The organism is Bradyrhizobium sp. CCBAU 51627 (genome assembly GCF_028128765.1).
Taxonomy (GTDB): Bacteria; Pseudomonadota; Alphaproteobacteria; order Rhizobiales; family Xanthobacteraceae; genus Bradyrhizobium.
Genome location: NZ_LBJG01000015.1, coordinates 1 through 57671, shown reverse-complemented (window position 1 = coordinate 57671; position 57671 = coordinate 1). Strand labels below are relative to the sequence as shown.

The 57671-nt window shown below is 63.9% G+C and carries 52 protein-coding genes and 1 pseudogene (1 of these 53 running past the window's edge); 30 read left to right on the top strand and 23 right to left on the bottom strand.

The features are described from left to right. Positions 1-514, bottom strand: partial view of an FAD-dependent oxidoreductase gene (locus tag XH88_RS07930; protein WP_271614855.1) — the beginning only. The gene continues 1115 nt to the left of window position 1, outside the view; 514 of the gene's 1629 nt are visible here — the first part of the coding sequence; the start codon lies at positions 512-514; the stop codon falls past the left edge of the window. Between the two features lie 110 nt (positions 515-624). On the opposite strand from XH88_RS07930, the gene XH88_RS07925 reads away from it, so the two are divergent. The 3 genes from XH88_RS07925 (at position 625) to XH88_RS07915 (ending at position 2370) form a co-directional block, all read left to right on the top strand. Next, positions 625-1164, top strand: coding sequence for a MarR family winged helix-turn-helix transcriptional regulator (locus XH88_RS07925; RefSeq protein ID WP_271614854.1), 540 nt, complete (start codon positions 625-627; stop codon positions 1162-1164). 352 nt (positions 1165-1516) lie between these two features. Next, entirely contained in the window at positions 1517-1645 is a 129-nt protein-coding gene (locus tag XH88_RS07920; protein ID WP_271614853.1) for a hypothetical protein, read from the top strand. A 545-nt stretch (positions 1646-2190) separates the two neighbouring features. Continuing rightward, complete coding sequence (locus tag XH88_RS07915; RefSeq protein WP_271614852.1) at positions 2191-2370, top strand: hypothetical protein; 180 nt, start codon at positions 2191-2193, stop codon at positions 2368-2370. Positions 2371-2632: 262 nt separating this feature from the next. On the opposite strand, the gene XH88_RS07910 is transcribed toward XH88_RS07915, so the two are convergent. After that, entirely contained in the window at positions 2633-3292 is a 660-nt protein-coding gene (locus XH88_RS07910) for a Crp/Fnr family transcriptional regulator (protein WP_271614851.1), read from the bottom strand. Positions 3293-3453: 161 nt separating this feature from the next. Here XH88_RS07910 and XH88_RS07905 point away from each other — a divergent pair, with 161 nt between their 5' ends. Further along, on the top strand, positions 3454-3846 hold the full coding sequence (locus XH88_RS07905) for a hypothetical protein (protein ID WP_271614850.1): 393 nt from the start codon (positions 3454-3456) through the stop codon (positions 3844-3846). A gap of 265 nt (positions 3847-4111) precedes the next feature. Here the strand turns inward: XH88_RS07905 and XH88_RS07900 are convergent. Further along, positions 4112-4222, bottom strand: a pseudogene (locus XH88_RS07900) (N-acyl homoserine lactonase family protein); the annotation flags it as partial. Between the two features lie 182 nt (positions 4223-4404). On the opposite strand from XH88_RS07900, the gene XH88_RS07895 reads away from it, so the two are divergent. The 5 genes from XH88_RS07895 to XH88_RS07875 all read left to right on the top strand — a co-directional run bounded on the left by XH88_RS07895 (position 4405) and on the right by XH88_RS07875 (position 9627). Further along, entirely contained in the window at positions 4405-5223 is an 819-nt protein-coding gene (locus XH88_RS07895) for a Crp/Fnr family transcriptional regulator (protein ID WP_271614849.1), read from the top strand. Between the two features lie 208 nt (positions 5224-5431). After that, on the top strand, positions 5432-6775 hold the full coding sequence (locus tag XH88_RS07890; protein ID WP_271614848.1) for an extracellular solute-binding protein: 1344 nt from the start codon (positions 5432-5434) through the stop codon (positions 6773-6775). Between the two features lie 32 nt (positions 6776-6807). Continuing rightward, positions 6808-7836 carry an ABC transporter ATP-binding protein gene (locus XH88_RS07885; protein ID WP_271614847.1) on the top strand — a complete coding sequence of 343 codons (1029 nt, stop codon included), beginning with the start codon at positions 6808-6810 and terminating at the stop codon, positions 7834-7836. 14 nt (positions 7837-7850) lie between these two features. Further along, positions 7851-8780 (top strand): carbohydrate ABC transporter permease, encoded by a 930-nt coding sequence (locus XH88_RS07880; protein ID WP_271614846.1) that lies wholly within the window; start codon positions 7851-7853, stop codon positions 8778-8780. Position 8781: 1 nt separating this feature from the next. After that, positions 8782-9627 carry a carbohydrate ABC transporter permease gene (locus XH88_RS07875; RefSeq protein WP_271614845.1) on the top strand — a complete coding sequence of 282 codons (846 nt, stop codon included), beginning with the start codon at positions 8782-8784 and terminating at the stop codon, positions 9625-9627. A gap of 196 nt (positions 9628-9823) precedes the next feature. Here the strand turns inward: XH88_RS07875 and XH88_RS07870 are convergent, their stop codons facing one another. Further along, positions 9824-10642, bottom strand: coding sequence for an N-acyl homoserine lactonase family protein (locus XH88_RS07870; protein ID WP_271614844.1), 819 nt, complete (start codon positions 10640-10642; stop codon positions 9824-9826). A 366-nt stretch (positions 10643-11008) separates the two neighbouring features. Between XH88_RS07870 and XH88_RS07865 the strand changes: the two genes are divergently transcribed. The 4 genes from XH88_RS07865 to XH88_RS07850 all read left to right on the top strand — a co-directional run bounded on the left by XH88_RS07865 (position 11009) and on the right by XH88_RS07850 (position 17572). Beyond that, positions 11009-12532 carry a caspase family protein gene (locus XH88_RS07865; RefSeq protein WP_271614843.1) on the top strand — a complete coding sequence of 508 codons (1524 nt, stop codon included), beginning with the start codon at positions 11009-11011 and terminating at the stop codon, positions 12530-12532. Between the two features lie 144 nt (positions 12533-12676). Continuing rightward, the gene (locus XH88_RS07860) at positions 12677-13339 is read left to right on the top strand and encodes an OmpA family protein (protein WP_271614842.1); all 663 of its coding nucleotides are present in this window, start codon (positions 12677-12679) and stop codon (positions 13337-13339) included. Between the two features lie 160 nt (positions 13340-13499). Beyond that, on the top strand, positions 13500-14429 hold the full coding sequence (locus XH88_RS07855; RefSeq protein ID WP_271614841.1) for an efflux RND transporter periplasmic adaptor subunit: 930 nt from the start codon (positions 13500-13502) through the stop codon (positions 14427-14429). Then, entirely contained in the window at positions 14429-17572 is a 3144-nt protein-coding gene (locus tag XH88_RS07850; protein ID WP_271614840.1) for an efflux RND transporter permease subunit, read from the top strand. Before XH88_RS07855 ends, XH88_RS07850 begins: the two co-directional genes overlap by 1 nt. A gap of 52 nt (positions 17573-17624) precedes the next feature. Here XH88_RS07850 and XH88_RS07845 read toward each other — a convergent pair whose 3' ends face one another. Continuing rightward, positions 17625-18299: a Crp/Fnr family transcriptional regulator gene (locus XH88_RS07845; protein WP_271614839.1), complete on the bottom strand. Its 675-nt coding sequence runs from the start codon at positions 18297-18299 to the stop codon at positions 17625-17627. Between the two features lie 246 nt (positions 18300-18545). Between XH88_RS07845 and XH88_RS07840 the strand changes: the two genes are divergently transcribed. Continuing rightward, on the top strand, positions 18546-20588 hold the full coding sequence (locus XH88_RS07840; protein ID WP_271614838.1) for an AsmA family protein: 2043 nt from the start codon (positions 18546-18548) through the stop codon (positions 20586-20588). Between the two features lie 247 nt (positions 20589-20835). Then, a complete protein-coding gene (locus XH88_RS07835) occupies positions 20836-23256 on the top strand; it encodes an adenylate/guanylate cyclase domain-containing protein (RefSeq protein ID WP_271614837.1) in 2421 nt (806 codons plus the stop codon). A gap of 529 nt (positions 23257-23785) precedes the next feature. Here XH88_RS07835 and XH88_RS07830 read toward each other — a convergent pair. Next, the gene (locus XH88_RS07830) at positions 23786-25042 is read right to left on the bottom strand and encodes a Spy/CpxP family protein refolding chaperone (RefSeq protein ID WP_271614836.1); all 1257 of its coding nucleotides are present in this window, start codon (positions 25040-25042) and stop codon (positions 23786-23788) included. A gap of 303 nt (positions 25043-25345) precedes the next feature. Next, positions 25346-26467 carry a LysM peptidoglycan-binding domain-containing protein gene (locus XH88_RS07825; RefSeq protein ID WP_271614835.1) on the bottom strand — a complete coding sequence of 374 codons (1122 nt, stop codon included), beginning with the start codon at positions 26465-26467 and terminating at the stop codon, positions 25346-25348. A gap of 172 nt (positions 26468-26639) precedes the next feature. Here XH88_RS07825 and XH88_RS07820 point away from each other — a divergent pair, with 172 nt between their 5' ends. Beyond that, a complete protein-coding gene (locus tag XH88_RS07820) occupies positions 26640-27344 on the top strand; it encodes a hypothetical protein (protein WP_271614834.1) in 705 nt (234 codons plus the stop codon). 123 nt (positions 27345-27467) lie between these two features. Next, on the top strand, positions 27468-30131 hold the full coding sequence (locus XH88_RS07815) for a bifunctional diguanylate cyclase/phosphodiesterase (protein ID WP_271614833.1): 2664 nt from the start codon (positions 27468-27470) through the stop codon (positions 30129-30131). Positions 30132-30148: 17 nt separating this feature from the next. On the opposite strand, the gene XH88_RS07810 is transcribed toward XH88_RS07815, so the two are convergent. Then, positions 30149-31597, bottom strand: a complete 1449-nt coding sequence (locus XH88_RS07810; RefSeq protein WP_271614872.1) for an acetyl-CoA hydrolase/transferase family protein — start codon at positions 31595-31597, stop codon at positions 30149-30151. Positions 31598-31806: 209 nt separating this feature from the next. Between XH88_RS07810 and XH88_RS07805 the strand changes: the two genes are divergently transcribed. Further along, complete coding sequence (locus XH88_RS07805) at positions 31807-32067, top strand: hypothetical protein (RefSeq protein ID WP_271614832.1); 261 nt, start codon at positions 31807-31809, stop codon at positions 32065-32067. A gap of 212 nt (positions 32068-32279) precedes the next feature. After that, entirely contained in the window at positions 32280-33977 is a 1698-nt protein-coding gene (locus XH88_RS07800; protein ID WP_271614831.1) for a GMC family oxidoreductase, read from the top strand. Positions 33978-34053: 76 nt separating this feature from the next. Here XH88_RS07800 and XH88_RS07795 read toward each other — a convergent pair whose 3' ends face one another. Both XH88_RS07795 and XH88_RS07790 read right to left on the bottom strand, forming a co-directional pair. Continuing rightward, positions 34054-34176, bottom strand: coding sequence for a hypothetical protein (locus XH88_RS07795; protein ID WP_271614830.1), 123 nt, complete (start codon positions 34174-34176; stop codon positions 34054-34056). A gap of 129 nt (positions 34177-34305) precedes the next feature. Beyond that, positions 34306-34488 (bottom strand): hypothetical protein, encoded by a 183-nt coding sequence (locus XH88_RS07790; RefSeq protein WP_271614829.1) that lies wholly within the window; start codon positions 34486-34488, stop codon positions 34306-34308. Between the two features lie 142 nt (positions 34489-34630). Here XH88_RS07790 and XH88_RS07785 point away from each other — a divergent pair, with 142 nt between their 5' ends. From XH88_RS07785 to XH88_RS07775, 3 genes are all read left to right on the top strand, one after another. After that, positions 34631-34768, top strand: coding sequence for a hypothetical protein (locus XH88_RS07785; RefSeq protein ID WP_271614828.1), 138 nt, complete (start codon positions 34631-34633; stop codon positions 34766-34768). A gap of 170 nt (positions 34769-34938) precedes the next feature. Next, positions 34939-36066, top strand: a complete 1128-nt coding sequence (locus XH88_RS07780; RefSeq protein WP_271614827.1) for a lactonase family protein — start codon at positions 34939-34941, stop codon at positions 36064-36066. Between the two features lie 73 nt (positions 36067-36139). Continuing rightward, on the top strand, positions 36140-36310 hold the full coding sequence (locus XH88_RS07775) for a hypothetical protein (RefSeq protein ID WP_271614826.1): 171 nt from the start codon (positions 36140-36142) through the stop codon (positions 36308-36310). A 6-nt stretch (positions 36311-36316) separates the two neighbouring features. Here XH88_RS07775 and XH88_RS07770 read toward each other — a convergent pair whose 3' ends face one another. Then, a complete protein-coding gene (locus tag XH88_RS07770; RefSeq protein ID WP_271614825.1) occupies positions 36317-36928 on the bottom strand; it encodes a PAS domain-containing protein in 612 nt (203 codons plus the stop codon). Positions 36929-37199: 271 nt separating this feature from the next. On the opposite strand from XH88_RS07770, the gene XH88_RS07765 reads away from it, so the two are divergent. Next, a complete protein-coding gene (locus XH88_RS07765) occupies positions 37200-38090 on the top strand; it encodes an efflux RND transporter periplasmic adaptor subunit (protein WP_271614824.1) in 891 nt (296 codons plus the stop codon). Between the two features lie 165 nt (positions 38091-38255). On the opposite strand, the gene XH88_RS07760 is transcribed toward XH88_RS07765, so the two are convergent. Then, the gene (locus XH88_RS07760; protein WP_271614823.1) at positions 38256-39107 is read right to left on the bottom strand and encodes a caspase family protein; all 852 of its coding nucleotides are present in this window, start codon (positions 39105-39107) and stop codon (positions 38256-38258) included. A 421-nt stretch (positions 39108-39528) separates the two neighbouring features. Here XH88_RS07760 and XH88_RS07755 point away from each other — a divergent pair, with 421 nt between their 5' ends. The 3 genes from XH88_RS07755 to XH88_RS07745 all read left to right on the top strand — a co-directional run bounded on the left by XH88_RS07755 (position 39529) and on the right by XH88_RS07745 (position 43440). Then, the gene (locus XH88_RS07755; protein ID WP_271614822.1) at positions 39529-41259 is read left to right on the top strand and encodes a hypothetical protein; all 1731 of its coding nucleotides are present in this window, start codon (positions 39529-39531) and stop codon (positions 41257-41259) included. Positions 41260-41420: 161 nt separating this feature from the next. Continuing rightward, on the top strand, positions 41421-42146 hold the full coding sequence (locus XH88_RS07750) for a thermonuclease family protein (RefSeq protein WP_271614821.1): 726 nt from the start codon (positions 41421-41423) through the stop codon (positions 42144-42146). Between the two features lie 106 nt (positions 42147-42252). Next, the gene (locus tag XH88_RS07745) at positions 42253-43440 is read left to right on the top strand and encodes a pyridoxal-phosphate-dependent aminotransferase family protein (RefSeq protein ID WP_271614820.1); all 1188 of its coding nucleotides are present in this window, start codon (positions 42253-42255) and stop codon (positions 43438-43440) included. A 235-nt stretch (positions 43441-43675) separates the two neighbouring features. Here the strand turns inward: XH88_RS07745 and XH88_RS07740 are convergent, their stop codons facing one another. From XH88_RS07740 to XH88_RS07730, 3 genes are all read right to left on the bottom strand, one after another. Next, positions 43676-43837: a hypothetical protein gene (locus XH88_RS07740; RefSeq protein ID WP_271614819.1), complete on the bottom strand. Its 162-nt coding sequence runs from the start codon at positions 43835-43837 to the stop codon at positions 43676-43678. Positions 43838-43935: 98 nt separating this feature from the next. Continuing rightward, a complete protein-coding gene (locus XH88_RS07735) occupies positions 43936-44247 on the bottom strand; it encodes a hypothetical protein (RefSeq protein WP_271614818.1) in 312 nt (103 codons plus the stop codon). A 35-nt stretch (positions 44248-44282) separates the two neighbouring features. After that, positions 44283-44513 (bottom strand): hypothetical protein, encoded by a 231-nt coding sequence (locus tag XH88_RS07730; protein WP_271614817.1) that lies wholly within the window; start codon positions 44511-44513, stop codon positions 44283-44285. A 139-nt stretch (positions 44514-44652) separates the two neighbouring features. Between XH88_RS07730 and XH88_RS07725 the strand changes: the two genes are divergently transcribed. After that, entirely contained in the window at positions 44653-46758 is a 2106-nt protein-coding gene (locus XH88_RS07725; RefSeq protein WP_271614816.1) for a S9 family peptidase, read from the top strand. A gap of 54 nt (positions 46759-46812) precedes the next feature. Here XH88_RS07725 and XH88_RS07720 read toward each other — a convergent pair whose 3' ends face one another. Together XH88_RS07720 and araD are read right to left on the bottom strand one after the other, a co-directional pair. After that, positions 46813-47532, bottom strand: a complete 720-nt coding sequence (locus tag XH88_RS07720; protein WP_271614815.1) for a ribonuclease activity regulator RraA — start codon at positions 47530-47532, stop codon at positions 46813-46815. Between the two features lie 128 nt (positions 47533-47660). Continuing rightward, entirely contained in the window at positions 47661-49403 is a 1743-nt protein-coding gene (gene araD / locus XH88_RS07715; RefSeq protein WP_271614814.1) for an L-arabinonate dehydratase, read from the bottom strand. Between the two features lie 252 nt (positions 49404-49655). On the opposite strand from araD, the gene XH88_RS07710 reads away from it, so the two are divergent. Then, positions 49656-50075: a response regulator gene (locus XH88_RS07710; RefSeq protein ID WP_271614813.1), complete on the top strand. Its 420-nt coding sequence runs from the start codon at positions 49656-49658 to the stop codon at positions 50073-50075. Further along, the gene (locus XH88_RS07705) at positions 50053-53661 is read left to right on the top strand and encodes a PAS domain S-box protein (protein ID WP_271614812.1); all 3609 of its coding nucleotides are present in this window, start codon (positions 50053-50055) and stop codon (positions 53659-53661) included. The genes XH88_RS07710 and XH88_RS07705 overlap by 23 nt, the downstream gene beginning before the upstream one ends. Positions 53662-53790: 129 nt before the next feature. Here XH88_RS07705 and XH88_RS07700 read toward each other — a convergent pair whose 3' ends face one another. After that, positions 53791-54426, bottom strand: a complete 636-nt coding sequence (locus XH88_RS07700; protein ID WP_212303686.1) for a response regulator transcription factor — start codon at positions 54424-54426, stop codon at positions 53791-53793. Between the two features lie 163 nt (positions 54427-54589). On the opposite strand from XH88_RS07700, the gene XH88_RS07695 reads away from it, so the two are divergent. Continuing rightward, positions 54590-54892 (top strand): hypothetical protein, encoded by a 303-nt coding sequence (locus tag XH88_RS07695; RefSeq protein WP_271614811.1) that lies wholly within the window; start codon positions 54590-54592, stop codon positions 54890-54892. Between the two features lie 54 nt (positions 54893-54946). On the opposite strand, the gene XH88_RS07690 is transcribed toward XH88_RS07695, so the two are convergent. The 5 genes from XH88_RS07690 to XH88_RS07670 all read right to left on the bottom strand — a co-directional run. After that, complete coding sequence (locus tag XH88_RS07690; RefSeq protein WP_271614810.1) at positions 54947-55450, bottom strand: response regulator; 504 nt, start codon at positions 55448-55450, stop codon at positions 54947-54949. Between the two features lie 141 nt (positions 55451-55591). Continuing rightward, positions 55592-55909 (bottom strand): PilZ domain-containing protein, encoded by a 318-nt coding sequence (locus tag XH88_RS07685; protein ID WP_188106492.1) that lies wholly within the window; start codon positions 55907-55909, stop codon positions 55592-55594. Positions 55910-55911: 2 nt separating this feature from the next. Further along, positions 55912-56787 carry a CheR family methyltransferase gene (locus tag XH88_RS07680; RefSeq protein ID WP_271614809.1) on the bottom strand — a complete coding sequence of 292 codons (876 nt, stop codon included), beginning with the start codon at positions 56785-56787 and terminating at the stop codon, positions 55912-55914. A 34-nt stretch (positions 56788-56821) separates the two neighbouring features. Beyond that, positions 56822-57208, bottom strand: a complete 387-nt coding sequence (locus XH88_RS07675; RefSeq protein ID WP_271614808.1) for a response regulator — start codon at positions 57206-57208, stop codon at positions 56822-56824. Positions 57209-57242: 34 nt separating this feature from the next. Beyond that, a partial coding sequence (locus tag XH88_RS07670) for a chemotaxis protein CheW (protein ID WP_271614807.1) occupies positions 57243-57671 on the bottom strand: 429 nt, incomplete at its 5' end.

Below are 57671 nucleotides of genomic sequence, written 5' to 3'. Positions count from 1 at the left end.
TCTCGATCGTCAGCAGGGCGGAATCGTTGCGCTGCTCCAGCGCCGTCACCTTGTTGCGCCAGCGCAGGTCGATCGCGGGCAGATCCTGGATGCGGTCGACCAGATAGGCCTCGGCGTAATATTGCTGCAGGTTGATGAAGGCCGGCCGCTTGTGACCGACCTCCGGCAGCAAATTGAATTGATAGAGCTGCTGTTCGCCGTGAAAGATGCGGCCGACGCTCCACACCACGCCCTTGTCGACCATGCGGTCGGCCACACCGAGCCGGTCCCAGTATTCCAGCGAGCGCTTCGAGAAGCAGATCGCGCGCGACCCTTCGCCGATGCGATCGGCATCATCCAGAAGGACGACGCGCTGGCCGCGCTGGGCGAGATCGATCGCCAGCGACAAGCCGACGGGGCCCGCGCCAACGATCACGACCGGGTGCTCGGCCGGATTTTGGCCGGGGCGATCCTGGTCAGGGTGGCGGCGATAGCCGAACTGGGTTTTGGCCTGATGCGTATTGGCGGGAGCCATACACTAACCTCGGCTCTGGTCAGGAAGGGACCGATCTGCTAGATAGTCTCACGTGCAACTATTTTGGACCGGAGCCGGCCGGCCGTCAACTGGAATTCGGAGCACTCTCTTTGGCGAGGACGACAGACACTGGGCTGAAGAGGCGCGAGGCGGACCAGCCATCGTCGAAAGCAAGGTCGCGGCTCGATCTGTTCAAGTTCGTGCCGTTCCGCCTCAACCGGCTCGCGGCGGAAGTCAGTTCCGCACTCGCAGTCGAATATCAGGAACGTCACGGCCTCGACATTCCGGCCTGGCGCGTGATTGCCACGCTCGGCTTTCGCAACGATGCCTGCAGCGCGCAATTCATCGCGCAATGCACCCGCACCCACAAATCCACCATCAGCCGCGCGGTGACCGCGCTGTTGCACGAAAAACTGATCGAGCGCGTCGAAAACGAAGCCGACCGCCGCGAGTTCCGCCTGCAACTGACCCCGAAGGGCCGCGCGCTGTACGAAGAACTCTTCCCGCAATTGCTGCGGCGAGAAGACGAGATCCTCGCCTGTCTCTCGGCGCTAGAGCGGAAACAGCTCTCGGCACTGCTTGGCAAGATCGAGCAGAGCCTCGACCTGATCCAGACCAGCGAGGAGGCGGACGCGAAGCAGGCGTATTAGCAATGATCAGGTAAATCGCGCCAAGGTGCCCCGGATCGCAGGAGCCAGAAGATGCCGTTGCAACTCATTCATAGCCGGCGAGTTCGTAGCGCATGATTCGCCCCCAGTTTGGGGAGCTTGAATCACGGCGGTCCATCCAAGTGCAACGCTTCTGGCCCTGTCCCGCTTTGGCGCTCAGGGGGCGGACGTCAACCCGGCCTGCGACACGGGCGAATCGTCGCGAATGAGCCGGTGCGGCCTGAAAAGGTCGAACCTAACTCAAGTGAATGCAACGCTGCCTCGACGTAGGCATTGTCACACGATGAGCCCCGATCAAATGAAAGCCAGAGCTGCTGCCTGTCGGGAGAAGGCCTTGCGGACCGACCGCTTGATCTCCGGCTTCTATTCAGAGGCAGCCAATCAATGGGCAGACCTGGCGGTGGCGATGGAACCGTTAGAGCGCGAGCCTGTCTACCGGATCATTCGGGCCCGCAGCGATTGAGATCGTTCGACAGAGCCGTGGGCGCCTTTTGAGAAACGTTCGAGTTGATGAGCAATGTTCTGCTTCGCTTGATGATCTCTCGGGAGCGGGCCGAGTATATGCGCAGCTCCGAAGCCGCGTTGCGGGTATTTTCGATCAACTGGGACAGGTCAGGTGCCCTAAACCGCCAATTTTGCTCCATGATCTTCCTCCTCAGATCTAGGACCACTCTTCCCTAAAACATTTGAAACGAATTCCGGTTTGAAGTAGCTTCACTATATCATCGGCTGAGGCTTTGCCGTAGGCGTCGGTGGCTGAGAGATCCTTGCGCTCCCGCCTATAGAGTGGAGCGCGCATTGGCTCAGCCAATCAGCGAAGAAATCCTCGAACTGTTGGAGCGTGCCGACCGAGCGATCAATCGCTCGACGCAGCTGCGAGCGCAAGCGAAACAGTTGAAGGATAGCTCCAATTGGAACAGGCGCAACCGGAAGCAGGAGGACCCTCCGATCCTGAAGGGAACCCGCGTTTCTAATCAGCGTTGATCGGCTCAGTCAGGAGCTCGCTCAATGCCGCACTTCAACATCTATCGTCCTGCCCACCTTGAAGAAGAGACCAACCGTGCCTGGCACAGGTGTCGCGAAATTCAGGCACAGGCGGCCGAACTCCTCAAAGATCCCGTGCCGGATTTGTTTCTTGGCCGTAAGCATCATGAGAGAATTCCGTTGCCCGGTGAAGACGCCAAGTAAGCGAATACGTGGTGTCCAACCAAACTCATCGGTGATACCGCCAGGCATTGGCGGCTTCTTATTCTGGGGTATCCGCCCTTCCGGCTTCTGGTGTTGGTTCGATCGCGAGTATATTGCGTTCGTCGCATTACGCCGCTGTGTTTTATGGGTACACGGCCACACCTGGAGTGCGCGCGCGGGGCCAGCTATTGCCTTCCTGTGCGGGTTTTGGACCGGAAGCGAACGTCGTCTAACCTTGCCCTGAGTAACTCGCGTCGCGGGCTCACTGCAAAGTTAATTGGGAGCGCTCCACGATCAGTTCTCCGCGCTTTACCATTTGCGCCAGCGCGCGGTAGAGCGCCTCGTGCGTAAGCCCGAGCTCAGCCGCCCAATCCTTCCTGGATTGACCCAGATTGACAACACCCCTGTTGCCTTCAGTCTCGATGAAATGGAGAATTCGCTCTCGCGCCGTTCTGAGGCTGAGCCTTTCCGCATGAGCACGTACTTTACGAAGCTCCCGCGCCAGATGGGCGATCCACCCGTTGCGGAACTCCGCGATCATAAGCGCTTTGCTGAACGCTTTTCGGGGTATCGCCAACAGCGAGGACGGCTGTGCAGCGACTGCGTCGCAGTGATAGGCAGGTTGATCGAGGCTGGCCTCAGCGAGGAAACCGTGCCGCGCTCGCTGAAGGATGATCTCTCCTCCAGCCCTCGACCGACGGACAAGCCGCACCTCTCCCGAGAGCACGAAGTACATGGCGTGCGGGCGGTCGCCCTGACTGAATACTGACGTATGACGCGGGATTTCCAGCAATCGTGTAAGCCGCCGTGCTGGCCCCGGCAGAGACGCCAGCAAGGGCGCATCGCGCGTCAGGGACTTCCAGTCCAAGCCTGAAGCGAGGGCGCGATCGAGCCCCCTTGGGATTTTTTCGGTCAGGGCCATATGACCGCAATCATATGCGGATCATCGTGGGCCGGCTATGCTTTTCCAACCTCAATTGGGAAAGGCGATCAATGCGCGTCCTCCTCACAGTTCTCGTTTCGGGTGCACTGGCTCTTTCGGCTGGATACGCAGCCGCCCAGCATCACATGCAGCAGGGCCACATGGACCACGACACCGCCGCAACCGATACGCGCGAGTTGGTCCGGTTTCCGCCGGAACTGGTCGAACACACCATCGCCAACATGCGTGATCACCTCGTCGCACTTCAGCAGATCAACGAGACATTGGCCCTTGGCGAACCGGAGAAGGCGGGAAGAATCGCCGAGGAACGGCTGGGCATGAGTTCGCTCCGATTGCACGGCGCGGCGGAGGTCGCCAAGTACATGCCGCAAGGCATGCAGGACACTGGCACGATGATGCACAAGGCGGCGAGCCGGTTCGCGATCGAGGCGCAGAATGTCGGCGTCACCGGCGACCTGAAGCCCGCTATCGGGGTTCTCGGCGAGGTGATGGCTGCTTGCGTGGGTTGCCACGCGGGTTACCGGCTGAAATAGACCACGGGCCCCCTCTCAACCCAGCGAACAGGCGGAACGCGAAGCAGGCGTTGATTGAGGCCCGGCGTATTGTTGGTCCCGTCATCGCTGAGGTGCGAGGCGCGCGATGCGAAGCATCGGGCGGGGAGCCTCGAAGGATGCGCGACCTCGATGCAGCCGGGCCGTCGCCCTTCGAGGCTCGCCGAAGAGGCGAGCACCTCCAGCGACAATGGCTTCGCCATTGCGCGGGGATGACGGAGATGACGCAGTCGCTTTCTCTACGACGTTACTTCGCAAACGACCGCGACGGCGGCAGATGCAGTGCCCAGGCGTCGACCTTGTCGCTGGCGCGCGGATAGATCTCCGTGACAACAGGGGCGTGGCCGGGAATGTAGCGATGCGTTCGAGTGCTTCGCCGCAGTGCAAGATCAGCACAGGATGAGCTGGCGGTGAGCTATTGCTCCGAGCGGAGAAGCGCTGCGACGCACGCATGGCGGATTGGCCAGTGACTCCTGATAGGAGTAGGGATAGCTTGGATTCGAAGACGAAGCCGGCCGCAAGCCAGGTCGGAGCGGCGTCTTGGATGCACGCCATGGGATAGCGCTGGGCAGTGCGCCGATCGGCGCAAATCGCGAGCAGACGGTTCGGGTCCAGAACCGCCTGCTGGCCGGACTTGCGCCACCTTCCTTCGAGCGACTTCGTCCTTTCCTTCAGCCCGTCGCACTCAAGCGCCGCACGGTTCTTCAGGATTATCACTATCCGATTGAGTACATCTACTTCATCGAGCGCGGCGTTGTATCGATGTTGATGCGGACGCAGCATGACGGGCCGGTGGAGATCTCAATGGTTGGGCGGCTGGGTTTCGTCGGCGTGGCGGCCGTGCTCGGCATACAGCGGTCCCCCAACCGATGCCTGATGCTGGTCCCCGGCTATGGATTGCGCGTCCCCGTCTCCGACCTGCAACGGGTCGCGCACCGTTACCCCGATATCCAGCAACAGCTGTTCAACTATATCCATGCGCTGCTGGTCCAGAACGCCCAGACAAACCTTTGCAGCGCCCGCCACAGCCTCGAAGAAAGGCTAAGCCGCTGGTTGCTGCTTGCGGCGGACCGGCTCGACGAGCGCATAATTCCCGTCACGCATGACATGCTGTCGGTCATCCTGGGCGTACGACGCGCCAGCATTACGACGACGCTGGCCGAGCTGGAAGAGACCGGTGGCCTCGTCAGGCAGCGTGGCGGAATCAATGTGTGTAATCGTGCGGCACTCGAGCGTCGAGCCTGTGAATGCTATCAGATCATTGCATCGGAATACGGGTATCTAAACCGCAGCGGCTCGCATCAGCATCGCATTTCCGCTGACGTCAGCCTGATGCGCAGCTGTCTTTGCTGCATATGACGCAATCACACAGACATCTTGTAGTCCTTGTTCGGCTCGACCGCTGTCGATCTTCGTACGGCAGCGTACCAAGTGACCGGCTTTAGTAGAACGGCGATCAGGGCTTGAAAGCTATAGTTACAAAGAAAGAAAATCCAGGGCGGAGCTAGACTGATCCCTCATCTGGATGAGCCTTCTCCAACTGGCGACATCCAGAGGAGGAGTGAAGATGGGCACGGGTAGATCCCTGCGCGTTACGCGACGCCGTTTCCTCGAGCAAGCCGGTCTCACCATTGCTGCCGCCTCGGCACCCTCTGTGACCGCGCCATTCGTCTCCAAAGCTTTCGCGGACACCAAGTCGCTCTCCATCGTGCAATGGAGCCATTTTGTTCCGGAGTACGACAAATGGTTCGATCAGTTCGCAAAGGACTGGGGCACGAAAAACAACATCAGCGTCAGCGTTGACCACATCCCGGTCGGTAACGTCGCCGCGCGTGCGGCCGCCGAAGCCTCGGCCCAATCAGGTCACGATCTGTTCGGCTGGAACGGCGCGGGCGGAGCACACCTCTACCGCAAATTCCTCGTGGACGTGACAAGCCTCGTCGAAGCGACTGAAAAGAAATACGGCAAGGTCAGCACGATCGGCCGACAGATCGGCTACAACCAGGACGATAGGACCTGGTCGGCGTTCCCCGATTTCTACATCAACTTTCCCGCCATGTATCGGAAGAGCATGTGGGACGAGATCGGTATGAAGCCGGATACCTGGGACGATGTACGCAGCGGCGGAGCCAAGCTGAAAGCCAAGGGCCATCCGGTCGGAATCTCGCTCGGGCACAGCAATGACCCGAACACGACTTGGCGCGGCCTGCTTTGGAGCTTTGGCGGTGCGGTCCAGGACGCCGAAGGCAAGAACGTCGTGCTCAACAGCAAGGAGACGGTCGAGGCCGTCAAGTTCGTCACCGCGCTCTACAAAGACGCGATGACGTCGGAAGTGCTGTCGTGGGACGACTCCAGCAACAATCGCTACCTTGTTTCGGGTATCGGCTCGATGATCGTCAATCCGATCTCGGCCTATCGGACGTTCCAGAAGGCAAACAAGAAAGGTGCTGACGACACGTTCGTGATGGCTCCGCCGAAAGGACCGGTACGCCAGATCATGGGCGGCGCCTCCGAGTTTTACGGCGTCTGGAAATTCGCCAAGAATCAGGAAGGAGCAATCGAATTCCTCAAATATTACGCCGATCACTGGCCAGAGGCATTCAAGGCGAGCGAGGGCTACAACAACCCCTGTTTCGCAAACCTTGTGCCGAAGCCGATGCCTATCCTCTCGAACGATCCGACCTCGAGCCCGCCTGACAAATTGTCGGTGCTGCAGGATTCCGGGCAGTGGTCGGCGTCTCCGGGATATCCCGGTCCATCATCGCCGGCCGTCGACGAAGTCTACAACGACTTCGTCATCTGCGACATGATGTCGAAGGCGGCGACAGGCCAAATGTCCGCCGAGGACTCGGTCAAGTGGGCGCATCAACAGTCCGAGGCGATCTTCACGAAGTGGCACGGGAAAACCTGAGGCCGTTCCGTGCATCTGTTCCGGGAGGTTTGATGGCAGCAGTTTCAACCAGGAACATCGTCAAGAAATTCGCCGACGTCGCCGCTGTCAATGGCATTTCTCTTAACGTGCCGGACGGGGAGTTCATGGTTCTGCTCGGGCCTTCGGGGTGTGGCAAGACGACGTTTCTGCGCATCATTTGCGGCCTCGAGCAGCAGACGAGCGGCGATCTCCTGATCGGCGGCAATGTCGTCAACGACATCCCGCCGCGCGCCCGCGGCGTGGCGATGATGTTCCAGAGCTATGGGCTCTATCCGCACTACACGGTACGCAACAACATTGCTTTTCCATTGCGTACGCAACGCGTGCCGCGCGAGGAAATCAGGAAGAAAGTCGAGTGGGCCTCGCACTTGCTGGGCATCGATCACCTTCTCGACCGGCGGCCGCGGCAGCTCTCCGGCGGCGAGCGGCAGCGTGTGGCGCTGGCGCGCGCACTCGTTCGCGAACCGACGGCGCTCTTGCTCGACGAACCGCTATCCAATCTCGACGCCAAACTGCGCACGTCGGCCCGTCAGGAAATCAGGAATTTTCAGCAGCGGGTTCATCTCACCACCATCTATGTGACGCATGATCAGGTTGAAGCGATGGGCATGGGAGACCGTATCGCGGTCATCGACCGTGGACGGGTCCGGCAGGTGGGAACGCCGACCGAGATTTATGAGGATCCCGCTGACCTGTTCGTCGCCACCTTCGTCGGCGCGCCACCGATGAATATCGTGACCCGCAATGGCGGCGGCTATCTCGGATTCCGGCCGGAAAATTTCCTGCCCAGGCATATGATCGAGGATGACGCGGCAACCGAATTCTCGTTTCGCGTCGACCGTTCCGAGTATCTCGGGTCCGAGCGCATCGTGTACGGGGTGATCGACGGCTACGATTCAAAGCAGCCGATCACGGCCAAGTTGCCCCCCGCTCACGTAGCCGAAGAGAGCATTCGCCCCGGCGAGTGGCACGAGTTTGCGGTGAAGAACAGCGCGCTGCGCCATTTCGATAGCAGCGGCAGTCGTCGCACGCGCAATTGAGGTGGGGGATTTGCATGGCCGTCATCGCGGAACCTGTTGCCAAGCCGGTTTCACGCTTTCACTTCATCTTCGACCGGCGCGGGGTGTTCGAAGCCGTATTGGTCGCACCCGCGATACTCTATGTCCTCCTTCTGGTTGGCTTGCCGCTCCTGCTCGCGATCTACTACTCACTGAGCGCCTATACGATATATAATCCCACCTGGAAGTTTGTCGGCCTGGCGAACTTCGAGCAGATTCTGCAAGACCCGACCTTCTTCGACACCCTGCGCAACACCTTCGTCTTTACGTTTGGCTCGCAACTACTGGGTCTTGTGCTCGGAAAATTCGGAGCCTTCTTGCTGTTGCGGCCGTTCCCCGGTCGCAAGATCGTGCGGGCGCTGATCATCCTGCCCTTTGCGGTGCCGGTCGCGCTGGCTACGATCGCGTGGGAATGGATGTTCGATTCGTTGTACAGCGTGATCAACTGGACCCTGATTGCGTCCGGCATCGTCACGCGTGACGAAGCTCCGAACTGGCTCGGCAATCCCCACCTCGCAATGCTGTGCATCGTCATTATCAACGCCTGGCGCTTCTTTCCGTTCGCCATCGTGATCTTCCTTGCCGGCATCACGGCCGTTCCGCAGGACATAATCGACGCCGCAACGGTGGATGGTGCGGGCTTCTGGCGTCGCAACTACCAGATCATCCTGCCGATGATCCTGCCGATCATGGCTATCGGCCTGATCTTCGGCATCGTCTTCACGTTCACCGATCTTTCCATCGTCTTCCTGCTGACGATGGGGGGCCCCGGCGGCGCGACGTCGGTGCTCGGATTTGCCGGATTTCAGACTGGCATCGTTTCCGGAGACGTGGCGCACGGCGCCGCCATATCGCTGTTCATGCTGCCGGTGCTGCTTGTGGTGGTGGTCTTCATGCTGCGCTTCATTCGTCGTCGGGAGATATGACATGTCCCGCCCTATTGCCCGCTCAGCCCGCGAGACCGGATTTTTCCTCGGCGTCGCATTCTTTGTCATCCTGGCCGCGTTTCCGTTCTATTGGATGGTGATCACGGCGTTCAAACAGAACAGCGACCTCTATAACATCGCCAACACCCCGTTCTGGTTCAATGAGCCGCCGACGTTGGATCACATCAGGTACCTGTTCTCGCAGACCCTGTTCGCGCGGTGGCTGTTGAATTCACTCATCATCGGCCTCTGTGTTACAGCCATAACACTGGTGACTGCGGTGCCGGCCGGCTATAGCCTTGCTCGCATGACCAGCCGGCGCGGCGAAGCTCTCGGAATCTTCATCTTCCTGACATACCTGGTGCCGCCGACCCTGTTGTTCCTGCCGCTGTCCCGGATCATCGCTGAGCTCGGTCTGCAAAACTCGATGTGGTCGCTGGTGCTGGTCTATCCGACCTTCACGATCCCGTTCTGCTCGTGGCTGCTGATGGGATTTTTCAAGGCACTGCCGGTTGAGATCGAAGAAGCCGCGATCGTCGACGGCTGCAGCTTGTTTGGTGCCTTCTTCAAGATGGCGATCCCTCTGTCGGTCCCGGCGATCCTTACGGTCGTGATCTTCACGTTTACACTGACGTTGCAGGAGTTCGTCTACGCGCTGACCTTCGTCTCGTCATCTGACCAAAAGCCGATCACGCTGGGCGTATCGACCGACTTGATTCGCGGTGACGTATTCTTCTGGGGCGAGATCATGGCTGGCGCCTTGATCGCGGCCATCCCCGTTGCTGTCGCTTACAATCTCTTCCTCGATCGCTTCATTGCCGGCATCACCGGCGGCGCCGTCAAGTAGCTGCAGGTGTGCGCCGTAGTATCGGGCTTTGGGCCACTTCCGCGTGAATGAGCGTTCGGTCGCGTAGTGAACAGCCACCGTCACGACGACTCGCCGTTGCTAATTCGCGCCAAACTCTTGCTTGGGGTTATGGGTCCCTGATCTACCTGCTTTGGGCGCTTGTCCGGGACGACGAGCACGGGGCAGGCCTTCACCGTCACTTCGCAAACGACCGCGACGGCTGCAGATGCAGTGCCCAGGCGTCGACCTTGTCGCTGGCGCGCGGATAGATCTCGGTCACGATGGGGTCGTGCCCCGGGATGTAACGATCCGGGTGGCCGGCGAGACGCTCGATCGTCTCCCAGCCGGCCGCCATGTCGCCGACATTGTAGACGATCGGGAACGGGCTGCGGCGCTGCAGATTGGCGTAGTAATGCGCAGCGTCGGACGCCAGCACGACAGGCCCGCGCGCGGTCTCGACTTTCACCACCTGCAGCCCGTCGGAATGACCGCCGACGCGATGGACGGTGATGCCGGGCGCCACTTCGCCATCGCCGGAATGGAAGGTGACGCGCTCGCCATAGACATGGCGCACCATCTGCGTGACGTGCTCGACCGTGAACGGATGCCGCAGCAGGCCGTTGCACATGCAGCGGCCCGTGGCGTAGGCCATCTCGCGCTCCTGGAGATGGAAGCGCGCATGCGGGAAGCGATCGAGATTGCCGGCGTGGTCGTAATGCAGATGGGTCACGATGATGTCGCGAATGCTCGATGCGGCGACGCCGAAGCGCTCCAGCGCATCGACCGGGTTGAGCGTCAGCTTGCGCGCGCGCAAGCTCGCTTCCTCGGCGTTGAATCCGGTATCGACCAGGATATCGCGCCCCCGCCCTCGGATCAGCCAGACGAAGTAATCGAGATCCTGCGCCGCACTGTCATGCGGGTCGGGCGCGAGGAAGTTCATGCTGGGGGTGCGCGGCGACATCGTCGCATAGCGCAGGGCGTATATTTCGTAGACGTTTTCCTCGGCTTTGATCATGGCTTTGATCCCGGCTCTTGCTCTTCTGATTGGACCTTCGCGCACCAAGCCATCGCCTGCCGCAAAGGTCAAACCTCTGAGGCTGCGGCGGGCGTGGGTCACAATGTGAGACCAATCACATTTTCGTCGCGCGTGCCGGCCTAACATGGCCGCCTGATGCCTGAACGAGAATGCGTCGAGTGAGACCGTGACCGCCGAATTATTCCCCTCGCAGCCGGCCTGCATGTCGCGGTCAATTGTCGCGATAGTGCAGAATCTCCAAGCGGTTGACGCCCCCATTCCCCGGTTTGATAATGCACTTTGCGTAAGTTAAGGTCGCCGCGGCGCAAGCTGGAACGGCGCCTTTTTGGCTGGACCGCGCTGATTATGAAAACTCGCTTCCTTTGTCTCCTGCCTTTGCTTGTCATGCTTGTCCCGACCGCGCCGTCGATTGCGGCCGGCGACCGCTTCGCGCTGGTGATCGGCAATGCCAAATATCCCGATGCCGACAGCCCGCTGAAGGAGCCGATCAACGACGCCCGCGACGTCGCCGACGAGCTCAAGCGCGACGGCTTTTCGGTGGAGGTCGGCGAGAACCTGACCGGCGACGGGATGCGCCGCGCCTTCGACAAGCTCTACGGCAAGATCAAGCCGGGCTCCGTGGCGCTGCTGTTCTACAGTGGCTTCGGCATCCAGTCGGCGCGCCAGAGCTACATGATCCCGGTCGACGCGCAGATCTGGACCGAGTCCGATGTCCGCCGCGACGGTTTCAGCATCGAAACGATCCTGGGCGAGCTCAACACCCGCGGCGCCGGCGTCAAGATCGCGCTGATCGACGCCTCCAGGCGCAACCCGTTCGAACGGCGGTTCCGCAGCTTCTCGGCGGGCCTCACCCCGGTCATCGCGCCGAACGGCACGCTGGTGATGTATTCGGCGGCGCTGGCTTCCGTGGTGTCGGATGCCGGCGGCGACCACAGCCTGTTCGTCCAGGAATTGCTCAAGGAAATCCGCGTCCCCGACCTGATGGCGGAGGAAACGCTGAACCGCACCAAGATGGGCGTGACCCGCGCCTCGCGCGGCGAGCAGGTGCCGTGGATCTCATCTTCGCTCGCCGAAGACTTCTCGTTCATTCCAGGAGCGGCGGGATCGCACCCGACGGCGGCGACGACGCCACCGGCGCCTCCCGCACCGTCGCCTGCTCCTGTCGCCAATAACCCGCCGCCGGCTCCGCCCGCACCGCCGCCAGCGCCCGTGGCTTCGAACAATCCGCCGGCGCCGCCTGCACCTCCATCACCGCCGCCGACGTCGAAACCGCAGGTCGAGGCCGCGCTGCCTCCGCCGCCCCCACCGGTCAAACCCGCCGAGCCCGCTCCGGCGCCGAACGCCGATGGCGGCCCGAGTGCGGCCGCGCTGGCGGAGGATCGCACCATCAAGGATCTGACGGCCAGGATCGCCGCGAATCCTGAAGACAAGAACGCCTATTACCGGCGGGGTCAGGTGTATGCGACGAAGGGCGCCTACAACCTCGCCATCAAGGATTTCGACGACACGCTGCGAATCAACCCGAAGGACGTCGAGGCGCTGAACAATCGCTGCTGGACCCGGACCGTGGTCGGCGATCTCCAGGGTGCGCTGAAGGATTGCAACGAGGCGCTGCGGTTGCAACCGAACTTCATCGACGCGCTGGACAGCCGCGGCCTGGTGAACCTCAAATCCGGCGCGGTGAAGAACGCCATCGCCGATTTCGACGCTGCGCTGAGGATCAACCCGCGCCTGACTTCCTCGCTCTATGGCCGTGGCCTTGCCAAGCAGCGCAATGGGTCGGCCCAGGAGGGGGCGCTGGATATCGCCAATGCCAAGGCAATGGATCCGAACATCGTTCAGGAGTTCGCAAGCTACGGAGTACGCTAGTATTTTTTTGGTTGAGGCAGAAGACGCCTCGAACCCTCGGCGTCCCTGAGAAGACTAACGGACGGATGCCGCAGGCGGCCTTTCCGGGGGCCACTTGCAGGAATTTTGGAACCACGCAGGTCAACTGCGCAGGAGGGACTGGCAATGAGATTGGCTGCAAAGGGACTGACCGCGATCCTGTCCATCATCACCCTCGGTGCTGCGCTGTCGCTGACACCAGCCTTCGCCGGCGACGACGGCAACAGCAAGAGCGTCACCGAGGACGAGATCGTTCGCGCCCTGGCGCCGCCGAAAAAACCCCTGACCCGCGGCCTCTCGCTCGCGCCGCAGGCCGATCCGGCGCCGAACCCGGCGGAAAGCAAGCTGATCCAGTCCGTCCGCGGCCGCGCCACGCGCTCATTGTCCATGACCGAGCGCGAGGAGATCGCCTCCGCCGCCAAGGACAAGCCGAACATCGATCTCGAAATCACCTTCGACTACAACTCGGCCAATATCAGCGCCAAGTCGATGCCCTCGGTGCAGGCGCTCGGCCGCGCGCTGACCAGCCCGGACCTGAAGGGCTCGACCTTCGTGGTCGCCGGCCACACCGACGCCGCCGGCAGCGAGGGCTACAATCAGGAGCTGTCGGAACGCCGCGCGGATTCGATCAAGCGCTACCTCGTCGAGAAGTACGGCATCGCCGCAGCCGATCTCGTCACCGTCGGCTACGGCAAGAGCAAGCTGAAGGATCCGAGCCAGCCGCTGGCGGAGGTGAACCGACGCGTGCAGGTCGTGAACATGGAAAACAAGACTACCGCATCGAAGTGACCACGACGTAATCCTTTGCAGTGCCAAATCCTTTGCAGTGCCGAGTCGCGATGTGGTGTAAAGTCTCCGCTCCAGCGCGCGTCCCGCAGCCCTGCGGGGCGCCGCTTCGTTTCAGGGAAACGTTCCCGCTAACCATGCCCCAGGCCAGGATGATCCGGCGATGAACATCTCCGAATATCTCAAGCCTGCGGGAACCGTGGCGTTCATCGTCGTGCTTGGCCTCGGCTATTACTGGTTCGACCATCGGCATCGCCCCGAGGCAAAGGACACGCCGGGCGAGGCGCTCGTCATCGTGACGAAGTCGACCAATGCCTGCTTCTCTGACCTCGTGCGGGTGACTGGCTTCTTCGTGCCGCGGCGCGAGGCCGTGGTCATGGCCGACCAGGAGGGATCGAAGGTCACCGACGTCTTCGTGACGGAGGGCGCCGTCGTCGCAGACAACCAGGAACTGGCGCGCCTGACGGCGCCGCCGCAGATCCCGGGCCAGCCGCAACGGCCGGGTTCGCAAGGACCTATCTCGCTGAAAGCGCCTGCAGCGGGTCTCATCACGGAAGTCCGGACCATCGTCGGCGCGCCGGCCTCGCCGCAGGCCGGACCGATGTTCCGCATCGCGGTCAACAACGAGATCGAGCTGGATGCACAGGTCCCGGCCGTGCATATGGCGAAGCTCAGTCCCGGCGCGACGGTGCGGATCAGCAGGGATGACGCCGCCGACCTGATCGGCCGGGTCCGGCTGGTCGCGCCCGAGATCGACCGCGCCACGCAGCTCGGCCGCGTCCGCATCAGCGTCACCAACAATCCGTCGCTGAAGGTCGGCGTGTTCGCCCGCGCCTCGATCGACGCCAAGCGCAGCTGCGGCGTCGCGGTTCCCAAGACTGCGATCGACCATCTCACCGTGCAGGTGGTCAAGGGCAACATCGTCGAGACGCGCCGGGTGCGGGTCGGGCTGACATCCGACAGCCAAACGGAAATCCTTGAGGGGGTCAGCGTCGGCGAGATCGTCGTGGCCGACGCCGGCTCTTCGCTCCACGACGGCGACCAGATCAAGACCATGTTCGCCGATGAACTCGATCGCACGCGGGTACGCTGATGGCTCTCAATATCTCGGCATGGTCGATCCGTAATCCGCTGCCGTCGGTGGTGTTTTCGATCATCCTCCTGATTCTGGGATGGACCTCCTTCAGCAAGCTCGCGATCACGCGACTGCCATCGGCCGACATTCCCGTGATCTCGGTCGCGGTGGCGCAGTTCGGCGCCGCGCCCGCGGAGCTCGAATCCCAGGTCACCAAGACGGTCGAGGACGCCGTCTCCGGCGTCGAGGGCGTGCGCCACATCACCTCCTCGATCACCGACGGCGTGTCGGTCACCACCATCCAGTTCGCGCTGGAGACCAACACCGACCGCGCGCTCAACGACGTCAAGGACGCGGTGACGCGGGTGCGCTCGAACCTGCCGCAGAACGTCACCGAGCCCTTGATCCAGCGCGTCGACGTGATCGGCCTGCCGATCGTCACCTACGCCGCGATCTCGCCCGGCAAGACGCCGGAGCAGCTCTCCTATTTCGTCGACGACGTGGTGAAGCGCGCGCTGCAGGGCGTGCGCGGCGTCGCCCAGGTCGAGCGCATCGGCGGCGTCGAGCGCGAGATCCTGGTCTCGCTCGATCCTGATCGCCTGCAGGCGATGGGCCTGACCGCGGTCAATGTCAGCCAGAGCCTGCGTGGCACCAATGTCGACGTCGCCGGCGGCCGCGCCGAGATCGGCAAGAACGACCAGGCGATCCGGACGCTCGCCGGCGCCAAGACGCTGAGCGACCTCGCCGGCACCATGGTCCCGCTGTTCGGCGGCGGCGAGGTCCGGCTCGACGATCTCGGCACCGTGACCGACACCATCGCGGACCGCCGCACCTTCGCGCGCTTCAACGGCGAGCCGGTGGTCGCGCTCGGCATCAAGCGCTCCAAGGGCGCCAGCGACGTCAAGGTCGCCGAAGCCGTTCAGAAGCGCATCGACGCGCTGAAGGCCGCCTATCCCGATGTCGACCTCAAGCTGATCGACACCTCGGTCGACTACACCAACGGCAACTACGAAGCGGCGATCTCGACCCTGTTCGAAGGCGCCATCCTCGCCGTCGTCATCGTGCTGCTGTTCCTGCGCGATTTGCGCGCCACGATCATTGCCGCGGTCTCGCTGCCGCTGTCGATCTTCCCGGCGTTCTGGGCGATGGACATCCTCGGCTTCTCTCTTAACCTCGTCAGCTTCCTCGCCATCACGCTGTCGACAGGTATCCTGGTCGACGACGCCATCGTCGAGATCGAGAACATCGTGCGGCACATGAACATGGGCAAATCGCCCTACCGCGCCGCGCTCGAAGCCGCCGACGAGATCGGCCTCGCCGTGATCGCTATTTCGCTCACCATCATCGCGATCTTCGCACCCGCAAGCTTCATGTCGGGCATCGCCGGACAATTCTTCAAGCAGTTCGGCATCACGGTCTCGGTGCAGGTGTTCTTCTCGCTGCTCGCCGCACGCTTCGTGACGCCGATGCTGGCGGCCTATTTCCTCAAGCATAATTCCCACGAGGAGCCGCCGCCCGGCCGCATCCTGCGCACCTATCACGGCGTCGTCTCGTGGTCGGTGAAGCACTATTTCATCACCGTGCTGATCGGCTTCGGCATCTTCGCGGCCTCGATCTGGAGCATCACGCTGCTGCCGCAGGGCTTCCTGCCGGCGCAGGACAGCGCCCGCTCGCTGCTCGCCCTCGAACTGCCACCCGGTACGCAGCTCGCCTACACCGAGAAAGTCACCGAGGACATCGTCGCGCGCCTGCGCAAGCGGCCCGAGGTGAAGAGCATCTTCGTCGACGGGGGCCGCGTTCCTCCCGGCACCCAGGAAGTCCGGCGCGCCTCTCTGATCATCAATTACATACCCAAGCGCGACCGCAAGATCACCCAGCGCGAGCTCGAATTCTCGATCAGCCAGGAGCTGGAGAACGTCCCGGATATCCGCTTCTGGTTCCTCGACGAGAACGGCCTGCGCGCGATCTCGCTGGTGGTGACCGGTGTCGACGCCAACATCGTCAACAACGTCGCCAGCGAACTGGCGACGCAGATGAAGCGGATCCCGACCATCTCCGACGTGATCTCGGAAACCTCGCTGGAGCGTCCCGAGCTGCGCATCGAGCCGCGCGCCGACCTCGCCGCACGGCTCGGCGTCTCGACCGAAAGCCTGTCGCAGACCATTCGTGTCGCCACCATCGGCGACGTCGGCCCCGCGCTCGCCAAGTTCGACGTCGGCGACCGCCTGGTGCCGATCCGCGTCCAGCTCGAGGACGCCGCACGCGGCAATCTGAAGACGCTCGAGCAGCTGCGCGTGCCGCTCGGCGAGCACGGCGAGAAGGGCGGCGTGCCGCTCTCGGTCATCGCCGACGTCAAGCTCGACCAGGGCCCGACCAGCATCAACCGCTACGACCGCGAGCGGCAGGCAACCGTCGCCGCCGACCTCGTCGGCTCCGCGGCACTCGGCGATGCCACCAAGAAGATTTACGAACTGCCGGTCATGAAGAGCCTGCCGAAGGGCGTGAAGGTCTCTCCCTCCGGCGACGCCGAAAGCCTCAACGAGCTCTCGGACGGCTTTGCCACCGCGATCACGGCCGGCTTGATGATGGTCTATGCGGTGCTGGTGCTGCTGTTCGGCACCTTCCTGCAACCGATCACCATCCTGTTCTCGCTGCCGCTCTCGATCGGCGGCGCGATCGCCGCGCTTCTCATCACCGGCAAGCAGCTCACGACGCCGGTGTGGATCGGCATCCTGATGCTGATGGGCATCGTCACCAAGAACGCGATCATGCTGGTGGAATTCGCGATCGAGTCCATCAAAGCCGGCAAGCCGCGCGACGAGGCGATGATCGACGCCGGCATGAAGCGCGCCCGCCCGATCGTGATGACGACGATCGCGATGGCCGCCGGCATGATGCCGAGCGCGCTCGCGGTCGGCGCCGGCGGCGAGTTCCGTTCGCCGATGGCGCTCGCCGTAATCGGCGGCCTGATCTTCTCGACCATCCTCTCGCTGGTGTTCGTGCCCGCGATGTTCATGGTGATGGACGATTTCGGCGCCCTGATCTGGCGCTTCGGCAAGCGGCTGATCGTGCACAGCGAGGACGCCGAGACCGGCGCTCGTCACGAGGCGACGGACGCGGCACACGCGCCAAAGAGCATCGTGCACCCTGCGGCGGAGTAAGTTCCCTCCGGCTTGTCTCGCGGCGAAATGGACGTCTCGCCGCGATGCCCCCCTATTCGTTCCGCGCAATCGACGTCAGCTTGGTCATGTTCCGCAGCAGGATCCGGCCGCGCTGGAGGTCGAGGATCGCGTCCTTGCGCCAAGCCTGAAGCTGGCGGTTGACGCTCTCGCGGGCGGCGCCGACGAAGACGCCGAGTTGCTCCTGCGAGATATGCACCTCGGAGCCGAAATCGGCGGCGAGCGCGCAGAGCCGCCGCGCCAGGCGCACCGGCAGCGGCTGCAGCATGGATTCCTCCATGCGCTCGCTCTGCCAGCGGATGCGCTGGCAGAGCAGCGCGATGAGCTTGATCGCGACCTTGGGCTCGCGCTCGAGGAAGGCGAGGAAATCTTCGCGCCGCAGCACGAACAATTCGCTGGCCTCTCCGGCGGTCGCATCCGCCGTGCGGCTCTCGCCGTCCAGCACGGCGACCTCACCGAACAGATCGCCCGGCCCCATGAAGTTCAGCGTCAGCCGGCTGCCGTCGGAGGCGCCGGTCTCGATGCGGACCTGGCCTCGGCGCACGCCGAACAGCGCATCGCCCGGGTCGCCCTTCTGGAACAGCACCTCGCCATTCGCCAGATGCTGAGTGTGGCAGAGGTTGGACAGCCGCTGGAGTTCGTCCGCGCCGAGATCGGCGAACATGGCATTCATTTTCAGAATAACCGCGAATTCGGCCTGCTTGCTCATTTCAACGTCCTTGTGAATTTCTTGGCCAGGTTGTGTGGCAAATCGCCTGCAAATCGCTTGAAAGCATCAACATCAGAATCGCGTAAAACCGCGTTGGGGAAGTGTGTCATAAGTCACATAACTTTGCAGCACCTCCCGACTATTTTTCGCCGGCTGGAGCGGCTTCCCGTCCCGGGATAAACTCAGCTGCAAAGGACGGGTCATCTGCCGGATGCGACGCCGCTCGTCCGTGGTTGGAAAGTCGAGATGAGAGCAGTGAAATTCGCCGGCGCAGCTTTGGCCGCCGTCATCGTCATGATCGTCCTCCTGCTGGTGATCGGGATCCCTTCGGGCTTCCTGAGCGCGACGATTGCCTCGCGCGTCGAGCAGGCCAGCGGCTATCGTCTCTCGATCGACGGCACCACCAGGGTCAGCCTGTGGCCGACGCTGAATGTCACGCTGAGCGATCTCGCGCTCTCCGACCCAAGGGATCGCAGCGGCATCACGCGCGTGACGATCGACAGCGTGCAGGCCGACATGTCGCTTTCGAGCGTATGGTCGGGTCATCCTGACATCAGCGAGATCGTCGTCACCCACCCGGTGCTGTACCAGCCGCTGCTGCGCGAACGCCTGCCGAACGCCGAGGCATCGCCGAAGCCGCTCGCGCTCGATACGAACGGCGCGAGCATCGGCCACATCAAGATCACCAACGGCGAAGTCGCATTCTCGCGCGTCCGCGACCGGGTCGACGGCCGCATCAGCGCCATCAACGCCGATGCCGTCGTGGGCCGCGATCGCAAGGTCAGTATCGCCGGCACCGCGCGTATCGGCGAGCATCCGACCAAGTTCGACATCACGGCGACCCCACCCGCACCGCCGATCGAACGGCAGACCATCCCGGTGGATTTCGTCATCGACATGCCCGACGTGCTGAAGTCGCGGCTCGCCGGCCATGCCGACATGCGGCTGAGCGGCGCAGTCGTGATGATCAATGGCGTCAACGGCACGCTCGGCGATGGCGGCTTCAACGGCTGGGCCTCGGTCGACATCGCCAGCAAGCCGCTGGTGAAGGTCGATCTCGACTTCCGGCGGCTCGCGATCCCACTGGCGAAATCGCCTGACGGCGCCGCCGGCCAACCCTGGAGCGATGCGCCGATCGACGTGTCCGGGCTCAACTATGTCGACGCGCAGATCAGGATCTCGGCCAACGAAGCCGTCATCGGCGACGCCCGTCTTGCGCCACTGGCGCTCGATGCAAAGCTCGCCGGCGGCATCTTGAAGGCGGGCACCGCGAATCTCGGCACCTATGGCGGCCAGGTCTCGGGCGAAGTGATCCTCGATGCGACCAGCGGCGCGCCGAGCTTCGCCATGCATTCCGACCTCGTCGGCGTGCGCGCGCTGCCGCTGCTGCAGGGCCTCGCCGAATTCGACAAGATCGACGGCAAGCTGCAAGCCAAACTCGCGTTGCGCAGCGCCGGCACCAGCCAGCGCGCACTGATGGCGAACATGCAGGGCACGGCCTTCGTCAATTTCCAGGACGGCAGCATCCGCGGCATCAATGTCGCGCAGATGATCCGATCGCTGACATCGGGCACGCTGTCCGGCTGGCAGGACAACCAGAACCCGAGCCAGGAGCAGAGCACCGACCTGTCGCAGCTCGCCGCCTCGTTCCGCATCGACAAAGGCCAGGCGGTGACAACCGATCTCAACCTGATCGGACCGCTGGTGCGTGTCACCGGCGCCGGCACCATCGCGCTCGACACCAAGATGATGGGCTTTCGCGTCGAGCCGAAGCTGGTGATGACCACGCAAGGCCAGGGCCGCGCTTCCGAGCCGGTCGGCTTCGGCATTCCCGTGATGATCACAGGCGCCTGGTCGCAGCCTCGGATCTATCCTGACATAGCCGGCGTGCTCGACAATCCGGACGCGGCCTATGCCAAGCTGCGCGAGATGGGCAAGGGCCTGTTCGGCCCTGATGGCGCCGGGCTCGGCAACATCCTGAACAGTTTTGGTCTCGGCGGCGCCGCCGCGAGCAGCGGCAACGCCAATCCGCAAGTCCAGCAGCAGGGGCAAGGACAGGGGCAGAACAATCTGCTCGGCGGCCAACTGGGCGAAGCGATCGGCAATCTGATCCAGCAAGGGCTCGCGGGCGGCACCGGAAACAGCACCGGCCGCAGCCGCAGCCTCCCAGGCGCGCCGACCACGGCGGCGCCGCAGGCTTCGCCCGCGCCTCCGACGCCGGACCCGCCCGAGGCCCAACAGGACAGCCAGCCGATGAACGACGTGATGCGGCAGCTCTTTAATCGGTGATTGGGGGACCAAGGCGTCGAACTCCACGCGAAGCCCTTACACCGCCTCGTCACACGGTACTCCCTCCGAACGGAGGAGGCTGCCTGCCGGCTGCGGCAATTCACCGCCCTGCCGGCGTTCCCCGGCGGGTAACCACACCTGCGCCTGACCGGTCCCTTGCCCGTCCAAAGGGCCAAATTGTGGTAGAAGGGCGACGGGCCTGTACGGCCCATAGCGCCGGCATCGGTCGCGGCGCGAGAGGATCCGGATGGCGGGAGCGAAAGACAAGACCCGGTTTCTGCGCGAGGGCCTGTTCGCCAAATATGTCGTCTCCCTCGTCGGCCTCGTCGTGTTCGTGCTCGCCGTCAACGGCGCGATGGAGACCTGGATCTCCTACCGCGCCACCAAGACACAGCTGACCGACGGGCTGGAGGACAAGGCGCAAGGCGCTGCCCGGCGCATCGAGCAATCCGTCTCCGAGCTCGAACGCCAGATCAGCTGGGTGACGACGGCCAGCCGGGACACGATCGAGAAGCGCCGCGCCGACTACGCCCAGCTGCTGCAACAGGTCGCCGTCATCTCCCAGCTGTTCCAGCTCAATGGCGACGGCCGCGAGGTGCTGCGCGTCTCGCGCCAGTCGACCACGACGGGCGGCAATGCCGACCTCGCCCGCGACATGCGCTTCACCGAAGCGGTCGCCCGGGGCGTCAGTTTTGCGCCGGCCTATTTCGTCGACCAGAAGCCGGTGATGTCGATCTCGGTGGCGCATTCCGGCTTCAACGCCGGCGTCACGGTGGCCGAGGTCGATCTCAGCTTCCTCTCCGAGTTCCTGTCCGACGCCCAGGTCGGCAAGGCCGCCTTCGCCTATGTGGTCGACGCGCGCGGCCGCGTGCTGGCGACCTCCTCGAAGGGGCCCGAGATCGGCAAGGACCTGTCGAAGCTGCCGCAGGTCGCTGCTGCGATCGCGCCTGGCCGCGAGCCAGACACATCCGGCACCGATTTCAACGGCCACTCGGTGCTGTCGGCCGCGAGCACGGTGCCGAAGCTCGGCTGGAGCGTGCTGTTCGAGCAGCCGACCGCGCAGGCCTTGACGCCGATTCGCGACCAGCTCGTGCGCATCGCGCTTCTGATCGGCATGGGCCTACTCGTCGCGATCCTTGCCGGCACGCTGCTGGCGCGCCGCATGATCATCCCGATCACGGCGCTGCGCGACGGCGCGCACAGGCTCGGCGAAGGCGACTTCAGCCACCGCATCGACGTGCACACCTCGGACGAGCTGGAAGAGCTCGCCGGCCAGTTCAACCGCATGGCCGGGCAGCTCCAGGAGACCTACACGAATCTCGAAACAAAGGTCGAAGAGCGCACCCGCGACCTCGCGCAGTCGATCAACGAGCTGAAGGTGCTGGAAGAGGTCGGCCGCGCGGTGGCATCCTCGCTCGACCTCAACGCCGTGCTGCCGACCATCGCCGCCCGCGCGCTGGAGATCAGTCATGCCGATGCGGTGCTGATCTACGGCTATGAGGCCGAGACGCGCCGCTTCAACCTGGTCGAGGCCAACGGCATCGACAGATCGGCCGAGGGTGTCCATGTCACCATCTACGAAGGCGAGAACATCCTGAGCGATGCCGCCCGCAGCGGCGGACCGGTCGCGATTGCCGATCTCGATCAGGCCGCCGAGCAACCCTTGCGCGATGTCGCGATCAATGCCGGCTTCCATTCGGTGCTGGTCGTGCCGCTGGTCGACCAGCAGGGTACGCTCGGCGCGCTGGTGGTGCTGCGCCGCTCCAGCGGCACGTTCGAAGGTAGCCTCACCGGCTTGATGCGCACCTTCGCCAACCAGGCCGTGCTGGCGATGCGCAATGCGCGCCTGTTCACCGAGGTCGACCACAAGAGCCACGCGCTCGAGACGGCGAACGAGACCGTACGCGCCCAGGCCGACAAGCTCAAGCAGCAGACCGAGCAGCTCAAGGACTGGAACAAGTCGCTGGAGGAGCGCGTCAAGACCCAGCTCGGCGAGATCGAGCGCATCCGCAAGCTCGAGCGTTTCCTCGCGCCGCAGGTGGCGCAATTGATCGCCTCTTCCGACAGCCCGGAAGGGCTGCTCACCAGCCAGCGCCGCGAGGTCACCGTGGTGTTCTGCGATCTGCGCGGCTTCACCGCGTTCACGGAAGCCACCGAGCCGGAAGAAGCGATGAACGTGCTGCGCGAATATCACGCGGCGCTCGGCAAGCTGATCTTCAAATATGAGGGCACGTTGGACAAATATGCCGGCGACGGCGTGATGATCCTGTTCAACGCGCCGATCCAGTTCGAGGACCACACGGCGCGCGCCGTGAAGATGGCGGTGGAGATGCGCGACACCATCGGCCCGCTGACCGAGCGCTGGCGCAACCGCGGACACAGCCTGGGCTTCGGCATCGGCATCGCGCTCGGCTATGCCACGCTCGGCCAGGTGGGCTTCGAACAGCGGCTGGAATATGCCGCGATCGGCAGCGTCACCAATCTCGCCTCCCGCCTCTGCGCCGAGGCCAAGGCGGGCCAGATCGTGGTCAGCCGCCGCGTCTACGGCATGGTCGAGCGTTTCGTCGAAGCCCGCGCCCTCGATGACCTCCAGCTCAAGGGCTTCAATCACCCGGTGCTGGCGATGGAGATCCTCGGCTGGCGCGAGGCGGCGCGGCGGCGGGGGTAGCGGCTGGCTAAAACAAAAAGTTGAAAACAACCCCATGCACAGTAGCCAAGGTGCTGGCGGCATTGCGAAGTTTTGACTTTATGCGGATTTTACGAAATTTGCTTTGACGCGTCGGGCAAAACACTGGCAGAATGGCATCATCGGTTTTTACGCCTGATCTCTCACCCCGACTTCTGACATACGTGAAATCCGCAAGTTACAGCCGTCCCGGCGAAGGCAGAGATTGTCGCGCGATTCGGGCGCCTGACCCACGAACACATTGCTCCTCCCCACGACTAACCCTCGCCTCAATGGCGAGGCCGAAATTTCGGATGGGAGAGACCCGTGCCATTTGCCTTGCCGTCGCGTGCGTATGATTTGCTGGACCGCCCCGCTGACCGCGCGCGCGATCATGGCTGGGTGTTTGGCCTGCCGCCAGCCATCAGCAGCGGGCAATGGCCCTTCGATTCCGTCACCGGCTATCCGCTGATGCACGGCTTTGATGGCGGCGACGCGCAAGAATATGAAATTCGACCGGGCGAGCGGGTGATCACGCCCCCCGCTTCGGCCCGATCGCCTCGAATGCGGCCTTCTGCTCGTCGCTCAGATCGAATTCAAAATCGTCGAGCGCGTCGGCGACGCCACCCACCGCCTGCTGCATCGTCTGGAGCCGCGTCTTCACCGCGGCGAGGCGGGCCTGCGGGGTTGCTTCCGGCTTCATCGGGCAGGAACTCAGCGTCTCCATGGTGCGGAGCGTGGTGTCCTGGAGCACGTCGAGGCGGGCGCGTCCGGTGTCGTCGAGCTTCAGCGTGGAGGCAATCGCCTCAGTGGGCCATTGCTGCTGCACGAGCTGCTCGTACTGGCGCTCGGCTTGCACGTCGTAGCGGGGATCGTAGTTGGGATCGCAGGCTTTGGCCGCCTGCGCGTCCTTGTGCTGAGCCGAAGCAAGCGCCGCCTGGCGTTCCCTGGCCAGCGAGTCGAGTTTTGCTTTCTGGCCGTCATCGAGCAGGTCGACGAATGTCGTCAGCGGCTGCATCAGGGCGTCCGTGGCCTTGATCATCGCATCGAGGCGGGCCTGCATCACACTGATGCGCTCGGCCGCATTGGTGGGCGCCTGCGCCGGGCAGGAGGCGCGGATGGTGTCGCGCGCGCTCGTCCAGGCCGCTGCGAGCTCATCGAGCGCGCTGCGCTGCATCTCGTTCGGCTGCACGGCGCTCGCGATGCGGTCGACGGGCAGGCCGCCGGTGTCGCTGCTGTCACAAACCACCTCCGCCGACGGCACGCGTCGCGCATGACGGCCTTGCGGCGCGGTGTAGGCGGCAAGCTCCGGCGCCGCATAGGGCGCGAAGATCGCGGCATAGATATCGCCATAGCCATAGAGCGAGAGGCTGGTGGTATCGCCATAGATCACCGCAGTGGTGAGATCGTCATGCGCGAACGGCCAGAACACGGGACCGATCCAGCCATAGCTGCCGTCGGGATGGCGCCACCAGCCTTGCGGGCGGCGGCCGCCGTGCCAGCCCGAGAGCGCAGCCTGCGCCGTCAGCGCGGCGCGCAGGACGTAGGGGTTGGCGGGCCGGCCGCGTTCGCCGCCGCGCGGGTCCTCCGACCGCAGCGCCGCGGAGCGATAGCGGCTGCCGTGCACTGCCATGCGGGCGTGGCGCAGCCGAGACAGGCCGATGATATGGCCGACTGCAAAGCGCGCGACGCCGAGCGGTCCGCCGCGGAATCCGAACTGCGCCTGGGCCGTATCAGGCAGCAACACTGTCAGAAGCACCAGCACAGCGCCGGTCAGCGCGAGCCTCAAGCGTGATCTCGGTGTGGTTACCGACCTGCCCGCTGCATCGACCACCTCTCGGCCCTCCTCCCGTGCCAAGCGCGCATCACGTCACAGGAAGCAGACTCGCGAGGGAACCGATTGTTCCGCGACGGGACGATTAAAGCGTCGCAGACATGTGGGGCATCATCGCGGCGGGGCCTGCGGGCCTGTGGCACATCGTGGTCGCTCATCATTCCGGGGCGCGCCGTCTGGCGCGAGCCCGAAATCCATCGAGCAACGGCGACGAATAGATAGCTCGTCGCTTCGCGACGCCCCCCGAATGACGACCGCTCACTGCGCCTTTTGCGGCACCACGACGGTCTGGCCGGGATAGATCAGATTGGGATTGTGGATCTTCTCGCGGTTGGCGTTAAAGATCACGGCGTAGCGCGCGCCATCGCCATAGGCGAGACGGCTCAGCGCCCAGAGGCTGTCGCCGCGGGAAATCACCCGGCTGCTGCCGGCCTCGACCGTCCCGGTGGCGAGAGCGTCCGCCGGCGATGCCGATGCGACCGTCGGACTCGCCGCTGGCACGCGCGCCATGGACTTGGGTTTGGGCGCGCCCATCATGCGGGGCCGAACCGCTGATCGCTCCGGCGTCGCGGCGAGACGCGGCGCCGGCAGGGCAGCGACGACGTCCGATTTGTCAGGCTTTGCGTCCGGCTTTGCTTCCTGCTTCGCGACGGGTGTGATCCGCGCCGGCGGCGGCGCCGCTTCGGCGATCGTCACCGGCATGGTGCGGCTGGACTGCGTGACGGTGCCGTCGGGCGCCCTGGCGCGCAGCGCCAGCTCATAGCTGCCGGCGGGAAGCTTTGGCGGAGTCATGACGAACTGGCCCGACGCATCGGCCACCACACTGTCGAGCGGCTGGCCATCGCGCAGCAGCTCCACCTTGGCGCCCGGTGCGGCCTGGCCTGCAATCACGGCTGCCTCGCCATGATCATCGACGCGCGCGACGTCGAAACGAGGACCAGTGTCCGCAAGTGAAGGCTGCGGCTTCACCGGTGCGACGTCGGCCAGCGCCGTGACCTGCTTGTTCGTTTCGGTCAGCGCATCTGCCTTCGGCGCGTTGGCCGCCGCAGGCGGGGCGGACGGCGCGGGTGGTGCAGCCGCAGCGAGCTTCGGTTCTTCAACCTTCGACTCCGCTTTGGGCTCGATCTTCGATTCAGCCTTGAGCTCGGTCTTGGGTTCGGTCTTGGGCTCGGTCTTGGGTTCGACCTTCACCCCAGCCTTGGCTTCAGCCTTGGCTTCGACCTTCGCCTCCGGCTTGCTTTCGGGCTTGGCGGCTACGGCGACCTCGGTGCTCGCCCCGCCCGGCAGCATGTGGCGCAGCTCGGTCGGGCCGATCACCAGCACGGTGCCGGCTACCGCGAGCAGACAGAATGCAATGATGGCCTTGGATACGGTGATCATCCGTCCTCAAACCTTGATCAAGAACTCGGCGCAAATCAACCGGCGCAAATTGCGCCGTTTTCACACCGGCAGCAAGTCGGTCGAAGGGATGAACCGGGCTGGCCCTGTCGGCGTCAAATGAGCGAGGCCGCATTGCGACCAATCTTGGCGGCCATTTTTTAGGAATTTCATCATGACCGCATTTTGCCGCGCCGCGCCATGGCTGGCGCTTGCCCTGATGCTCGCCGCCTCGCCCACGCTGGCCGCCTCCGGCCCGCCGCCGGGCTTCGTCCTGACAGACAATCCCGATCTCGCCTTCACCTCGCCCGACGGCGCGACCCGGCTCGAGCAGTATATGAAGGACAGCGACGATCTTTTTGACGTCAAGTGGCAGGTCTGGTCGCGGCGCGGCGACCAGTTGACGGAACTGAAACCCGAGCAGGGTTATGGCGCGTTCTTCCGCTTCACGGCGGACTCGCAATGGCTGGTGCGGATGCAGAAGACCGGCTCGGGCGAGCAGGACCTGTTTCTCTACCATCTCGAGAACGGCGCCTTCGTCAGCGCGACGAAGAAGAAGTCCCTCGGCGATCTCGCCTGGGCCTATTTCTACGGCCGGCCGGAGACGAAGCACTTCGCCAAGCTCGACTTCCACATATCGGCCAATCTCCTGGAAGGCACAGAGGACGCCTATCGAGAGCTCGGCATGAACTGGCCCAACAACCGCTACCTCGTGATCGGGCTCGGCGGCGAATACGACAGGCATCCGAAGAACACCGTGATGAAGGGGCTGGGCGGCTGGCGATGCCGCTATGACCTCCAGACCGGGAGATTCGACGTGCCGGAGACCTTCGCCAAGGAGAATGCAGAGGCGCTGAAATGGGAAGTGAAGCGGGAGTGAAAGCGGCTGCGGAACCCGCAGGTACCAACTGCCTGATTTTGTTCCGATTCATAGTTCCCTAACCTTCGCTGGTAACCCGGTCTTGTCGGTTTTGCGGCATCCTGCATCCCACGGGAGGACGGGATGGGCACATCAATTCGATGGACCGCGCGACTGCGCGCGCTGCTTCGGCGCTGGCGCAGCGCGCCGCTGACGTGGCTGATCGTCGGCGGCTTCGTGCTGATGGCGGCGATGGCGATCGGCACCGGGCTCACCGTCGACCGCTTCCGCCAGAACGCGATCGAAAGCGGCCGAGACAGCCTGGAAAGCTCGGTCCGCCTGCTCGCCCGCCATTTCGACCGCGAGTTCGAGGATTTTGCGGTGCTGCAGAAGAGCATCATCGCGGAACTCGAAAGCCATGGCATCGAGTCCGCGGACGTGTTCCGCAGCGAGATGGGCACTCTCGCGATGCACGAGGTGCTGCGCAGCAAGGCCAGCGGCTGGTCGGACGTCGCCGGCGCCAATGTATTCGATTCCAACGGCGTGCTGATCAACTCGTCGCGGCGCTGGCCCGTCGGCGATATCTCGGTGTCGGATCGCGGCTATTTCAACCGCCTCAAGAACGATCCCGCCGCACAGGAAGAGGTCGAGGTCGTGCCCGGCCGCCTCGGCAATGGTCCGGCAATCGTGTTCGCGCGGCGGGTGTCGGGTCCGCATGGTGAGTTCCTCGGCCTGGTGTCGCGCGCCATTACGCCGGAGCAGCTCGAATCCTTCTTCACCTCGACAGGGCTCGGCGAGGACTCCTCGATCGCAATGCATCACCAGAACGGCCAGCTGTTAGCACGGATCCCGCATGTCGACGGCATGATCGGGCGGAACTATCGCACGGGCTCGGCCGAGCAGAAGGCCGTGTTCGAGCGCAGCTACGTCACGACCGAGCTCACGAGCCCGATGGATGGCAAGGACCGGCTCGTCGCCTCCCGCATGCTGACCGGCGAGCCGCTGGTCGTGGTCGCCACCAAATCGCTGGACGCGACACTCGCCACCTGGCGCACCCAAACCAGGTTCTTCGTCGCGGTGGCGGTCGTGTCGATCGGCCTGCTGGTGCTGACGCTGTTCCTGATCTTCCGCCAGATGACGCGCCGGCTCGCTCTGGAAAAAGAGCAGCTCGACACCGCGATGAACACGATGACGCAAGGGCTTCTGATGTTCGACCAGGACCAGCGGCTCATCGTCTGCAACCGCCGTTACATCGACATGTACGGGCTCTCGAGCGACGTGGTGAAGCCCGGCGTCGATTTCCGCGACGTGATCCAGCATCGCGCCGACACCGGCTCGTTCGAGGGCGACGTCGACGCCTATTGCGACAGGATCCTGAGCCAGGTCGGCCTGACGCAGAGCAGAATCGTCGAGACCTCCGACGGCCGCCTGATCGAGATCAAGAACCAGCCCGGCGCAGCCGGCGGCTGGCTTGCCACCCATGACGACGTCACCGAGCGCATTCGCGCCGACGAACGTATCGCGCATCTGGCGCATTACGACGCGCTGACCGACCTGCCCAACCGCGTGCTGATGCGCGGCCATCTGGAGCGGCGCGTGGCGGAGCTTGCCCAGGGCAATCCATTTGCGATCCTCTATATCGACGTCGACGAGTTCAAGGGCGTCAACGATTCGCTCGGCCACGAGGTCGGCGACGAATTGCTGCGCCAGGTGGCGAGCCGCCTGCGCGCCTGCGTCAGCGGCAACGATATGGTGGCACGCCTGGGAGGCGACGAGTTCGCGATCATCAAGGCCGGCACGCATGACCAGGCCGAACTGACGATGCTCGCCGAGCAGATCCTGGCCTCGCTGCGCATGCCGGTCGACTGCAAGGGCCAGGAGATCCCGACCGATGCCAGCATCGGCATTGCGATCGCGCCCGACCACGGCGACATCATCGACGACCTGCTCAAGCGCGCCGATCTCGCAATGTACGCCGCGAAATCGGAGGGCCGCGGCACCTTCCGCATCTTCGTGCCCGAATACGATGCCAAGGCACGGCAGCGCCGCCAGCTCGAGCTCGACTTGCGCCAGGCGCTGGTCCGCGGCGAGTTCGAGGTGCACTACCAGCCGCTGGTCGACCTCTCCGCCAATGTCGTCACCGGCTGCGAGGCGCTGCTCAGGTGGCGCCATCCGGAGCGCGGCATGGTCTCGCCTGCGGACTTCATTCCGGTCGCGGAAGACATCGGCCTGATCGGCGAGATCGGCGAATGGGTCTTGAGTGAGGCCTGCCTCGAGGCGGCTTCCTGGCCCGGCGGCATCCACATCGCGGTCAACGTCTCGCCGGTGCAGTTCCGCTCAAGGACGCTGGCGCTGAAGGTCGCCGCAGCGCTCGCCGAGTCGGGCCTGGCGCCGGAACGACTCGAGCTCGAGATCACCGAAACAGTGCTGATCCGCGACGACGAGGAGGCGCTGACGATCCTGCAGCAGCTGCGCGAGCTCGGCGTGCGCATCGCGCTCGACGATTTCGGCACCGGCTATTCGTCGCTGAGCTATCTGCACCGCTTCCCGTTCGACAAGATCAAGATCGACCGCAGCTTCATCAGCGACATCGGCGAGCCCGAGGATTCCTCTCCGATCGTGCAGGCCGTGGTGCACATGGCTGCCGCCCGCCACATGGCGACGACCGCCGAAGGCGTCGAGACCGAAGCCCAGCGCGAGGTGCTGCGCCAGCTCGGATGCAGCCAGATGCAGGGCTGGCTGTTCAGCCCGGCAGTGCCGGCGGCGACGCTGAGGCAATTGCTGTCGAAGCAGGCGGCGGCGGCCTGAGCTGTGGCCGCCCGAACTCAGCCCGTCGATTTGATCAGATGGAAGGCCTCGTCGAGCAGATGCGGCGTATGCTTTCCGGGCGAGAGCCTGCACGCGCGATCGAAATAGTCCTGGAGTGCGGGCCTGAAGGCTGGATGCGCCGCCTTGCTGATGATGGTTGCGGCGCGCTGCTTCGGCGACAGGCCGCGCAGATCGGCCAGACCATGCTCGGTCACGATGATCTGCACGTCATGCTCGGTGTGGTCGACATGCGTCACCATCGGCACGATGGCCGAGATCGATCCGCCCTTCGCGGTCGACGGCGTCATGAAGATCGAGAGATAGGAGTTGCGGGCGAAATCGCCGGAGCCGCCGATACCATTCATGATGGCGGTGCCGCGAATATGAGTCGAGTTGACGTTGCCGTAGATGTCGGCCTCGATCAGTCCGTTCATGGCGATGACGCCAAGCCGCCTGATGACCTCCGGATGGTTGGAGATCTCCTGCGTGCGCAGCACGATCTTGGTCTTGAGCCTGTCGATTTCGCTGTTGAACTGCTTCGTTGCGCCGGCGCTGAGCGACAATGCGGTGGCGGAGGCGAGCGTCATGCGGCCCGAGCGAAGCAGATTCAGCATGCCGTCCTGCAATACCTCGGTGTAGGCCGTCAGCCGCTCAAAAGGGCCGTCCTCAAGGCCCGCCATCACGGCGTTGGCGACGTTGCCGACCCCGGACTGGATCGGCAGCAATTCCGGCGGAAGCCGGCCGTGGCGAACCTCGTGGCCTAGAAATTCCAGGATATGGCCGGCGATTGCCCTTGATGTCGCATCGGGTGCGGCGAAGGTCGTGTCGCGGTCGGGCGCATGGGTCTCGACCACGGCGACCACCTTGCTCGGGTCGCAGCGAAACGTAGTCTCGCCGATCCTGTCGCCGGGCCCGATGATGGGGATGGGCTTGCGGTGCGGCGGGAGTCTGGTGCCGTAGTAGATGTCGTGCATGCCATGCACGGCCGTGCTCACGCCGGAATTGACCTCGAGAATGATGCGGTCGGCCTGATCCAGCCAGGTCTTGTTGTTGCCGACAGAGGCCGAGGGGACCAGACTTCCGTCCGGCAGGATGGCGGTGACCTCGATCAGCGCGACATCGAGATGGCCGAGAAACCCGAACCAGGCAAATTGCGCAACATGGCTGAGATGGATGTCGATGTAGTCCATCGTGCCGGCGTTGATGCGCTCGCGCGTGACTGGATCGGACTGATAGGGCAAGCGCAGCTCGACGCCATTGACTTTGGCCAGCGCACCATCGAGCTCGGGCGCGGTCGAGGCACCGGTCCACACGCCAATCCGAAGCTGATCGCCGCGCGCATGCGCTTGCTCGATCCGGCGCGCCAACGCCATCGGAACCACTTTCGGATACCCTGACCCGGTGAAGCCGCTCATCCCCACATTCGCGCCGTGGGGCACCAGCGCCGCGGCATCATCGGCGGACATGATTTTCGGACGAAGGGCCGGCAGCGCGATACGCGAACGATCAAAGGACACACGAACCTCTCTGTTTGTGGAGATTGTCCACGACATTGGCCGTCTTCGGATGATCTAGATCAACGGCTCGGCGAACGCGCCTCGACCTGTTGCCGACACGTGCCGCTGCTGCTCGCACCGCCTCTTGTATTCGCGCCGCCTTTTCATATCTCTTCGGCATGATGAAGCTCACACGCATTCAGGACCACGCCATTCAGGCGCTCATGGCAGGCATCGTCGGTGCCGAAACGTTCGATCACGTCTTCGCCGGCATCCGCTTCGATGAAGTCGAGGGCTCGATGCTCTACGCCTTCGCCAGGAACGAGGACGTCGCGTCCGACATCGAGGACGGTTACTCGCCGCTCATCGCTGCCGTGGCATCGCGTGTGCTGGGCAAGCAGGTCGACGTCGTCGTCGTGATGCCGAAGGTGCTGCAATAGGGTTCTGCACGAGGCTTGCTCAATCGATAAACGATGCAAGCTCCTCTGGCCTCCCGGAGAGGAATGCGTCCTTTAGGCAATCGAGGAACGCGGCCACGCGCGCTCAGCAACCGGCCGGGACGTCGCCACGCCGCGACTTCCGGGTCTTTGGCGTGACCTCGCGATCAAACCACGCTAGCCTCCTCTGACAAGAACAAGAGGAAACGCCAATCGTGTACGACTACATTATCGTGGGCGGCGGCTCGGCGGGGTCCGTGCTGGCCCACCGGCTCTCCGCCAGGAGCGCCAACAAGGTCCTGCTGTGCGAAGCCGGCCAGGACACACCACCCGGCAATGAACCGGCCGAAATCAGGGACAGCTATCCGGGCACCGCCTATTTCGATCCACGCTTCCACTGGACCGAGCTCAAGGTCACGACCCAGGTCGTCAGCCACAACAATCCGAACGAAGCGCGTCCGCCCTTGCGCAAATACGAGCAGGCGCGCGTGCTCGGCGGCGGCTCCTCCATCAACGGCCAGATGGCCAATCGCGGCGCACCGACGGATTACGATGAATGGGACGCGCGCGGCGCCGAAGGCTGGTCGTGGGCCGACGTCCTGCCCTTCTTCAAGAAGGTGGAGCGCGATCTCGATTTCGACGGCCCCTACCACGGCAAGGACGGCCGAATTCCGGTGCGCCGTATTCCCAGGGAGCACTGGACGCGACATTCCCAGGCGTTCGCCGATGCCTTTCAGGAGGCCGGTCATCAATATTTACCCGACCAGAACGGCGAATTCGTCGACGGCTATTTCGCAGTGACGCATTCCAACCAGGCCGAGCAGCGCGTCTCGGCCGCGATGGGCTATCTCGATCGCGATACCCGCAGGCGCGCGAACCTCACGATCTCCACCAACACGCAAGTGAGGGAGCTGCTGTTCGAAGGCACGCAGTGCGTCGGCGTGAAGGCCGTGATCGACGGGCGGGAGCAGGAATTCCGGGGCCGAGAGATCATCCTGTCCTCCGGCGCGATCCATTCGCCGGCCCATCTCTTGCGCGCCGGCATCGGCCCGGTCGGCCACCTCAAGGATCTCGGCATTCCTGTGCTGATGGGGTTGCCGGGCGTCGGCCAGCGCCTGATGGACCATCCCTCGATCTCGCTGTCGTCCTTCGTCCGCCGCGGCGCGCGCATGAACGAGCACACCAGGCGGCACATGCAACTCGGTCTGCGCTACTCGTCGGGGCTGCCGGGCGTGCCGAAGGGCGACATGTTCGTCGTCGTGCTCTCCAAGTCGGCCTGGCACGCGGTCGGCGCGCAGATCGGCTCGCTGCTCACCTTCGTCAACAAGACCTATTCCGAGACCGGGCAGGTGAAGCTTGCCTCGCGCGACCCCACGGCCGAGCCGATCGTCGAGTTCAACCTGTTGTCCGACTGGCGCGACCTCGAGCGCCTGATGAGCGGCTTTCGCAAGATGGCGGCGATTCAGATGAGCGACATCGTGAGGAAGGTAACGGACAAGCCGTTTCCGGCGGCCTATACCGACAAGGTGCGCAAGATCGGCGTGGTCAACACCAAGAACAAGATCCTGACCAGGATCGCCGCGACGCTGATGGACGGACCGGCTGCGTTGCGTCACTATCTGATCGATAATTTCGTGGTCGAAGGTTTCACCTTCGATGATGTGATCAACAACGACGAGGCGCTGGAAGCCTTCGTGCGCAAAGCGACGATCGGCGTCTGGCACGCCTCGTGCTCATGCCGCATGGGCCGAGCCGACGATCCGATGGCAGTTGTCGACACGGAGGGCCGCGTCAAAGGCCTTCAGGGCCTGCGCGTCGTCGATGCCTCGATCTTTCCGGTGGTGCCCTGCGCCAACACCAATTTTCCGGTGCTGATGTCGGCGGAAAAGATCGCGGCCGCGATGATGCAGTGATCGGCTGGATGGTCGTGTCCCTGCCGCAGCGCAGCGTGCAACGCTGCGCTCCGGCGATCTCAGGTTCCGCGAAGGCCTATTTCGTCCGCCTGGCGGCCTGGATCTCGACAAACTCGGCATCCGGGTGTGCGACGATGGTTGCGAACATAATGCCGCTAATGATGAGCGACCAGGCGGTGTCCCAATAGATCCAAAACACTTTCAGCCTCCGTTTTGCCAGCCTCCGTTTTGGCGTGCTCCGCCTGGGCCCGGAGTAACGGCACCAGCAGGCTGCCGTTCCAGAACGAGCCCATGACTGGGCCTGCGGCTCGAGCAAGCGCAGGCAAGCTTAGCGCTTTTTGGTGTTGGTCGGTGAGGCCTTGCGATCGGTTTGACCGGTGTGGCGCTTTGCCACGACGTCTTCGTCCCGCGGGCCTTCGCGCGGACGTGGCGGCGGCTTGGGCTGGCCGGACTGGCCGCCATGCTTGCCGCCCATGTCGGGTTTGCCTTCGAGGTCGTTTTCACGGGGCATGGCGTGTCAATGCGTTCGCCCTGCAATGGTTCGCAATTTGCTCCGGGCGCCGTGAGGTTGTGAACGAGTTCATAGGATCGCCGTCTTTGGCGGTGCACGATGCTTCGCGCTTCTCGCGCACGAACCATCGACGGACGGCCTGATGCGCAAACAACTCGTTGCCTGGACCATCCTGACCTCGGCCTTGCTGGCGGTCGCGGTGTGGACCGTACTGGGGCCGCCCGACCATCCGGCCGGCCCACATCTTCCCTCGCGCGACCTGACGGCCTCGGTGCACTAGATTCCCGGTTTGGCGCTCCTGACGCGAACCGGCATCCGCTTCGCCCAAAACGCGCGGCCCAACCGATACAATTTCGGTATCGATCAATCCCATCTGGGGTTTGGTGCAACAGGACACGGGTCGCTATCCTCGCTGCAAAACGACAACACCACGCCGGCAGGAGGACGCCTTTGACCAGACTGACTTGCCCCGCACCCCGCGCTGCGATTGCCACCACCCTCTTCACCGCTCTTGTCACCTCTCTTGCCCTCGTCTCCGGAGTCCATGCCGGCATGGCCGAAACGTTCGCCTATGTCGGCAATGCCGACTCCAACAACATCAGCGTGTTCAAGCTCGCCGAGAACGGCGAGATGACGCCGGTGCAGACGGCCGCCTTCACCGGCGTCGAAAAGCCGGGCGCCTCGACGCCGCTCGCGATCACGCCGGACCATCGCGTGCTGATCGCCGGCGTCCGCTCGCAGCCGTTCGTTGCCGTCAGCTTTGCGATCGATCCCAAGACGGGCCAGCTCAGCCATATCGGCAACGGGCCGCTCGCCGACAGCATGGCCAACATCGCAACCGACCATACCGGCAAGGTGCTGTTCAGCGCCTCCTATGGCGGCAACAAGGTCGCGCTGAATCCGCTTGCCGCGAACGGCGTCGTCGGCGAGCCGAAACAGGTGATCCCGACCGGGCTGAACGCGCACGCCTTCCTGCCCTCGCCCGACAACCGCTTCGTGTTCGCGACCAATCTCGGCTCCGACCAGGTGCTGCGCTTTGCGTTCGATTCCGCTACCGGCTCGCTGACTCCGGGCGATGCGCCTGCCGTTAAAACGCCGGAGAAATCCGGGCCGCGGCACTTCGTGTTCCACCCCAACGGCAAGTTCGTCTATCTCATCCACGAGTTGAACGGCGACGTCGCGGCATTCAGCTATGAGGCCAAGAGCGGAGCATGGAGCGAAATCCAGCGCACCACCGCCCTGCCTGCGGGCTTTAACGGAAAACCCTGGGCCGCCGACATCCACGTCACGCCGGACGGCCGCTTCCTCTACGCCTCCGAGCGCACCACCAACACCCTCACCGCCTACAAGGTCGATGCAGCAAGCGGCAAGCTGACCACGATCGGCAGCGTGCCGACCGAGAAGCAGCCGCGCGGCTTCAACATCGACCCCACCGGCCGCTATCTCGCTGCCGTCGGGGAGCTGTCCGACGGCATGACGGTCTATGCCATCGACCAGACCAGCGGCGCACTGAGCAAGCTGAAATCCTACGCCACCGGGAAGAAGCCGAATTGGGTGGAATTCTTAACGCTGCCGTGACCATCAGGGGCCGGCCGACCTAAGTAAACATCCGGAATTTCGCAAGGTCCTTCTAGGCGTCATATCACCGCCAATGGACCGTCAAATTGTCTTCAAGTGCCCTCAGACCGGGCTGAACGTGCAGCATCGGCTTGGCGACGAGCCGGGCGATCGCACCCACGTACCGGTCTCCTGTCCGGCCTGTACGCGCCTGCATCTGATCGATCGTTCGAGCGGCAAGCTGGTCGGCGATCGCCGGGCTTGAGGGGCGCTACGGCCTTGGCGCGACCTGCGCAGTGACGTCTTCGACGTGGTGCAGCAAATAGAGCAAATGGCCTGAAGTGTCATGGATCGGCGAGTTGATCGGCTGCCAATGCCGCTCGACGAAGGTGCCATTGGGATCCCGGATGTCGTAGCGCTGAACCTTCATGGCATGGGCGCGCCCGGTCTCGCCGACCGTTCGCAAGCTGCTGTAGAGATCGCTGACACCATCGGCGAGCGGATCGTCGGGATTGTCAGGAAAGATCTCGAATAGCGAGCGGCCGACGACCTCGGACCGGCAGATGAAGGTCGCCGCCGCATAGGCATCGTTGATATCGACGATCGGCAGGCCCGGTCCCGGGTCGAGCAGCATGTAGGGATGCGCAGAGCCGTCGAACTCGGGCTGGAATTGCTGCCGAATCGTTTCGGCATCGACCTGCTGGCGCCGGCGCTGTTCGAAGGGCGTCGTATCGGCACCTGATGCAGCCGAGTTCAGCAGCGCCAATTGACGCTTCGCCGATGCCAGCAGGGCACGGACGGTATGCTGAACCGTCGGATCAGCCGTTTCGTTCAGCAGACGCTCGAAGTGAACGATATTCTGCTCGCAAACGAACCTTTGCATCCCATCTCAACCGTGAGCTGTGCGGCCGCGGCGCCACGCCGGAGTATAGCTCCATACAGCCGGCGACGGCCGATGAGAAGACCGCGATTGCCGCAACGACCTATTCGCCGCGCCCGGCGGGCGGCGAACCTGATTTGCATTCCCGCGACTAATCAAGGACTTGCTGCGACAGCTGGCGACGGCGCGGCATCCTGCCTTGAGACAACGCTGCCATGGTCCGCAAGGCTGCCATCTGCTATCGATTGGAGGCATATCGCCCGTGGAATTTCCGATGCGTCATTTGCGCCGTGCCGTCGTCCGAAACCTGTGTCCCTTAGCCATCGCCGGAGTGCTGGTCCTCGGCCAACATCCGGCCACAGCCGCCGATGACGATGCTCCCAAGGGGCCGGCAGTCACGGTGCTGAAGGCGGCGAAGTCCTGCTTCTCCGACATCGTCGAAGCCACCGGCACGATCATCGCCCGCGAGGAGACCTCGGTGCGCCCCGAGCGTCCGGGGCTGAAGGTGACGGACGTGCTGGCCGAAGCCGGCGATACCACGACGGCCGGCCAGGTGCTGGCGCGGCTGGCACTGCCGGAAGGCGGCACCCTCCAGGTCACCGCCCCCGTCGCCGGCGTCATCGCCACCTCGACCGCGCAGATCGGCAACCTCGCCTCGCCCAAGGGTGAGGCGTTGTTCACGATCATTGCACGCAGCGAATACGACCTCGTCGGCCTGGTCGCGACCAACGATGTCAGGAAGCTCGCGGTCAACCAGCCGACCACCGTGCGGATTGCCGGCGCCGGCGAAATCGACGGCAAGGTGCGCCGCATCGGTCCGACTGTCGAGCCGAACATCCAGCAAGGCATGGTCTATATCGGCATCTCGTCGCAGAAGCGGCTGCTGCTGAATGCGAGCGGGCGCGCGCTGATCAAGACCGGGCAGAGCTGCAACGTCGCGGTGCCGCTGACAGCGGTGCAATATTCCTCGGCCGGCACCGTGGTGCAGGTGATTCGCCGCAATCGCGTCGAGACCAAGCGCGTCGAGATCGGGCTGATGTCGGGCGGCAATATCGAGGTCCGAGACGGCCTCAACGAAGGCGATATCGTCGTCGCTCGCGCCGGCGCGCTCTTGCGCGAAGGCGATCCCGTGCGCCCGGTGATGGCCGCGGAAGCGGCGAAGTAGGACCGCTTGTGTCCCGGACGCGCTGCAGCGTGAAACGCTGCTGCGCAGAGCCGGACCCATCTTGCTTCCAATGCTAGCTTGAAAAAACTGGGCCCCGGCTCAGCGTCGCATCATTGCATGATGCGCCGCGTCCGGGGCACGAGGGGTCACAGAGTCTTGGAAAATCTAGCCGCCGGCTTCGTTGAACTGGACGTCTTCGAGCAGCGAGGAGGACACGGTCGGGACCTGATCGCCTTCGCTCGCGCGGGAGATCGCGATGCGGGTCTTGTTGAAGACGCTTTCGGCGCTGCTGCCTTGCGCATTCAGGTTGTTGAGGAGCTCGCCGACCAGCGTCGAATGCTCGCCCTTCCCGTCGTCGACGACCTTGCCGGGCGAGGCGGAGGAGAGGATCAGCGCGTTGTCGGGCGTGCCGATCGGCGCGAGACCATGGCTGTAGGAGCGGAAGCGGCGCTCATACGGGTTACGGCGGGACGCATCGACCACGACGAGCTTGGCCTTGGCGCCCTGCTGCTTCATCATGTCGAGCACGCCTTCGATCGAGACGCCCTGGCGGCGGACGTCGCTTTCCTTCCAGATCACGGCATCGACCGGCAGCATGTAGCTCTCACGGCCGGCCTGCACGCCGTAGCCACCGAAGAAGAGCATGACGGTGGTGTCGTTCGTGATGCGGGACTTCAGGCGGTTGACGGCGCGGACCATGTCGTCCTTGCTCGCGTCTTCCACCATGTCGACGTCAAAACCGTTCTTGCGCAGCGCCGAGGACAGCGCGCGGGCGTCGTTGATCGACTGCGTCAGCGGCGCGCGGGCGTCGGGATAGTGACCATTGCCGATCACGAGCGCCAGGCGTGAGGTCTGGCCGACCGAGCCGGTGACCTGGTCGGTCGAAACGGCCTTGGCGGCGTCGAGAACGCGCATGTTGAGGGCAGCATGGGCGCCGATCGCCAGCGACACCGTGCCGATGAGGGCCGCGGCGAGCGCAATCGAGCGTTTGGAAATGTCGAGCTGCCTTACATTCATCTCGGTTCATTCCTGTCAGTGCCAAAGACCTGCCAAATGCGCGCACACTGCTTGAGTAGCGCGATGGCGTCTCTAGGTTTGAGGGATTGGCCGGGGATGTGCCCCCGAATTGCGCGCAATTTGCGGCGCCGCACCAAACAAACTCTTAACCGGATATAGGCCTGCGAGCAATAGATTGCCAAAAATTGAGTTAAGATGCTGATTCCTCTAATGATTTCTCGGCCCGATTTTCTCCGTTTTTGACTCCCCCGTAGCCTTCCGGGGCACGATCATCCAGCCCTTGGGCGTGGTATTTCGGTGACATCAGTCACGTTTGTATTTCCTGCGAATCCGAGTAGCTTTTTCAACGACTTGCGGAGGATGGGTCGCCGACTGAGCGCCGACTTGGCCCCCGCGAAAGTCCCCCGCGACCAGGTATTTCATGAGCTTTCATTATTTCGCAGGTGCCGCGTGCCGGGCGCTGATGGCCCGGAAAGACGGCCCCTCCCTTTATGACGTCTGCGATCCCGTCTTGTCGGGCCGGACCGGCGGCGATCCGCATCTGGCCAAATTCTACAAGACTGCGCTCGGCAATCCGGCGCTGCGGGTGCTGCTGCGCCGCGCCGGCCTGCCCGAACTGCGTGACGAGGCCAAGCTGACCCGGCTGCGCGATGCACTGGTCCGCGCCCGCGATAATGCCGAACCCGACTGGGCAACGGTCGGCCGGCCCGTGGCCGAACTGGTCGACAGCATCGCGCTCGACCATCCCAAGCCACCCCCGACCGCGTTCGTCGGCAAGATGCCGGCGCCGGCGCAGATCGACAGCGTGATCCGCGACTGCGCGCAGCATCTCTTGGGCTCGTATCGCAAGAACGGCTTTCTGCCGACCTATGCAGCCTTCAACCTGATCGGCGATCCCGATTTCCGCGGGCGCGAGCTGATCATGGCGCTCACCGGGCTGAATGCGCGCGGCTACAAGAATTCGTCACTGCTGTTCAACCTCGCGCGCGTCTTCATCGCGCGCTCGCCCGCGCGCGCCGTGGTCAATCCGCCCTGGCGAGGCATCGCCGAGCCGATGTGGGAGCCGGTGCAGATCCGCCACCGCTCGGCCTATTACGACGCCTTCTTTATCGAGGCATTGCTCAGCTATGTCGAGACCGGGCTGGCGGCACCGGCGGACAAGACCGCTGCGGAGCGTGCGATCGCCGACATGGTCGATTTCTGCGTCAACATCAGCCGCGAAGAGGTCAAAGGCGCCGGCGGCCAACGCTTCAACGTCATCACCGCGCTCGCGCCCGCGCCGCATCCGCGCTTTTCCCGTTTTTTTGCGCAGATCAAGCAGGATCTCGGCTTCGGCGTCTACGTGCCGGACTGCGACACCACGGCGTGCTCGATCTCCGCGGCGACGCAGGCCGGCTGCACCGATCCCATCGTCGACCAGCCGCTGCTGGATTTCTACGCAAGCTACCAGGTGCATGCGGGCGTCAACGAGCCGCGCGTGACGGTGCCGCTCAATGACCTCATCGACTACGAGGGCGGCGTCGCCACATGGATCGACAACCTCAAGGGCGAGCGGCCCTACGGCAACGATCTCGATCCGACGCTCAATCTCGACATTCTCGAGGTGAGCTTCCGCAATCTGGCGCGCTGGAAAATCCTGGAGACGCCGGCGCGGCTGGCGACCGTGCACCGGATCATCGGCTTCCAGAAGCGGCTGGCGGCAAGCGGCGCCTTCGCCAATCCGCGCTCGCACATCTATTATCTGCCGGAGCTCTACAGCGCCTATTTCGGCCGCTGCTACGCAGCCTTCCTGGCATTGCCGCTTGCAGCCCAGGCTGCGATCGATCCCGAGGGCGATTTCGATTTCATCCGCCACCGCGTGCTCTCCTACGTCAAGGCCGAGCTGGTCGCCGCCGAGATGAACGTGTTCGACGCAGCGCTGGCGCTGATCGCGCTCGGCCATCTCGGCGCCGACCCGCGCGCCTTCGCGCCGGCTCTGAACGTGATCGTCGATGCCATCGGCGAGGGCGGCCGACGCGGCCCGTTCCGCGGCTATGAATGGAACAAGATGAAGACGCCGACGCGGATCCTGGTCGGCGGACCCGAGGTAACGTCGGCGTTTGTGCTGATGGGCCTGGCGGTGGCGCGCAGGCGAATTGTGAATGGCGAATAGCGAATGGTGCAACGCGCCCTATTCGCCACTCCCTGCTCGCTACTCGCCCGGTAATGACGGGAAGTTGAAAGCCTCTCTGTTCGGCATATGCTGGCCTGATGGCCAAAAGCCGACCACAATTGCGCGGCTTATCAAGGTGTTCCCTGACAATGCGGACCGGCATGTTGCGAAAACTCCTGATTGCGCTGTCTTTGCTCGTTGTCCCGTCGCTGGCGCGGGCGGCCGACGTCACCGGCACCGCGAAGGTCCGCGACGGCGATTCCATTCTGGTCGGCAGCACACGGATCCGGCTCGGCGGCATCGACGCGCCGTCGGTCGACCAGCTCTGCCTCAATACCAAGGGCGAGCGCTGGACCTGCGGCGTCGCGGCGCGCGACGAGCTCGCCAAATTCAGCGACGGCAAGACCTGGGTCTGCCATGCCCGCTCGATCGACCGGCGCGGCCGCACCGTGGCCCGTTGCGAGGTCGGCGGCGAGGACATCCAGAAATGGCTGGTGCGCAGCGGCTGGGCGCTGGCCTACGCCCGCATGTCCCACGACTATGATGCGGACGAGAAGGCCGCGCGTGAAGCCAAGGCCGGGATGTGGCAGGGCGCCTTCATCGCCCCCTGGGACTGGCGCGTGCGCAACAAGAAGACCGCGATCCTGGGCGCTACCAAGCCGCCGGAGGGCGCGCATGCGGTGCTGCTCGCCTCGGCCTCGGGGCCGGTCGCGCCGTCGCCGGACTGCACCATCAAGGGTAACGTCAACAGCGCTGGTGAATGCATCTATCACCAGCCGACCAGCCGCTGGTATGCGCAAATCAAGATGAAGATCAGCAAAGGCACCCGCTGGTTCTGCTCGGTGGAGGAGGCGGAAGCCGCCGGCTGCCGCGAAACGCGCCGATAGCCCACGCCAGACCTGCGTTTTCCGCGCTTTTCTTGGGTCGCTCCGGCGCGTAAAAACTGAACCAGTGACCTACCAGCCTGTTCTCAAGCAACAAGGACCAATAGCAATGACCGTTCGCGCGGGCCGGGAGTTTCTGGCCATTCCCGGGCCCACCACGATGCCCGACGAGGTGCTGCGGGCGATGCATCGTCCGGCGATCGACATCTACTCCCAGGAGATGCTCGACCTGACTGAAAGCCTGCTCCGCGACATCTCCAATCTGTTCGCGACCAAGGGCAAGTCCTACATCTACATCGCCAACGGCCACGGTGCCTGGGAAGCTGCCTTGAGCAACGTCTTGTCGCGCGGCGACAAGGTGCTGGTGCTGGAGAGCGGGCGGTTCGCAATCGGCTGGGGCAATGCAGCCGCGCTGATGGGCGCCGAGGTCGAGGTGCTCAAGGGCGACTGGCGTCGCGCCGTACGGCCGCACGAGGTCGAGGAGCGGCTGCGCCGCGATACCGAGCACAAGATCAAGGCCGTCGTCGTCGTTCAGGTCGACACGGCTTCGGGCGTGCAGAACGACATCGAGGCGATCGGCAAGGCAATTAGGGCCGCCGGCCATCCCGCGCTGTACATGGTCGACACTGTCGCTTCGCTCGGCTGCATGCCGTTCGAGATGGACAAATGGGGCGTCGACGTCGCGATGTCCGGCTCGCAGAAGGGCCTGATGACGCCGCCCGGCCTCGGCTTCGTCTCCGTCAATGCGCGCGCGCTCGAGGTGCACAAGAAGGCCAACATGGCGACGCCCTATTGGAGCTGGAGCGAGCGCGAGGGCACCGAGAACTATCGCAAATATGCCGGCACCGCGCCGGTGCACCTGTTGTTCGCCTTGCGCAAGGCGATCGACATGCTGCACGAGGAAGGGCTGGAGAACGCCTTCCGCCGTCACAGCCTGCTCGGCGAGGCCACGCGCCGCGCGGTCGGCGCATGGACGGAAGGCCAGGTGCTCGGCTTCAACGTTGCCGAACCACATCAGCGCTCCAACACCGTGACCACGGTGACCATGGCGAGCGGCCATGATCCCGCGGTGCTGCAACGCTATTGCAAGGAGAAATGCGGCGTCGTGCTCGGCACCGGCATCGGCGATCTCTCCGGACAAGCCTTCCGCATCGCCCATATGGGCCATGTCAATGCTCCGATGCTGCTCGGTACGCTGGGCGTGATCGAAGTCGGCCTCAACGCCCTGAAGATTCCGCACGGCAAGGGCGGCCTCGAAGCTGCGGTGTCGTATCTCGGAGAAGAGGTGGCGGTGTAGGAGCCTTTCTTCCTTCTCTCCTTGTGAGAGACTAGATAGCGATCGATATCAAACAAAGAGGCGCGGCAAGCCCCTCAAAAGCCCCTTCGCGCTTGTGTCTTCCGGCGCCCCCGCGAAAGAACGCTATCATATCGCCCGGCGACTTCGAATGACGCGAGGACCATGTGACGGAGAGCGTGCAAGAACTTGAGTCCGACCTTCAGCGGATGCCGCGAGGGACCGCCGAGGCGCGGCGCTATCGCCCCCCGGCGCTTTGCGAATGCGCGGCCACTGCCTTCTGTGCCTCTTGCTCGATAATTCTCACCGCAGCATCGACGGCCCGCTCGTGATCGTCGTCGAGAGATTTGTCCCTCATCCAAGCATATAAGTAGACCGCCAACGCATCCTGCAGTGTCATGGCAGGCTCCTCCCTTCAAAAGCGCGTCGTGCACCCCCGTTCGGAATGATCCTGCTTTACGGACACCGACGCAATCAGATGGAGTTCTTAAATCGGGGTTAAGCTTGATAGCAGCGATGCAATTCAAATCTGCGCGGCTGACGCGGCGCCGGATGTGTGGCCGCAACCGCCGCGATCTCGGCGCGCACATCATCGATCGCCGCAGAAACTTCATCACGCAGCGCGATCATCTGATTGCGTATCTCGACGCGCAGCGCTGTGATCTCCTGGTTCTGGCGCTGCTTGACCAACTCCCTGATATTGTCGAAACCCTCATCGACGATCTCGATCGTCTTTAGCAGCGCATGCTGCAGATAGTCCTTGTCAATGAAATGTGTCGGCGGCTCCGCGTTTTCCTTGACCTTGACCACCCAACGGCGGCGCCGACAGCGAGCGCGGCCGTTCGTTACCTGGGCGCGAGCTTCGCCACGATGAGGAGATGCCCGATGCCGTAGTTGAACGCGATCGAGAGCAGCAACAGCGCCACGAACTGCCAGTTGCCGATGGCGTAGAAGGCGAGCGAGGCCAGCGCCAGCCAGATCACCGGAGCAAGGTCGCTGCGCCGCCCCAGCCAGAAATAGCCGGCCAGCACGACGGGCGGGAACAGCGCAATGAACGGGTACGAGTTGAAGAGCATCAGGCTGCACCTGCGGCGGGATATCGCCCCCAAAGCATACCGTCGCCCGGCCAACAGCCCGGCGACGTGAAGCAGTGGCGCTGGCAATTCGCGGAATCGGGACGATATAAGGCGAAATACGCAGTTGAATGAGGATCGAGTGACCCAGACCAAGACACCTTCCCAGCCCCCCGTCGCCCCGCGCCGGCCGCACTCCTTTACCCGGCACGGCATCACCGTGACCGACGACTATGCCTGGCTGAAGGACACGAAGTGGCAGGAGGTGCTGCGTAACCCTGCGGTGCTCGACCCTGATATTCGCAAATATCTGGACGAGCAGAACGCCTACACGGAGAGTCTGCTCGGCCATACCGCGGCCTTGCAAAAGACGCTGGTGCGCGAGATGCGCGGACGCATCAAGGAGGACGATTCCAGCGTGCCGTCGCCCGACGGACCCTTTGCCTATTTCCGCAAATTCCGCGAGGGTGGCCAGCACGAATTGTTCGGCCGCATGCCGCGCGAGGGCGGCGAGGCCCATATCGTGCTCGACGGCGACGCGCTCGCCAAGGACCACAAATATTTCAAGTTCGGCGGCAGCCGACACTCGGACGATCACGAACTGCAGGCCTGGAGCGCCGACACCAAGGGCTCCGAATATTTCTCCATTCGGGTGCGCGACTGGGCGACGGGTCAGGACCTCGACGACATCGTCGAGGAGACCGACGGCGGCGTGGTCTGGAGCAAGGACGGCAAAAGCTTCTTCTATGTGAAGCTCGACGACAATCACCGCCCGATGCAGGTGTGGCGGCACAAGCTCGGCACCAAACAGGCCAACGACACGCTGGTTTACGAAGAGCAGGATTCCGGCTGGTTCACCCATCTGCACGAGAGCACCAGCGGCCGCTTCTGCGTGATCGCCGGCGGCGACCACGAGACATCAGAGCAGCGGCTGATCGATCTCGCCAACCCCGAAGCACCGCCACGCCTGGTCGCAGCGCGCGAGGAGGGCGTGCAATATTCGCTCGCCGACCGCGGCGACGATCTGTTCATCCTCACCAATGCCGACGGCGCCATCGACTTCAAGATCGTCACGGCGCCGCTTGGCGCACCCGAGCGCAAGAACTGGCGCGACCTGATCCCCTATCGCCCCGGCATCTACATCATCGACATCGACCTCTATGCCAGCCATCTGGTGCGGCTGGAGCGCGCCAACGCGCTGCCGTCGATCGTGATCCGCGACCTCGCCACCAAGGAGGAGCACGCCATCGCCTTCGACGAGGCGGCCTATTCGTTGGACACGATGGGCTCCTATGAATTCGACACGACGAATCTGCGCTTTGCCTATTCGTCTATGACGACGCCGTCGGAAGTCTATGACTACGACATGGTCAAGCGCACGCGCACTTTGCGCAAGCGCCAGGAGATTCCGTCCGGGCACAACGCTGCCGACTACGTCACCACCCGCATCATGGCGAAGGCGCACGACGGCGCAGAGGTGCCGGTGTCGATCCTGCATCGCCGCGGGCTCGAGCTCGACGGCACGGCGCCGCTTCTGCTCTACGGCTACGGCTCCTACGGCATGGCGATGCCGGCCTCGTTCAACGCCAACCGCCTGTCGCTGGTCGATCGCGGCTTCGTCTACGCCATCGCGCATATACGCGGCGGCGCCGACAAGGGCTGGGGCTGGTATCTCGACGGCAAGCGCGAGAAGAAGACCAACTCGTTCGACGATTTCTCAGCCAGCGCCCGGGCGCTGATCGATGCCAAATACACCAGCGCAAAACGCATCGTCGGTCATGGCGGCTCGGCCGGCGGCATGTTGATGGGCGCGGTGGCGAACCGCGCCGGCGAATTGTTCGCCGGCATCGTCGCGGAAGTGCCGTTCGTCGACGTGCTCAATACCATGCTCGACGACACCCTGCCCCTGACGCCGCCGGAATGGCCGGAATGGGGCAACCCTATCGAGAGCGAAAAGGATTTTCGAACGATCCTGTCGTACTCGCCCTACGACAATGTCGCGGCGAAGGAGTATCCCGCGATCCTCGCTATGGGCGGCCTGACCGATCCACGCGTCACCTATTGGGAGCCCGCCAAATGGATCGCGCGCCTGCGCGCCACCATGACCGGTGGCGGCCCTGTTCTGCTGCGCACCAACATGGGCGCCGGCCACGGCGGCGCCTCGGGACGCTTCGACCGGCTCGATGAGGTCGCGATCGTCTATGCGTTTGCACTGTGGGCGACGGGGATGGCGGAGGCCAGGCCGTAATCCCTATTGCCTCCCCATGTCGTCCCGGCTTTTGCCTGGACGACATTCTCCTCCTTACCGGCCGTTCTTCTTCCGCCATTCCGCGAAATCGGTGAGCGTCTGCGGATCGGTCGCGGGATAGAGACCGAAGATGCCGCGGCCCTTGCCGACTTCCTCGGTGACGAAGTCCTCGAACGCTGTCATTTCGAACGTTTCATTGGCGATCTCGTCGGCGAGATGGGCCGGGATCACGATGACGCCGTCGGCATCGCCGAGAATGACGTCGCCAGGAAACACGGGCGCGTCCCCGCAGCCGATCGGAACGTTGATCTCGATCGCCTGGTGCAGCGTCAGATTGGTCGGCGCCGAGGGGCGATGATGGTAGGCGGGGATGCCGAGCTTGGCGATCTCGGCGGAATCCCGAAAGCCTCCATCGGTGACGACGCCGGCCACACCACGCTTCATCAACCGCGTCACCAGGATCGCGCCGGCGGACGCGGCGCGCGCATCCTTGCGGCTGTCCATCACCAGCACGGCGCCTGGCGGACAATCCTCGACCGCCTTGCGCTGCGGATGAGAGCGATCTTTGAACACGTCGATGGTGTTGAGGTCCTCGCGCGCCGGCATGTAGCGCAGCGTGAAGGCCTCGCCGACCATGGTCGGCTGGTCAGGGCCTACGGGGTGCACATCCTGGATCATCTGGATGCGCAGACCGCGCTTGAACAGCGCGGTGGCGACGGTGGCGGTGGAGACGGATTTGAATTTGTTGCGGGTGGCTTCGGAAAGTTTCGACATCTCGTACTCTCTCTTTCGTCAATCCGGGGCGCGCCACGTGGCGTGAGCCCGGAATCCATCAGGCGCCATGGATTGCGGCACGACGGATTCCGGGCTCATCGCTGCGCGATGCCCCGGAATGACAGGGGCTAATAAATCGACGGCTCGCCGATCGGCGCGCCGAAATCGGTCTCGAGGAAGTCGAAGTCGCAGCCGTCATTGGCCTGCTTGATATGCTTGGTGAACATCCAGCCATAGCCGCGCTCGAAGCGGCGCTCGGGCTGCTTCCAGGCGGCGCGGCGCTTCTCGAGTTCCGCCTCCGGCACATCGAGGTTGATGGTGCGGGCGGCGACATCGAGCGTGATGCGGTCGCCGTTCTGCACCAGCGCCAGCGGACCGCCGATATAGGACTCCGGCGAGACGTGCAGGATGCAGGCGCCGTAGCTGGTGCCGCTCATGCGCGCGTCGGAAATGCGCACCATGTCGCGCACGCCCTGCTTCACGAGTTTCGTAGGAATCGGCAGCATGCCCCATTCCGGCATGCCCGGGCCGCCCTGCGGCCCCGCATTGCGCAGGATGAGGATGTGGTCCTCGGTGACGTCGAGATTGGGATCGTCGACCGCTTTCTTCATCGACGGATAATCGTCGAACACGAGTGCGGGACCCGTATGCCTGAGGAAGCGCGGCGCGCAGGCGGAGGGCTTGATGACGCAGCCGTCGGGTGCGAGATTGCCCTTGAGCACCGCGAGTGCGCCTTCCTTGTAGATGGGATTGGCAACCGAGCGGATCACGTCGGCATTGTGCACCTCGGCGCCGTCGATGTTCTCGCCCAGCGTCTTGCCTGTCACCGTGATGCAGTCGAGATGCAGATGGTCCTTGATCTGTCCCATCAGCGCCGGCAGGCCGCCGGCATAGAAGAAGTCCTCCATCAGATAGGTATCGCCGCTCGGGCGGACGTTGGCGATCACGGGCACCTTGCGGCTCGCGATCTCGAAATCGTCGAGGCCGATATTCTGGCCGGCGCGGCGCGCCTGCGCGATCAGATGAATGATCGCATTGGTCGAGCAGCCCATCGCCATCGCGACCGCAATCGCGTTCTCGAACGCCTTGCGGGTCTGGATCACCTTCGGCGTCAGATCCTCCCACACCATCTCGACGATGCGGCGGCCGCATTCGGAGGCCATCCGGATGTGGTTGGCGTCCGCGGCCGGAATCGAGGACGCGCCCGACAACGTCATGCCGATCGCTTCCGCGATCGCAGTCATGGTCGAGGCCGTGCCCATGGTCATGCAGGTGCCGTAGCTGCGGGCGATGCCGGCTTCGATGTCGAGCCAGTCCTTGTCGGAGATCTTTCCGGCGCGACGCTCGTCCCAATACTTCCAGCCGTCGGAGCCCGAGCCGAGCGTCTTGCCCTTCCAATTGCCGCGCAGCATGGGACCGGCCGGCAGATAGATCGCCGGGATGTTCATCGAGGTCGCACCTAACAGCAGCGCCGGCGTAGTCTTGTCGCAGCCGCCCATCAGCACCACGCCGTCGACCGGATGGCTGCGCAACAGCTCCTCGGCGTCCATCGCCAGCATGTTGCGATAGAGCATGGTGGTCGGCTTGAGCAGCGATTCCGAGAGCGACAGCGCCGGCAATTCCAGCGGCAGGCCGCCGGCCATCAGGATGCCGCGCTTGACGTCGTCGACGCGCGACTTGAAGTGCATGTGGCAGGGCTGGGCGTCCGACCAGGTGTTGAGGATCGCGATGATCGGACGGTCCTTCCACTCCTCCGGCGCGTAGCCCATCTGCATGGCGCGGGAACGGTGGCCGAACGAGCGGAGATCGTCGGGCGCGAACCAGCGCGCGCTGCGGAGCTGGTCAGGAGTTTTCTTCTTGGTCTTGCTCATCGTCCTCGTCCGTCGGGAAAGCCGCCGGTGCTCTTCCCACAGCCGGCCCACTTCTCGCAAGGCACCGGGAGCGGGGTGGACCTCCGGCATGCATGCAGGCGTGCATAGCTCAGGTTGCGGCGCAATATCGGGTGAGTTCGGCCAAGCCTGGCCCGAAGTGCTTGCAGGTCGGGCACAATCCGCGCGACAATTTCATTTGGAGCTTTGATTTGGGTCGCTGGGAACACCCCGAGCCGATCCGGAGGTTTTGAAGTGGCCAACATCCTGATCGTGGATGACGACCCGGCCGTTCAGTTGACAATCCGGCTGCTGTTGGAGCGGGCCGGTCACCACGTAACGGTCGCCGGCGATGGCCGCAAGGGACTCGCCCTGTTCGAAGCCGACCCGTTCGACCTGCTGTTCCTGGATATCTTCATGCCCGGCATGGACGGACTGGAGACAATGCGCCATGTCCGGGCGCTGCAACCGGCGATCCCGATCATCGTCATTTCCGGTCGCTCGGTCATGCCGGACGCCTATGCCGAGCCGGACTTCCTCAAGATGGCGATCAAGCTCGGCGCGGTCGCGAGCCTGCAGAAGCCGTTCCGGGCCGACGCATTGCTGGCGGCGGTCGATGGCTGCCTGAAGGCCGGCGAGTCGGAGGGGTCCGATGTCAATGCCCGCCGCCGATGATGGCAGCGCCTCCTCAGCTCGAGGTCGGCCGGGGCGCGATCTTGCAGGGAGCCCTGCGAATGTTCCCGTGAGGTACGGAACAACACTCGCGACACGCCTCGCCATCGCCATGACCCTGTTGGTGGCGGTCACCGTGGGTGCAGTCGGCTGGCTAGGCTATCGCAATACCACGCAGGCGGTCATCCCGCGTGTCCTGGAGCGGGTCGGCGCCCAGTCGCGCCTGTTGGCGGCCAATCTTGAATCCTATGTGGCCGGAGTGCGGGGCGACCTGACCGGCTATCGCGCCGCGGCCGCCATCAATGGTCTCATCCGGGCCCACGCCGGTGGAGGAATTGATCCTTCTGACGGCGTCTCGGAGCAAACGTGGCGCGCGCGAATCGCGGCGCGGCTCGCGGCCGAGATCGAGGCCAAGCCCATTTATGGGCAGTTTCGGATCATCGGGCTTGATGACGACCAGCGCGAGCTGGTCCGGGTCGATCGATCCGGACCGAACGGAGCAGCACGGATCGTTCCCGACGGCGAACTGGAGCATAAGAGCGACCGAGCCTATTTCCAGGAAACGATACGGCTCGGGCCCGGCGAAATCTATGTGTCGCCCATCGAGCTCGCCACCCGCCAGGGAGGAACGACGACCTGGCACGTTCCGACGCTGCGCGTCGCGATGCCGCTATACGCGCCCGACGGCAAGCCCTTCGGCATTATCATCGCCAATATCGACATGCGACCGGCGCTCGACAGCGTCCGCTCCACCGGGACCTCCGGAGGAGAGCTCTATGTCGTGAATTCGCGGGGGGATTATCTCGTCCATCCCGATCGCGCGCGCGAATTCGGCGCACCACATGGCGGCGCCAGTGACTGGCGCAAGGATTTTCCGTATTTCGCCTCGTTGACCGGCACTCTGGATGCATCCACGCGGCTCATGACCGACGAATCGGGCCGGCCGAGCGGCGCCGCGATCGCGCCGGCGCTGCTCGTGGGCAAGGATTGGGTCGCCATCATCGAGACGATTCCGGCGCCTGTGTTCGGTCTCGTGCCAGCGGCCATCCAAAAAACGTCCGTGCTCGTCGGTGTGCTGGCCGTCCTCGCCGCGGCCTTGCTCGCCGTGCTGCTGGCGCGCTCATTGACGAGTCCGATCACACGCCTGACCACGGCGGTGACGGCTATTGGCGACGGACGGCCGGCCGACATTCCGGTCGATGCAAGCGGCGAGACCGGCGCGCTGGCGCGGGCCTTTGCCCAGATGGTGGATGAAACGCGGGCGAAAGCAGCCGCGCTCGAACGCGAGGTCCAGGAGCATCGCCGCACCGAGGCCGCACGAAGCCATCATGCGGCGCGCGAGCTCCTGTTCAGCGCCGCCGTCGAATCGTCCGACGATTCGATCGTGATGCAGTCCCTCGATGCCGTCATTACCGGCTGGAATCCTGCCGCCGAACGTCTCTATGGATATTCGGCGGACGAGGCGATCGGGAAATCCACCGCGATCATTGTTCCGCCCGATCGGCGCGAACAGGGCAAGGACTATCTGGCGCGGATCGCGAGGGGTGAGCCGATCGAGCGCTTCGAGACGGTCCGGCTGCGCAACGACGGCACGCCGGTCGAAATCTCGCTCAGCCTGTCGCCGATCAAGGGAGCGTCGGGCGAGATCATCGGCGTCTCCGGGTCCGCGCGCAGTCTGACCGAAGCGCGCCGCGCCGAGCGTGCGCTCCAGCAGCAACTGGAGGAGCGGCGGCTTCTTTTTGACACTTCACAGGATCTGATCATGATCATGAACTCGCGCGGCGAGGTCGTGCAGATCAGCCCGAGCAGCGAGACCATCCTCGGCTACAGGCCGGACGAGATGATCGGTTACAGCGGCGCCGATTTCATTCATCCCGCGCACCTGGATCAATCCCGCGAGGAGATGCGCGAGCTCCGCCGCGGCGGCCATCTGAAGCTCTCGGACACCCGCTGCTTCCACAAGGACGGCCGCGAGGTCTGGCTGTCATGGCTCGGCAATTGGTCGGATCAGGCCAGGCGCTTCTTCTTCGTCGGACGCGATATGACCGAGGCGAGGCTTGCCGCCGAATCCTTGCGCGACAGCGAGCAACTTGCGCGCAACATCGTCGAGACCGCGCTCGACGCCTTCGTCCAGACCAACGATCGCGGCACCATCCTGAACTGGAGTTCGCGGGCCGAGGAGCTGTTCGGCTGGCGGCGTGACGAGGCGCTCGGCAAGAATGCCATCGACATGATCGTCGCCAAGAGCGAGCATGAAAGGGTCAAGGCCGGCCTTGACCGCTTCCTCGAATCCGCCGGCGGCCAGACCCTCAACCGCCGCCACGAGCTCATGGTCCGCCGCCGCGACGGCAAGGAGTTCAAGGCCGAGCTGAGCGTCACGGCGCTGAGGCGCCGCGAGGGTATCCTGTTCAACGTGTTCTACCGCGACCTCACCGACAAGATCGCCTCGGAGGAGCGCATCCGCCACGCCGAGAAGATGGAGGCGGTGGGCCAGCTCACCGGCGGCGTGGCACACGATTTCAACAACATCCTCACCGTCATCACCGGGACGATCGAGATTCTGGCCGATGCGGTGGCCAAGGATCCGGGGCTCGCGGCGATCACGAAGATGATCGACGAGGCTGCCGGTCGCGGCGCCGAGCTGACCCAGCATCTGCTCGCCTTCGCGCGCAAGCAGCCGCTCCAGCCACGCGAGGTCGATATCAACGCACTGATCGTCGACACCGCGAAGCTGTTGCGGCCGACGCTGGGCGAGCAGATCCAGATCGAATCCGTGTTCGAGGACGAGAGCTGCGTCGCGATCGTCGATCCGAACCAGCTCACCACGGCCATCCTCAACCTCGCCCTCAACGCGCGCGACGCGATGCCTGATGGCGGCAAGCTGATCGTGGAGACCGGCGCCGCCTATCTCGACGAGGTCTACGCCAGCGCCAACGACGTGCCGCCGGGACATTATGTGCTGATCGCGGTGAGCGACACCGGCACCGGCATTCCGGCCCATATGCTGGCGCGCGTGTTCGACCCCTTCTTCACCTCGAAAGGGCCGGGCAAAGGCACCGGGCTCGGGCTCTCGATGGTCTACGGCTTCATCAAGCAGTCCGCAGGCCACATCAAGATTTACAGCGAGGAAGGCCACGGCACCACGATCAAGATGTACCTGCCGCCCGGCAAGACCCCCACGGCCGTCGCCGAAGGCGTGCTGCCGGCGTCGATCGAGGGTGGACAGGAGACCATCCTGGTGGTCGAGGACGACCGTCTGGTGCGCGAATATGTGCTCGCGCAACTGCATTCGCTCGGCTACGTCACCCTGCAGGCCGCCAACGCCGCGGAAGCGCTGGCCATCGTTGCCGCCGGAGAACCGTTCGACCTGCTGTTCACCGACGTCATCATGCCCGGCAAGATGAATGGACGTCAGCTCGCCGACGAGGTGCTGAAGGCGCGCCCCGATCTCAGGGTGGTCTATACGTCCGGCTATACCGAGAACGCGATCATCCATCACGGCCGGCTGGATTCAGGCGTGCTGCTGCTGGCGAAGCCCTATCGCAAATCGGATCTCGCGCGGATCATCCGCCAGGCGCTGCAAGCGTAGGCGCGCTTTCTCCTGTCCCGGCGACGCAGAGCCGGGACCTCGAACTGTCAGCCCTGGAGTTGGAGCAATGGGCCCCGGCTCAGCGGCGCATCATTGCATGATGCCCCTAGTCCGGGGCGCGAGACTGGCCTACGATGCGCGCTGGGCCGCGGTCATCACGATGCGGATCAGGTCGGCGGCATTGCGGGCGCCGAGCTTCTTCATGATGTTGGCGCGGTGGTCCTCGATGGTGCGCGGACTGATGCCGAGCGTGCGGCCGGCCTCCTTGTTGGACGCACCGGCAGCGAATTGTTCGAGCACCTCGCGCTCCCGTCGGGTCAGCGGCTCGCGTCCGGGGAAATGCAGCGAGCCGAATTTCGGCGACGCGTTCTCCGCCTGCCTGCGTGCATAAGCGCCGATCGCCTCGTCCAGCCGGCCGACGATCTCGCTGCCACGGAACGGCTTCTCGATGAAGTCGAGCGCGCCGCTCTTGATGGCGCCCACCGCCATCGTGATGTCGCCCTGCCCGGAGATCATGAAGATCGGAGCCGGATAGTCCTCGCCGTGCAGCTCCTTCAGAATGTCGAGACCCGACTTTCCGGGGATGTGCACGTCGAGCAGGATCGCAGCCGGTGTGCGGTTTCGCGCCACGGAGAGCAGCGCTGCTCCGTCCGCAAAACAGATCACCTCATAGCCCGCCGCCTTCAACACCATCGACAGGGTGTCGCGAACAGCAGGGTCGTCATCGACCACGAAGATCTCACCACGGGAGCTTTGTTCGACCATGTGCCACGTCCATTCGCCAAGCCACGTCGGCATTGAAGGACTCGCGTCCGCGCCTCACGTTTCGGCTTTCGGCGCAGATTCGGCCCACCCGCATTTGTACGGGACATGAACTTAACGCACAAGTAGCGCTGAGGTGCCTTATTGCGGGAGACGGAGAATATCCATGCTAAATTACGCAGATACACCCCCGCTCGCGGCGATGGCGGAAACGGACAGCCGTCAGTTGATCGCAGCCGAACTTCGTTCCCTGATCGCGCGCATCGAGATCAGCATGCGTCTGATCGACGCTGCGATGGAGCCCGAGGACGATAGCGCTATCGTGAGCGCCAACCAGGGTTCCACCGAGATTGTCGTGCTCGATGACGTCACGCCTCGTTATGTGACGGCGAGCGCCGCCCTCAACGGCTGCCGGGCGGAGCTGACCCGGGCCCTTCAAAAGCTGTCGGAATCCGCCAATCCGGTGTAGGTCGCAATCGGCGCGGCTGATTGGCCGCAGCCGATTGCATGGCAGCTCCGCGTCTCAGGGCCGGTGCCGCTCCACGATCGCGTCGGTGGCAACGCCGCCCCAGGTATGGATCGTCGGCAGTCCCATCGCGGTCTTGCCGAGATTGGCGAGGCTGATGCGCAGCGCCGCGAGATCGAGCGGCTTCGGCAGGCTCTGAAGCTCGATCCCGACGGAGCGGGCGTAACCGCGGGCGGCGCTCCGGCGCTTGCCGTCCATACCGCTGACCACGATCACCGAGCCCGAGAATTTCGCCGCGGCCATCTCGCGCAACACGTCGATGCCGTCGCCATCCTCCAGCACCAGATCGAGCGTCACGCAGTCGAAGCGCCCGGCGCGCAGCTTTTCGATCGCCTCCGCAACCGACGGCGCAACGGCGACTTCATGGCCGGCCTGCTTGGCGGCGACCGTGATCAGACTGCGCTGGGTGGCGTCGTCATCGACCACCAGGAGCTGAAGCGCGCGCCGCTCGGCGACGTCGGGCAGATTTGAACGGACGGGGGAGAGAGAGCTTCTTGGCATGGCCGGACCCTGAAATTGCGATCAGCCATTGGTACACGGACCGCGCTTAGGCCGCGTAAAACCGGGTCTGCCAATTCATTCGGATGTTTTCAGAAAATGTGAAGCAATGCGTCAGAAACGGTCGCACAGTGCGCGTGGCGATCACGCCGCCGCATCGTGTCCGCCGGCCGGGCCTCGCTTCTTGCGGTTCTTGCCGCGCAGGAACTGGATATCCATCTCCGCGCCGTTGACGCGAACCAGCTCGCAGCGGCGATAGGCAAGGCCGGTGGACGACAGCAGCAGGAAGAACTCCTTCAGGTTCAACCCCTGGATCGAACCTTCCACCGTGAGGATGGCGTCGGTGTCAGAAATCGCATTGAGCGTACAGTCGCGCCGCCACGTGCCGTCGATGGCCATGATGCAGACATCATAGCCCCGACTGAATGTGACGCGCTCTGCACCCTTGCCGTCCTCGGCCATGTCTATCGTCCTGCCATCGCCATGCGCGGCGCCGCACTTTCCGCGGCGGGCTTGGCCAGTGCTGCACGCGGATCGTTCGGCTTGTAGAGGCCGCGACGATCCACAATCGGCCTGAACGTATCGGTCAGCCCGACCACGGTCTCCGCCGCGCCGAGCACCAGGAAACCGTCGGTCTCGATCTGGCGGGCCAGGCGGTTGAAGATGTTGATCTTGGTCTCCTGGTCGAAATAGATCAGCACGTTGCGGCAGAAGATGACGTCGAAGGTTCCGAGGTGGGAGAAATCCTGCAGCAAATTGAGCTGCCGATGCTGGACCATCGCCCGCAGCTCGGGATTGATCTGCCAGGTTTCGCCGTTCTGCTTGAAGTATTTCACCAGGTGCTGAATCGGCAGGCCGCGCTGCACCTCGAACTGGCTGTAGACGCCGGACTTGGCCTTCTCCAGCACTTCCTGCGAAAGGTCGGTCGCGATGATCTCGACCCGCCAGCCGGTCAGGGCCGCGCCCATTTCCTTCAAGGTCATCGCAAGCGAATAGGGCTCCTGCCCGGTCGACCCTGCAGCACACCAGATCCGCACGCTGCGTTTGCCAGCACGGGCCTTGAGGATCTCAGGCATGATGGTATCGCGGAAATGATCAAACGGGACCTTGTCACGGAAGAAGAAGGTCTCGTTCGTGGTCATGGCTTCGACCACGCTGGTGATCAGCGCGCTCGAACCGCCTTGCAGCTTCTGCACGAGCTCGGGGATGCCGGCGAGTCCAGCCTTGCGCGCCAGGGGGAGCAGGCGGCTTTCGATCAGATATTGCTTGTCGGCGGACAGGTCGAGACCGGAGCGCTCTTTCAGCAACTTACGCAGATACTCGTAGTCGGGCGCGTTCACAGGATACCTCTTGACGCTACTGGCAGGTGTATGTTCAGGCAGCGGATTCTTCGCGCTCGACCAGCCCAACTTCCTGAAATTTCGCCATCACGATGTCCTTGTCGAAGGGCTTCATGATGTATTCGTTGGCACCGCCGCCCATCGCCTTCGTAATGTGGTCGATGCCGGTCTCGGTGGTGCAGAACACCACCTTGGGCTCGTCGCCTCCGGGCATGCGGCGCAGCGTGCCCAGAAACTGGAAGCCGTCCATGACAGGCATATTCCAGTCGAGCAGGATCGCTTCCGGCATGGCCTTCTTGCAGTGGACCAGCGCTTCGACGCCGTCTTCCGCTTCAATTACTTGAAAGCCCAGCGATTCGACGATGCGGCGCGCGACCTTGCGAACGATGCTGGAATCGTCAACCACCAAACACGTCTTCATTTTGCTCTCCGGCATTGAATGTCTTTTGATTTCGTTAGGCAGCCATTTGCACTTCGGTCTTGAGCTCGAGAACGCGATCGACGTCGAGGACGACCATGAGCTGTCCGTCGAGGCGGTGGACGCCGCCGGCGAGCTTGGCCATGCGGGGGTCGAGGTTGACGGGGTTCTCTTCCTTGCTGTCCTCGGGCAGGCGCAGCACCTCGCCGATCTGGTCGATCAACAGGCCGTAGGATTCACCGCGCAGGTCGACGCCGACCGCCATCGGCGTCTTGCCGTCCTCGTCCCGGGGCAGGCCGAGACGGGAGCGCATGTCGACCACGGTGACGATGCGGCCGCGCAGGTTCAACACGCCCGCGATCTCGCGCGAGGACAGCGGAACGCGGGTGACGCGCTCGGGCATGAACACGTCCTGGACGCGGGAGATCGGCAGGCCGAACAGCTGGCCGCCGATCATCGCGGTGAC

What these genes read in the sequence shown, in the direction of transcription:
- XH88_RS07915 (WP_271614852.1), top strand. Translation starts at nt 2,191, where the DNA reads ATGCCGCACTTCAACATCTATCGTCCTGCCCACCTTGAAGAAGAGACC.
- XH88_RS07910 (WP_271614851.1), bottom strand. Translation starts at nt 3,292, where the DNA reads ATGGCCCTGACCGAAAAAATCCCAAGGGGGCTCGATCGCGCCCTCGCT.
- XH88_RS07905 (WP_271614850.1), top strand. Translation starts at nt 3,454, where the DNA reads ATGGACCACGACACCGCCGCAACCGATACGCGCGAGTTGGTCCGGTTT.
- XH88_RS07890 (WP_271614848.1), top strand. Translation starts at nt 5,432, where the DNA reads ATGGGCACGGGTAGATCCCTGCGCGTTACGCGACGCCGTTTCCTCGAG.
- XH88_RS07885 (WP_271614847.1), top strand. Translation starts at nt 6,808, where the DNA reads ATGGCAGCAGTTTCAACCAGGAACATCGTCAAGAAATTCGCCGACGTC.
- XH88_RS07880 (WP_271614846.1), top strand. Translation starts at nt 7,851, where the DNA reads ATGGCCGTCATCGCGGAACCTGTTGCCAAGCCGGTTTCACGCTTTCAC.
- XH88_RS07875 (WP_271614845.1), top strand. Translation starts at nt 8,782, where the DNA reads ATGTCCCGCCCTATTGCCCGCTCAGCCCGCGAGACCGGATTTTTCCTC.
- XH88_RS07870 (WP_271614844.1), bottom strand. Translation starts at nt 10,642, where the DNA reads ATGATCAAAGCCGAGGAAAACGTCTACGAAATATACGCCCTGCGCTAT.
- XH88_RS07865 (WP_271614843.1), top strand. Translation starts at nt 11,009, where the DNA reads ATGAAAACTCGCTTCCTTTGTCTCCTGCCTTTGCTTGTCATGCTTGTC.
- XH88_RS07860 (WP_271614842.1), top strand. Translation starts at nt 12,677, where the DNA reads ATGAGATTGGCTGCAAAGGGACTGACCGCGATCCTGTCCATCATCACC.
- XH88_RS07855 (WP_271614841.1), top strand. Translation starts at nt 13,500, where the DNA reads ATGAACATCTCCGAATATCTCAAGCCTGCGGGAACCGTGGCGTTCATC.
- XH88_RS07850 (WP_271614840.1), top strand. Translation starts at nt 14,429, where the DNA reads ATGGCTCTCAATATCTCGGCATGGTCGATCCGTAATCCGCTGCCGTCG.
- XH88_RS07845 (WP_271614839.1), bottom strand. Translation starts at nt 18,299, where the DNA reads ATGAGCAAGCAGGCCGAATTCGCGGTTATTCTGAAAATGAATGCCATG.
- XH88_RS07840 (WP_271614838.1), top strand. Translation starts at nt 18,546, where the DNA reads ATGAGAGCAGTGAAATTCGCCGGCGCAGCTTTGGCCGCCGTCATCGTC.
- XH88_RS07835 (WP_271614837.1), top strand. Translation starts at nt 20,836, where the DNA reads ATGGCGGGAGCGAAAGACAAGACCCGGTTTCTGCGCGAGGGCCTGTTC.
- XH88_RS07825 (WP_271614835.1), bottom strand. Translation starts at nt 26,467, where the DNA reads ATGATCACCGTATCCAAGGCCATCATTGCATTCTGTCTGCTCGCGGTA.
- XH88_RS07820 (WP_271614834.1), top strand. Translation starts at nt 26,640, where the DNA reads ATGACCGCATTTTGCCGCGCCGCGCCATGGCTGGCGCTTGCCCTGATG.
- XH88_RS07815 (WP_271614833.1), top strand. Translation starts at nt 27,468, where the DNA reads ATGGGCACATCAATTCGATGGACCGCGCGACTGCGCGCGCTGCTTCGG.
- XH88_RS07810 (WP_271614872.1), bottom strand. Translation starts at nt 31,597, where the DNA reads ATGTCCGCCGATGATGCCGCGGCGCTGGTGCCCCACGGCGCGAATGTG.
- XH88_RS07805 (WP_271614832.1), top strand. Translation starts at nt 31,807, where the DNA reads ATGATGAAGCTCACACGCATTCAGGACCACGCCATTCAGGCGCTCATG.
- XH88_RS07790 (WP_271614829.1), bottom strand. Translation starts at nt 34,488, where the DNA reads ATGCCCCGTGAAAACGACCTCGAAGGCAAACCCGACATGGGCGGCAAG.
- XH88_RS07785 (WP_271614828.1), top strand. Translation starts at nt 34,631, where the DNA reads ATGCGCAAACAACTCGTTGCCTGGACCATCCTGACCTCGGCCTTGCTG.
- XH88_RS07775 (WP_271614826.1), top strand. Translation starts at nt 36,140, where the DNA reads ATGGACCGTCAAATTGTCTTCAAGTGCCCTCAGACCGGGCTGAACGTG.
- XH88_RS07770 (WP_271614825.1), bottom strand. Translation starts at nt 36,928, where the DNA reads ATGCAAAGGTTCGTTTGCGAGCAGAATATCGTTCACTTCGAGCGTCTG.
- XH88_RS07765 (WP_271614824.1), top strand. Translation starts at nt 37,200, where the DNA reads ATGCGTCATTTGCGCCGTGCCGTCGTCCGAAACCTGTGTCCCTTAGCC.
- XH88_RS07760 (WP_271614823.1), bottom strand. Translation starts at nt 39,107, where the DNA reads ATGAATGTAAGGCAGCTCGACATTTCCAAACGCTCGATTGCGCTCGCC.
- XH88_RS07755 (WP_271614822.1), top strand. Translation starts at nt 39,529, where the DNA reads ATGAGCTTTCATTATTTCGCAGGTGCCGCGTGCCGGGCGCTGATGGCC.
- XH88_RS07750 (WP_271614821.1), top strand. Translation starts at nt 41,421, where the DNA reads ATGTTGCGAAAACTCCTGATTGCGCTGTCTTTGCTCGTTGTCCCGTCG.
- XH88_RS07745 (WP_271614820.1), top strand. Translation starts at nt 42,253, where the DNA reads ATGACCGTTCGCGCGGGCCGGGAGTTTCTGGCCATTCCCGGGCCCACC.
- XH88_RS07740 (WP_271614819.1), bottom strand. Translation starts at nt 43,837, where the DNA reads ATGACACTGCAGGATGCGTTGGCGGTCTACTTATATGCTTGGATGAGG.
- XH88_RS07730 (WP_271614817.1), bottom strand. Translation starts at nt 44,513, where the DNA reads ATGCTCTTCAACTCGTACCCGTTCATTGCGCTGTTCCCGCCCGTCGTG.
- XH88_RS07720 (WP_271614815.1), bottom strand. Translation starts at nt 47,532, where the DNA reads ATGTCGAAACTTTCCGAAGCCACCCGCAACAAATTCAAATCCGTCTCC.
- araD (WP_271614814.1), bottom strand. Translation starts at nt 49,403, where the DNA reads ATGAGCAAGACCAAGAAGAAAACTCCTGACCAGCTCCGCAGCGCGCGC.
- XH88_RS07705 (WP_271614812.1), top strand. Translation starts at nt 50,053, where the DNA reads ATGTCAATGCCCGCCGCCGATGATGGCAGCGCCTCCTCAGCTCGAGGT.
- XH88_RS07700 (WP_212303686.1), bottom strand. Translation starts at nt 54,426, where the DNA reads ATGGTCGAACAAAGCTCCCGTGGTGAGATCTTCGTGGTCGATGACGAC.
- XH88_RS07695 (WP_271614811.1), top strand. Translation starts at nt 54,590, where the DNA reads ATGCTAAATTACGCAGATACACCCCCGCTCGCGGCGATGGCGGAAACG.
- XH88_RS07690 (WP_271614810.1), bottom strand. Translation starts at nt 55,450, where the DNA reads ATGCCAAGAAGCTCTCTCTCCCCCGTCCGTTCAAATCTGCCCGACGTC.
- XH88_RS07685 (WP_188106492.1), bottom strand. Translation starts at nt 55,909, where the DNA reads ATGGCCGAGGACGGCAAGGGTGCAGAGCGCGTCACATTCAGTCGGGGC.
- XH88_RS07675 (WP_271614808.1), bottom strand. Translation starts at nt 57,208, where the DNA reads ATGAAGACGTGTTTGGTGGTTGACGATTCCAGCATCGTTCGCAAGGTC.